At 70.0% G+C, this 54,252-nt stretch carries 60 protein-coding genes, 1 tRNA gene, 1 pseudogene and 1 riboswitch (2 of these 63 running past the window's edge); of the genes and pseudogenes, 20 read left to right on the forward strand and 42 right to left on the reverse strand.

Annotated features, from left to right (window positions below):
• From AB0J57_RS28125 to AB0J57_RS28165, 9 genes are all read right to left on the reverse strand, one after another.
• On the reverse strand, positions 1–495 hold the start of the coding sequence (locus AB0J57_RS28125) for a 2-aminoethylphosphonate ABC transporter substrate-binding protein (protein WP_366131130.1). The gene continues 567 nt to the left of window position 1, outside the view; only the first 495 of its 1,062 coding nucleotides appear in the window; it begins with the start codon at positions 493–495; its stop codon lies off the left edge, out of view.
• Between the two features lie 14 nt (positions 496–509).
• Positions 510–1,307 (reverse strand): ABC transporter permease subunit, encoded by a 798-nt coding sequence (locus AB0J57_RS28130; RefSeq protein ID WP_366131131.1) that lies wholly within the window; start codon positions 1,305–1,307, stop codon positions 510–512.
• The gene (locus AB0J57_RS28135; RefSeq protein WP_366131132.1) at positions 1,288–2,130 is read right to left on the reverse strand and encodes a 2-aminoethylphosphonate ABC transporter permease subunit; all 843 of its coding nucleotides are present in this window, start codon (positions 2,128–2,130) and stop codon (positions 1,288–1,290) included. Before AB0J57_RS28135 ends, AB0J57_RS28130 begins: the two co-directional genes overlap by 20 nt.
• Entirely contained in the window at positions 2,127–3,182 is a 1,056-nt protein-coding gene (locus AB0J57_RS28140) for an ABC transporter ATP-binding protein (protein ID WP_366131133.1), read from the reverse strand. Before AB0J57_RS28140 ends, AB0J57_RS28135 begins: the two co-directional genes overlap by 4 nt.
• Entirely contained in the window at positions 3,179–3,856 is a 678-nt protein-coding gene (locus tag AB0J57_RS28145) for a phosphonatase-like hydrolase (protein ID WP_366131134.1), read from the reverse strand. The genes AB0J57_RS28140 and AB0J57_RS28145 overlap by 4 nt, the downstream gene beginning before the upstream one ends.
• Before the next feature lie 2 nt (positions 3,857–3,858).
• Positions 3,859–4,971, reverse strand: a complete 1,113-nt coding sequence (locus tag AB0J57_RS28150; RefSeq protein WP_366131135.1) for a TIGR03364 family FAD-dependent oxidoreductase — start codon at positions 4,969–4,971, stop codon at positions 3,859–3,861.
• Positions 4,972–5,074: 103 nt separating this feature from the next.
• Positions 5,075–5,839, reverse strand: coding sequence for a GntR family transcriptional regulator (locus AB0J57_RS28155; RefSeq protein ID WP_366131278.1), 765 nt, complete (start codon positions 5,837–5,839; stop codon positions 5,075–5,077).
• Positions 5,840–5,885: 46 nt separating this feature from the next.
• Positions 5,886–6,632, reverse strand: a complete 747-nt coding sequence (locus tag AB0J57_RS28160; protein WP_366131136.1) for a hypothetical protein — start codon at positions 6,630–6,632, stop codon at positions 5,886–5,888.
• A 353-nt stretch (positions 6,633–6,985) separates the two neighbouring features.
• Complete coding sequence (locus tag AB0J57_RS28165) at positions 6,986–8,053, reverse strand: ROK family transcriptional regulator (protein WP_366131137.1); 1,068 nt, start codon at positions 8,051–8,053, stop codon at positions 6,986–6,988.
• A 56-nt stretch (positions 8,054–8,109) separates the two neighbouring features.
• Between AB0J57_RS28165 and AB0J57_RS28170 the strand changes: the two genes are divergently transcribed.
• Together AB0J57_RS28170 and AB0J57_RS28175 are read left to right on the forward strand one after the other, a co-directional pair.
• On the forward strand, positions 8,110–9,174 hold the full coding sequence (locus tag AB0J57_RS28170; RefSeq protein WP_366131138.1) for a Gfo/Idh/MocA family oxidoreductase: 1,065 nt from the start codon (positions 8,110–8,112) through the stop codon (positions 9,172–9,174).
• The gene (locus tag AB0J57_RS28175; RefSeq protein ID WP_366131139.1) at positions 9,171–9,635 is read left to right on the forward strand and encodes a heme-degrading domain-containing protein; all 465 of its coding nucleotides are present in this window, start codon (positions 9,171–9,173) and stop codon (positions 9,633–9,635) included. The genes AB0J57_RS28170 and AB0J57_RS28175 overlap by 4 nt, the downstream gene beginning before the upstream one ends.
• A 63-nt stretch (positions 9,636–9,698) precedes the next feature.
• On the opposite strand, the gene AB0J57_RS28180 is transcribed toward AB0J57_RS28175, so the two are convergent.
• The 4 genes from AB0J57_RS28180 to AB0J57_RS28195 form a co-directional block, all read right to left on the reverse strand.
• Entirely contained in the window at positions 9,699–10,556 is an 858-nt protein-coding gene (locus AB0J57_RS28180; RefSeq protein WP_366131140.1) for a fumarylacetoacetate hydrolase family protein, read from the reverse strand.
• 101 nt (positions 10,557–10,657) lie between these two features.
• Positions 10,658–11,347, reverse strand: coding sequence for a YidC/Oxa1 family membrane protein insertase (locus AB0J57_RS28185; RefSeq protein WP_366131141.1), 690 nt, complete (start codon positions 11,345–11,347; stop codon positions 10,658–10,660).
• Between the two features lie 87 nt (positions 11,348–11,434).
• Complete coding sequence (locus AB0J57_RS28190; protein WP_366131142.1) at positions 11,435–11,743, reverse strand: DUF6412 domain-containing protein; 309 nt, start codon at positions 11,741–11,743, stop codon at positions 11,435–11,437.
• Between the two features lie 24 nt (positions 11,744–11,767).
• Positions 11,768–12,514 (reverse strand): class E sortase, encoded by a 747-nt coding sequence (locus AB0J57_RS28195; protein WP_366131143.1) that lies wholly within the window; start codon positions 12,512–12,514, stop codon positions 11,768–11,770.
• A 65-nt stretch (positions 12,515–12,579) separates the two neighbouring features.
• Between AB0J57_RS28195 and AB0J57_RS28200 the strand changes: the two genes are divergently transcribed.
• The 5 genes and pseudogenes from AB0J57_RS28200 (at position 12,580) to AB0J57_RS28220 (ending at position 16,628) form a co-directional block, all read left to right on the forward strand.
• The gene (locus AB0J57_RS28200) at positions 12,580–13,593 is read left to right on the forward strand and encodes an SEC-C domain-containing protein (protein ID WP_366131144.1); all 1,014 of its coding nucleotides are present in this window, start codon (positions 12,580–12,582) and stop codon (positions 13,591–13,593) included.
• 132 nt (positions 13,594–13,725) lie between these two features.
• Positions 13,726–14,178: an excalibur calcium-binding domain-containing protein gene (locus tag AB0J57_RS28205; RefSeq protein ID WP_366131145.1), complete on the forward strand. Its 453-nt coding sequence runs from the start codon at positions 13,726–13,728 to the stop codon at positions 14,176–14,178.
• Positions 14,179–14,269: 91 nt separating this feature from the next.
• A pseudogene (locus AB0J57_RS28210) lies at positions 14,270–14,958 on the forward strand (hypothetical protein); the annotation flags it as partial.
• Between the two features lie 300 nt (positions 14,959–15,258).
• The gene (locus AB0J57_RS28215) at positions 15,259–16,053 is read left to right on the forward strand and encodes an NgoMIV family type II restriction endonuclease (protein WP_366131146.1); all 795 of its coding nucleotides are present in this window, start codon (positions 15,259–15,261) and stop codon (positions 16,051–16,053) included.
• Positions 16,054–16,178: 125 nt separating this feature from the next.
• Positions 16,179–16,628, forward strand: coding sequence for a very short patch repair endonuclease (locus tag AB0J57_RS28220; protein ID WP_366131279.1), 450 nt, complete (start codon positions 16,179–16,181; stop codon positions 16,626–16,628).
• On the opposite strand, the gene dcm (AB0J57_RS28225) is transcribed toward AB0J57_RS28220, so the two are convergent.
• On the reverse strand, positions 16,625–17,797 hold the full coding sequence (dcm, locus tag AB0J57_RS28225; RefSeq protein ID WP_366131147.1) for a DNA (cytosine-5-)-methyltransferase: 1,173 nt from the start codon (positions 17,795–17,797) through the stop codon (positions 16,625–16,627). The two genes, AB0J57_RS28220 and dcm (AB0J57_RS28225), sit on opposite strands and share 4 nt — an antisense overlap.
• Positions 17,798–17,925: 128 nt before the next feature.
• The gene (locus tag AB0J57_RS28230; RefSeq protein ID WP_366131148.1) at positions 17,926–18,579 is read right to left on the reverse strand and encodes an HNH endonuclease; all 654 of its coding nucleotides are present in this window, start codon (positions 18,577–18,579) and stop codon (positions 17,926–17,928) included.
• Positions 18,580–18,745: 166 nt separating this feature from the next.
• On the opposite strand from AB0J57_RS28230, the gene dcm (AB0J57_RS28235) reads away from it, so the two are divergent.
• On the forward strand, positions 18,746–19,813 hold the full coding sequence (dcm, locus tag AB0J57_RS28235; protein ID WP_366131149.1) for a DNA (cytosine-5-)-methyltransferase: 1,068 nt from the start codon (positions 18,746–18,748) through the stop codon (positions 19,811–19,813).
• Here the strand turns inward: dcm (AB0J57_RS28235) and AB0J57_RS28240 are convergent.
• Genes AB0J57_RS28240 through AB0J57_RS28250 form a run of 3 tightly spaced genes read right to left on the reverse strand, consistent with a single transcriptional unit; the run spans position 19,783 to position 23,718 of the window.
• On the reverse strand, positions 19,783–21,612 hold the full coding sequence (locus AB0J57_RS28240) for a DEAD/DEAH box helicase (protein ID WP_366131150.1): 1,830 nt from the start codon (positions 21,610–21,612) through the stop codon (positions 19,783–19,785). The genes dcm (AB0J57_RS28235) and AB0J57_RS28240 overlap by 31 nt on opposite strands.
• On the reverse strand, positions 21,609–23,036 hold the full coding sequence (locus AB0J57_RS28245; RefSeq protein ID WP_366131151.1) for a hypothetical protein: 1,428 nt from the start codon (positions 23,034–23,036) through the stop codon (positions 21,609–21,611). Before AB0J57_RS28245 ends, AB0J57_RS28240 begins: the two co-directional genes overlap by 4 nt.
• Before the next feature lie 31 nt (positions 23,037–23,067).
• On the reverse strand, positions 23,068–23,718 hold the full coding sequence (locus AB0J57_RS28250) for a hypothetical protein (RefSeq protein WP_366131152.1): 651 nt from the start codon (positions 23,716–23,718) through the stop codon (positions 23,068–23,070).
• Positions 23,719–23,957: 239 nt separating this feature from the next.
• On the opposite strand from AB0J57_RS28250, the gene AB0J57_RS28255 reads away from it, so the two are divergent.
• Entirely contained in the window at positions 23,958–24,734 is a 777-nt protein-coding gene (locus AB0J57_RS28255; protein ID WP_366131153.1) for a hypothetical protein, read from the forward strand.
• Between the two features lie 203 nt (positions 24,735–24,937).
• Here AB0J57_RS28255 and AB0J57_RS28260 read toward each other — a convergent pair whose 3' ends face one another.
• Genes AB0J57_RS28260 through AB0J57_RS28275 form a run of 4 tightly spaced genes read right to left on the reverse strand, consistent with a single transcriptional unit; the run spans position 24,938 to position 30,089 of the window.
• A complete protein-coding gene (locus AB0J57_RS28260; RefSeq protein WP_366131154.1) occupies positions 24,938–25,939 on the reverse strand; it encodes an aminoglycoside phosphotransferase family protein in 1,002 nt (333 codons plus the stop codon).
• Between the two features lie 2 nt (positions 25,940–25,941).
• On the reverse strand, positions 25,942–26,940 hold the full coding sequence (locus tag AB0J57_RS28265; RefSeq protein WP_366131155.1) for an aminoglycoside phosphotransferase family protein: 999 nt from the start codon (positions 26,938–26,940) through the stop codon (positions 25,942–25,944).
• Positions 26,937–29,435, reverse strand: coding sequence for a hypothetical protein (locus AB0J57_RS28270; protein WP_366131156.1), 2,499 nt, complete (start codon positions 29,433–29,435; stop codon positions 26,937–26,939). The genes AB0J57_RS28265 and AB0J57_RS28270 overlap by 4 nt, the downstream gene beginning before the upstream one ends.
• Before the next feature lie 51 nt (positions 29,436–29,486).
• Positions 29,487–30,089: a hypothetical protein gene (locus AB0J57_RS28275; RefSeq protein ID WP_366131157.1), complete on the reverse strand. Its 603-nt coding sequence runs from the start codon at positions 30,087–30,089 to the stop codon at positions 29,487–29,489.
• 189 nt (positions 30,090–30,278) lie between these two features.
• Here AB0J57_RS28275 and AB0J57_RS28280 point away from each other — a divergent pair, with 189 nt between their 5' ends.
• From AB0J57_RS28280 to AB0J57_RS28290, 3 genes are all read left to right on the forward strand, one after another.
• A complete protein-coding gene (locus AB0J57_RS28280; RefSeq protein WP_366131158.1) occupies positions 30,279–30,746 on the forward strand; it encodes a hypothetical protein in 468 nt (155 codons plus the stop codon).
• 13 nt (positions 30,747–30,759) lie between these two features.
• Positions 30,760–31,002 carry a hypothetical protein gene (locus tag AB0J57_RS28285; protein WP_366131159.1) on the forward strand — a complete coding sequence of 81 codons (243 nt, stop codon included), beginning with the start codon at positions 30,760–30,762 and terminating at the stop codon, positions 31,000–31,002.
• 65 nt (positions 31,003–31,067) lie between these two features.
• Complete coding sequence (locus tag AB0J57_RS28290) at positions 31,068–31,370, forward strand: hypothetical protein (protein WP_366131280.1); 303 nt, start codon at positions 31,068–31,070, stop codon at positions 31,368–31,370.
• Between the two features lie 125 nt (positions 31,371–31,495).
• On the opposite strand, the gene AB0J57_RS28295 is transcribed toward AB0J57_RS28290, so the two are convergent.
• The 5 genes from AB0J57_RS28295 to AB0J57_RS28315 all read right to left on the reverse strand — a co-directional run bounded on the left by AB0J57_RS28295 (position 31,496) and on the right by AB0J57_RS28315 (position 36,106).
• On the reverse strand, positions 31,496–32,785 hold the full coding sequence (locus AB0J57_RS28295; protein WP_366131160.1) for a DUF445 domain-containing protein: 1,290 nt from the start codon (positions 32,783–32,785) through the stop codon (positions 31,496–31,498).
• 100 nt (positions 32,786–32,885) lie between these two features.
• Complete coding sequence (locus AB0J57_RS28300) at positions 32,886–33,494, reverse strand: DUF1707 domain-containing protein (protein ID WP_366131161.1); 609 nt, start codon at positions 33,492–33,494, stop codon at positions 32,886–32,888.
• A 25-nt stretch (positions 33,495–33,519) separates the two neighbouring features.
• The gene (locus tag AB0J57_RS28305) at positions 33,520–34,491 is read right to left on the reverse strand and encodes an ATP-binding cassette domain-containing protein (protein WP_366131162.1); all 972 of its coding nucleotides are present in this window, start codon (positions 34,489–34,491) and stop codon (positions 33,520–33,522) included.
• A gap of 9 nt (positions 34,492–34,500) precedes the next feature.
• Positions 34,501–35,265, reverse strand: coding sequence for an ABC transporter permease (locus AB0J57_RS28310; RefSeq protein ID WP_366131281.1), 765 nt, complete (start codon positions 35,263–35,265; stop codon positions 34,501–34,503).
• A 40-nt stretch (positions 35,266–35,305) separates the two neighbouring features.
• Positions 35,306–36,106, reverse strand: coding sequence for an ABC-2 family transporter protein (locus AB0J57_RS28315; RefSeq protein ID WP_366131163.1), 801 nt, complete (start codon positions 36,104–36,106; stop codon positions 35,306–35,308).
• 170 nt (positions 36,107–36,276) lie between these two features.
• Between AB0J57_RS28315 and AB0J57_RS28320 the strand changes: the two genes are divergently transcribed.
• Complete coding sequence (locus tag AB0J57_RS28320; RefSeq protein ID WP_366131164.1) at positions 36,277–38,673, forward strand: transglycosylase domain-containing protein; 2,397 nt, start codon at positions 36,277–36,279, stop codon at positions 38,671–38,673.
• On the opposite strand, the gene AB0J57_RS28325 is transcribed toward AB0J57_RS28320, so the two are convergent.
• The 3 genes from AB0J57_RS28325 to AB0J57_RS28335 all read right to left on the reverse strand — a co-directional run bounded on the left by AB0J57_RS28325 (position 38,674) and on the right by AB0J57_RS28335 (position 39,867).
• Positions 38,674–38,994, reverse strand: a complete 321-nt coding sequence (locus AB0J57_RS28325) for a multidrug efflux SMR transporter (RefSeq protein WP_366131165.1) — start codon at positions 38,992–38,994, stop codon at positions 38,674–38,676. It abuts the gene before it with no gap.
• Between the two features lie 38 nt (positions 38,995–39,032).
• A riboswitch (guanidine-III (ykkC-III) riboswitch) is annotated at positions 39,033–39,107 on the reverse strand.
• Positions 39,108–39,152: 45 nt separating this feature from the next.
• Positions 39,153–39,491 (reverse strand): co-chaperone GroES, encoded by a 339-nt coding sequence (locus AB0J57_RS28330; RefSeq protein ID WP_073750705.1) that lies wholly within the window; start codon positions 39,489–39,491, stop codon positions 39,153–39,155.
• Between the two features lie 55 nt (positions 39,492–39,546).
• Positions 39,547–39,867, reverse strand: a complete 321-nt coding sequence (locus tag AB0J57_RS28335; protein WP_366131166.1) for a DUF3618 domain-containing protein — start codon at positions 39,865–39,867, stop codon at positions 39,547–39,549.
• A 140-nt stretch (positions 39,868–40,007) separates the two neighbouring features.
• Between AB0J57_RS28335 and bcp the strand changes: the two genes are divergently transcribed.
• The 3 genes from bcp (at position 40,008) to AB0J57_RS28350 (ending at position 42,221) form a co-directional block, all read left to right on the forward strand.
• Positions 40,008–40,475: a thioredoxin-dependent thiol peroxidase gene (gene bcp / locus AB0J57_RS28340; protein WP_366131167.1), complete on the forward strand. Its 468-nt coding sequence runs from the start codon at positions 40,008–40,010 to the stop codon at positions 40,473–40,475.
• A 130-nt stretch (positions 40,476–40,605) separates the two neighbouring features.
• On the forward strand, positions 40,606–42,087 hold the full coding sequence (gene proP / locus AB0J57_RS28345; protein WP_366131168.1) for a glycine betaine/L-proline transporter ProP: 1,482 nt from the start codon (positions 40,606–40,608) through the stop codon (positions 42,085–42,087).
• A 50-nt stretch (positions 42,088–42,137) separates the two neighbouring features.
• Positions 42,138–42,221 (forward strand) — tRNA-Leu (locus AB0J57_RS28350).
• A gap of 60 nt (positions 42,222–42,281) precedes the next feature.
• On the opposite strand, the gene rdgB is transcribed toward AB0J57_RS28350, so the two are convergent.
• The 4 genes from rdgB to AB0J57_RS28370 all read right to left on the reverse strand — a co-directional run bounded on the left by rdgB (position 42,282) and on the right by AB0J57_RS28370 (position 44,484).
• Entirely contained in the window at positions 42,282–42,884 is a 603-nt protein-coding gene (gene rdgB, locus AB0J57_RS28355; RefSeq protein ID WP_366131169.1) for an RdgB/HAM1 family non-canonical purine NTP pyrophosphatase, read from the reverse strand.
• A gap of 20 nt (positions 42,885–42,904) precedes the next feature.
• Complete coding sequence (locus tag AB0J57_RS28360; protein WP_366131170.1) at positions 42,905–43,288, reverse strand: hypothetical protein; 384 nt, start codon at positions 43,286–43,288, stop codon at positions 42,905–42,907.
• A gap of 154 nt (positions 43,289–43,442) precedes the next feature.
• A complete protein-coding gene (gene rph / locus AB0J57_RS28365) occupies positions 43,443–44,174 on the reverse strand; it encodes a ribonuclease PH (RefSeq protein WP_366131171.1) in 732 nt (243 codons plus the stop codon).
• A gap of 76 nt (positions 44,175–44,250) precedes the next feature.
• A complete protein-coding gene (locus AB0J57_RS28370; RefSeq protein ID WP_031076305.1) occupies positions 44,251–44,484 on the reverse strand; it encodes a glucose PTS transporter subunit EIIB in 234 nt (77 codons plus the stop codon).
• 167 nt (positions 44,485–44,651) lie between these two features.
• Here AB0J57_RS28370 and AB0J57_RS28375 point away from each other — a divergent pair, with 167 nt between their 5' ends.
• Positions 44,652–45,938 (forward strand): PTS transporter subunit EIIC, encoded by a 1,287-nt coding sequence (locus AB0J57_RS28375; protein ID WP_366131172.1) that lies wholly within the window; start codon positions 44,652–44,654, stop codon positions 45,936–45,938.
• A gap of 167 nt (positions 45,939–46,105) precedes the next feature.
• Positions 46,106–47,371, forward strand: a complete 1,266-nt coding sequence (locus tag AB0J57_RS28380) for a PTS transporter subunit EIIC (protein ID WP_366131173.1) — start codon at positions 46,106–46,108, stop codon at positions 47,369–47,371.
• Positions 47,372–47,415: 44 nt separating this feature from the next.
• On the opposite strand, the gene AB0J57_RS28385 is transcribed toward AB0J57_RS28380, so the two are convergent.
• Complete coding sequence (locus AB0J57_RS28385; protein WP_366131174.1) at positions 47,416–48,168, reverse strand: MBL fold metallo-hydrolase; 753 nt, start codon at positions 48,166–48,168, stop codon at positions 47,416–47,418.
• Positions 48,169–48,332: 164 nt separating this feature from the next.
• Here AB0J57_RS28385 and AB0J57_RS28390 point away from each other — a divergent pair, with 164 nt between their 5' ends.
• Positions 48,333–48,785, forward strand: coding sequence for a type II toxin-antitoxin system PemK/MazF family toxin (locus AB0J57_RS28390; RefSeq protein ID WP_366131175.1), 453 nt, complete (start codon positions 48,333–48,335; stop codon positions 48,783–48,785).
• A gap of 249 nt (positions 48,786–49,034) precedes the next feature.
• Here AB0J57_RS28390 and AB0J57_RS28395 read toward each other — a convergent pair whose 3' ends face one another.
• From AB0J57_RS28395 to clpS, 7 genes are all read right to left on the reverse strand, one after another.
• Positions 49,035–49,985: a cysteine synthase gene (locus AB0J57_RS28395; protein ID WP_366131176.1), complete on the reverse strand. Its 951-nt coding sequence runs from the start codon at positions 49,983–49,985 to the stop codon at positions 49,035–49,037.
• On the reverse strand, positions 49,985–50,263 hold the full coding sequence (locus AB0J57_RS28400; protein WP_366131177.1) for a MoaD/ThiS family protein: 279 nt from the start codon (positions 50,261–50,263) through the stop codon (positions 49,985–49,987). Before AB0J57_RS28400 ends, AB0J57_RS28395 begins: the two co-directional genes overlap by 1 nt.
• A 137-nt stretch (positions 50,264–50,400) precedes the next feature.
• Positions 50,401–50,517 (reverse strand): putative leader peptide, encoded by a 117-nt coding sequence (locus tag AB0J57_RS28405; RefSeq protein WP_023588470.1) that lies wholly within the window; start codon positions 50,515–50,517, stop codon positions 50,401–50,403.
• Positions 50,518–50,604: 87 nt separating this feature from the next.
• Positions 50,605–51,027 carry a M67 family metallopeptidase gene (locus tag AB0J57_RS28410; RefSeq protein ID WP_351808889.1) on the reverse strand — a complete coding sequence of 141 codons (423 nt, stop codon included), beginning with the start codon at positions 51,025–51,027 and terminating at the stop codon, positions 50,605–50,607.
• 83 nt (positions 51,028–51,110) lie between these two features.
• Positions 51,111–52,541, reverse strand: coding sequence for an amino acid permease (locus tag AB0J57_RS28415; RefSeq protein WP_366131178.1), 1,431 nt, complete (start codon positions 52,539–52,541; stop codon positions 51,111–51,113).
• Between the two features lie 341 nt (positions 52,542–52,882).
• A complete protein-coding gene (locus AB0J57_RS28420) occupies positions 52,883–53,458 on the reverse strand; it encodes a DUF2017 domain-containing protein (RefSeq protein ID WP_366131179.1) in 576 nt (191 codons plus the stop codon).
• Complete coding sequence (clpS, locus tag AB0J57_RS28425) at positions 53,458–53,763, reverse strand: ATP-dependent Clp protease adapter ClpS (RefSeq protein ID WP_366131180.1); 306 nt, start codon at positions 53,761–53,763, stop codon at positions 53,458–53,460. The genes AB0J57_RS28420 and clpS overlap by 1 nt, the downstream gene beginning before the upstream one ends.
• Before the next feature lie 103 nt (positions 53,764–53,866).
• On the opposite strand from clpS, the gene AB0J57_RS28430 reads away from it, so the two are divergent.
• Positions 53,867–54,252 carry the 5' end (the start) of a nicotinate phosphoribosyltransferase gene (locus tag AB0J57_RS28430; RefSeq protein ID WP_366131181.1) on the forward strand. The gene runs 943 nt beyond the window's last position, so the window shows 386 of its 1,329 coding nt (coding positions 1–386); it begins with the start codon at positions 53,867–53,869; its stop codon lies beyond the right edge, outside the window.

The following is a 54,252-nucleotide window of genomic DNA, read 5'->3' on the forward strand; positions in this document are numbered from 1 at the left end:
GTACTTCGGGTCGAGGAGCTCCTCCCAGGTGGTGGGGGCCTTGGGGAGCTCCTTCTTGTTGTGGATGAACCCGAAGTAGTTGTTGACGACGGACGTCCAGGTGCCGTCGGCCGCCTTGTCGGCGCCGTTCACCTGGTCGGAGCCCTTCGGCTGGTACGGCTGGAGGAGGCCCTTGGAGCCGGCCTGCTGGATGAAGGGCGGGAGGGTGACGATGACGTCGGCCTGGGTGTTGCGCTTCTCGCGGACGGCGCGCTGCACCATCTCGCCGGAGCCGCCCTCGACGTACTCGACCCTGATGCCGGTCTCCTTCTCGAAGTCTTTGAAGACCCGGTCGTACCAGCCGTCGCCCTTCTCGCCCTTGAGGCCGTCGGCGCTGTAGACGGTGACGACCTTCTCGTCGGAGGCGGCGGAGGACCCGCCGCACGCGGTGAGGCCGGCGGCGAGGAGCAGGCTGCCGGCGAGGGCGGCGAGCGGCCTGGAGGCATGGGTAAGCATGACGTCGTTCTCTCCTAGCGGTAGGCGGCTTTGGTGCGGATACGGGAGACGGCCAGCAGGACGAACAGGGTCGTCGCCATGAGGACGACGGCGATGGCCGAGCCGGTGAACAGGGAGCCCCGGTCCGTGGCGGTGAAGATCAGCACCGGGAGCGGCAGCCAGTCCGGCGGATAGAGCATCATCGTGGCGCTCAGCTCCCCCATGGACAGGGCGAAGCAGAGCCCGGCGGCCGCGTTCAGGGACGGCAGCAGGAGCGGGAGCTTCACGCGGAGGAGTACGCGGACGGGCCCGGCGCCGAGGCCGGCGGCGGCCTGCTCGTACATCGGGTCCAGGCGGTGGAGGGCCGCCGAGACGGACTGGTACGCGAAGGCCGTCACCAGGACGGTGTGGGCCAGGATCACGATCCAGCGGGTGCCGTTGAGGAGGAACGGCGGCTGGGAGAACGCCACGAGGACCGCGAGGCCGACGACGACGGACGGGACGGCGACGGGCAGCATGAACAGCGCGTCGAGGGTCCTCCGCCCGCGCTCCTTCAGGGACGCGGCGGCGAGGGCGGCCCACGTGCCGACGACGAGCGCGAGGAGGCTCGCCGTCACGGCGGTGATCAGGCTCGTGGTCAGCGCCCGGAGGGACTCGCCGCGCACGGCGGCGGCGTAGTGCTCGGCGGTCGGGCCGGAGGGCAGGGCGCCGGACCAGTTCGTCGAGAACGACGCGGCGAGGATGACGAGCAGGGGGACCGCGAAGAGCGGCAGGAACAGCACGGCGAAGAGGGCCCAGGCGGCCCACCTGCCCTTAGCGCTGTGCACCAGCACGGCGGCTCACCCCCCGGTACAGGGCGTACAGCCCCACGGAGATCGCGATGTTGACGACGGCGACGACGCACGCGGCCGGATAGTCGGATTCGAGGATCGCCTTGCCGTAGACGAGCATCGGCAGGGTCGTCACGCCCTTGGCGCCGGTGAACAGCACGATGCCGAACTCGTTGAGGCACATGACGAGGACGAGGCTCCCGCCCGCCGCGAGGGCGGGCAGCGCCTCGGGCAGGATCACCCGCCGGACGATCCGCCCGGGGCCGGCGCCCAGCGAGGACGCCACCTCCAACTGCGCGGTGTCGAGCTGCGAGAACGCGGCGAGCAGCGGGCGCATCACGAAGGGCGTGAAGTACGTGATCTCGGCCAGCAGCACGCCCCACGGCGTGGTCAGGAACCGGAACGGCCCCTCGGCGGCACCCGTGACGTCCGTCCACAGGCCGTTGGCCATGCCGACGGTGCCGTAGACGAAGAGGAGCGCGAGCGTGATGAGGAAGGAGGGGAAGGAGAGGAACACGTCGATGAACCGGGCCACCGCCTTCCCCCCGGGAAACGGCACGAACGCGATGACGAGGGCCAGCGCGAACCCGAGCACCAGGCACCCGACGGTCGCCCCGCCCGCCAGCCACACGGTCGTGACCAGCGCGTCCCGGAACGCCTCGGACGCGAAGACGTCCCCGTACGCCCCGGGGGCGAGGGATTCGCGCACGACCAGCCCGAGCGGGTAGAGGAACACGAGCCCGAGGACGGCGACCGGCGGGAGGGCCCAGACCCAGGGGGGTACGGCGCGACTCGCGGACGCGCCCGCGGACGCCGGCGCGCTCATCCCGCCACCCCCGCTCCCAGCAGGACCGCGTCGTCCGGGGCGAAGCGCAGTGTCACGTCGGCGCCCAGGCGTGGCGGGTCGCGCAGCTCGCGGAGGTCGGCCATCACCCGGTGGCCGTCGACCTCGACGTACAGCCGGTGCGTGGCGCCCCGCCACTGGACCTCGGCGAGCGTGCCGCGCAACGCGTTCGGGCCGTCGCCGAGCCCCATGAGGTGCGGGCGCACGCACAGGGTGGCGCCCGCGCCAGGGAGCGCGCCCTCCGGAACCGGCACCTTCAGCTCGCGGCCCGCGAAGGACACGGTGCCGTGACCGACGGTCACCGGCAGGAGGTTCGCGTTGCCGACGAACGACGCCGTGAACTCCGTACGCGGCCGCCGGTACAGCTCCTGCGGCGTGCCGCAGTCCCGCAGCCGTGCCCGGTCCATGACGGCGATCCGGTCGGCGAGCGTGAGGGCCTCGACCTGGTCGTGGGTGACGTACAGGATGGACACGTCGGGCAGTTCGCGGTGCAGCCGGGCCAGTTCGGCGAGCATCCCGGAGCGCAGTTGCGCGTCGAGCGCGGACAGCGGCTCGTCCAGCAGCAGGACGCCCGGCCGGATGGCGAGCGCCCGCGCGATGGCGACGCGCTGCTGCTGGCCGCCGGACAGCTCGCGCGGGTAGCGCCCGGCGTACGCGGCCATGCCGGTCAGCTCCAGCGCCTCGGCGACCCGGCCCTGGATCTCGCCCTTCGGCGTCTTCCGGGCGCGCAGCCCGAACGCCACGTTGTCCTCGACCCGCATGTGCGGGAACAGCGCGTAGCTCTGGACGACCATCCCGATGCCGCGCCGGTGCGGCGGCAGCGCGGTCACGTCACGGTCGCCGATGACCACCCGCCCCGACACCGGGCGTACGAACCCGGCGACGGCGCGCAGCGCGGTGGTCTTGCCGGAGCCGGACGGTCCGAGCAGCGCCATGACCTCGCCGGGCTCGACGGTCAAGTCGAGGGAGTCGAGGACGACGTTCTCGCCGTACGCGACGGAGACCTGCTCGAAGCGGATGCCGCTGCCGCTCACGACTCGACCCGTCGCAGCAGCGGCGGCAGTTCGGCGACCGAGCCGAGGACGTGCGTGGCGCCCGCGCCCCGGAGTGCCTCGGCGTCGTGCGCACCGGTCAGCACACCGGCGACGACCCGCGCCCCGGCGCGCACGCCGCTGAGCATGTCGTACGCGGTGTCGCCGGCGACCGCGACGCCCTGGACGCCGTCCGCCGCGCCGGTCCCGAGCAGGGCGGTGAGGACCATGTCCGGGTACGGGCGCCCGCGTCCGCCGGGCGTGTCGGCCGGGCACAGGGTCAGCCCGGCGAGGTCGCGCCAGCCGAGCGCGTCGAGGATGGCGTCCTGTGTGACGCGCGCGAACCCGGTGGTCAGGACCACGGTGCGGCCCTGGTCCCGCAGTTCGGAGACGGCGTCGGCGGCGCCGGGCACGGGGGCGATCCGCCCGTCGGCGACGAGCTTCCCGTACGCCTCCTCGAAAGCGGTGCTGGCCCGCTGGGCGCGGGTCTCGTCGCCGAAGAGGTGGCGGAAGACGGAGATCTTGGACTCGCCCATGGTGGCGCGGACGTGGCCGAGCATGTGCTCGTCCGGTTCGGTGCCCAGCGCGCGGGCGGCCGCGGCGAAGGCCTCCTCGACGAGGCCGCCGTCGGCGACGGTGGTACCGGCCATGTCGAGAACGACAAGCTTGATCGTCATGGTCACCATCCCAGTTCGTTCGCGGTCGTTTCGGCGATGGCGGGCGAGCAGGTCATGCCGCGCCCGCCGGGGCCGGTGACCAGCCAGACGCCGTCACGCACCTGCTGGCGGTGGACGACGCGGCCGGTGTCGGTGCACTGCGCGTACACCCCGGCCCAGCGGCGGCGGACGGGCGGCAGCGGGCGGCCGAGGAGGGACTCGACGACACGGGTGAGGTGCTCGTAGGGGTCTTCGAGGGTGTCGAAGGCGAAGGGGTGCTCGTACTCGTGGGTGTCGCCGATGGTCAGCCCGCCGTCGAGGCGCTGGACCATGAGCAGTTGCATCTTGTGCGCGGCGGCGACCGGCTCCTGGGCCTGCCGGGCCTCCAGGGCGGCGGATTCGTAGGCCGGGTAGTAGCGGAAGCTGTCGGCGTCGGCGACGGAGGTGGTCAGGGGCTCGTCGAGCGGATCGGTCTGCATCATCTGGAGGCGTACGCGGCGTACGGGGATGTCACCGGCGACCTCCCGGACGAGCCCGCCGAGCCAGGCGCCGGTGCACAGGACGACGGCGTCACCGGTGTGGACGTCGCCGTGGTCGTCGCGTACGGCGTTCTCGCCGATGACGTCGCGGACCTCGCGGCCGGGCAGGAAGGTGTACCGCCCGGAGGCGTTGAGGGCCTGCCTCAGGGCGAGTTGGGCCGTGCGGGGCTCGACGGCCGCGTCCCGTTCGCACCACAGGGCGGCGCGGAAGTCGCCGCGGAGGGCGGGGTTCATGGCGCGGGCGTCGTCGGCGGTGACCATCTTGAAGCCCCGGGCGGCGGCGTCGGGGCGGGCGACCGCGGCTTCGGCGACGGCCAGTTCCAGGTCGGTGCGGACGGGCGTGAGCGAGCCGATGGCCCGAAAGCCCAGCTCCGGGACACGGGCCCCGATGCCCTCCCACAACTCCCGGGCGCGCAGGGCCGTTTCCAGCTCCTCGCCACCCGCGCGGCCGCTCACCCAGATCTGGCCGAAGTTGCGCAGGGAGGCGCCGCGGGCCTCGCTCTCACGCTCGATCTGTACGACCTCGTGGCCGCGTTCCACTGCGTGCCAGGCGTGCATGGTGCCCACCACGCCGGCTCCTACGACGATGACTCTCACGCCGGAAACGGTCGTGGTGGTGGGTGGCGCGGGCGGGTCGGGTCGGCGACGGGAGGGTGAACGGCCCCTCAAGCTTGGCCTAGACCCGTTACCTTTCCGTGACTTACTCCTGGGCCCCGAGGTGCGTCGTGAAGCTGAACCGGTCGCCCCGGTAGAGGGTGCGCACCCGCTCCAGCGGGTGGCCCGCCGTGTCCCGCGAGCGGCGGTGGAGCAGCAGCATCGGCAGGGCGGGCGGGGTGCCGATGAGCAGCGCCTCGCGGGGGGTGGCCAGCACGGTCTCGATGCGTTCGTCGGCGTCACCGAACTCGATGCCGAGCCGCTCGCGGAGGTAGGCGTAGAAGGACGAGTCAGGGTTGAAGTCGGCGTCCAGGCGCGGTACGCGGGCCTCGGTGACGTACGTGCTCTCCAGGCCGACCCGCTCGTCGTCGGCGAGCAGCACGCGCTCCATGTGCCAGACCGGCTCACCGGGCTCGGTGCCCAGGTCGGCGGCGAGCGCGGCCGGGCAGGGGAAGCGGTCGAGGGTGACGAGGTTACGGCCGGGGCGGCGGCCCTGGCGGCGTACACCCTCGGTGTAGCTGGCCAGCGACAGCGGCTGCTCCAGTTTGGGCCCGGCGACGACCGTGCCGCGCCCCTGGCGGCGCAGCCGGCCTTCGAGCAGCAGCTCGCGCAGAGCCTGGCGCACGGTCTCGCGGGAGACCTCGTACCGTACGGCGAGGTCCCGCTCGGCGGGCAGGGCCTGGCCCTCCCCCAACTCCTCGATGAGCGCGGCGACATGGGCCTTGACCGCGTAGTACTTGGGGATGCGGCCGTGCTCCGGGATGCCGGAGCGGACGGGTGCGCCAGGTGCCTGGCCGTTCGGGTAGTCCACGTTGTCCACGGACGGGATGGTCGCAGACGTACGTGAACGGCCGGCGTCAGCTCCTACGGCCCCGGAGCCACCCGGCCAGGGAGAGCGTCCCGGCGCCGAGGAGGAAGGCGAGGACGGAGGCGCCGGCGACGATCAGGACGTTCCGGCCGGTCCTGGGCAGCTCCTCGGCGAACTCACTGGCGGGCTCCTCGTCGGCGAGGGTGAACCGGTAGTCGGCCGACTCGCCCACCCAGTCGCCGTCGCCGCCGCGCCGCTGGACGATCGCGGCGTTGGCGGTGACCGCGTCGGGCCGGGCGTCCGAGGTGAAGGCGAGCCGGACGGGCACGGTGACGGTCCGGCCGGGCGGGACGGTGAAGCCGCGGAAGCGGTCGGCACCGTCGTCCAGGACGCCGACGAGTTCGCTCTCGTCGGTCTCCTCGATGGTGACGGGGTACTGGCGGCGGCCGCCGTCCTCGTAGAACTCGAGCTGGATCTGGCCCGGCTTCAGCGTGCGGGCCCGGTCGGTGAAGACGATCACGGGGTGGATGTTGCCGCAGGGCTCGCTGGTGGTGTTGGTGAGCTGGACGGTCCAGGTGTGGAAGCCGCCGCCGGGGCGGTACGCGGGGGGTCCGCCGCTGATGCGGGTACGGATCGGGAAGTCGGCGGAGGAGGGGTTGCCGCAGGTGGGCTGCCGGTCGGGGGCGGCGGCTTCGAACGCCCCGGTGCCGGTGCCGTCGGCCGGTGCGGCCGCGGTGAGCCCGAGTACGGCGACGGCGACGGTGGCGCCGAGGGCGGTGACGTTGCGCAGTCGCATGGCGGACCTTTGGCGGCGGCGTGGACGGTCGTACGCCGAGAACGTCCCCCACGAGCCCGTCGACACACCGACGCGACGACGACATCCCGCCGTACGGCGGCGCGGATGCCCCCGAACGGCGCATCGGGCGCAGCCGCCCCGGGGCCTCCCCCACCCCCGTTGTGGGCAGCCGTCCTCCGCCACCCCCACCCCCCCCGTTGTGGGCAGCCGTCCTCCGCCACCCCCACCCCCCGTTGTGGGCAGTCGTTCCGCAGGGCGGAACGGGTGGGCACAACGGAGGAGCTGGGGCGGCGCCCAGCTCACGGTGCCCCACGGGGCGGCGCCCAGGTCCCGGTGCCCCACCGGGCGGCGCCCTACCGTCCGAACACCGGCGCCAGGATCAACTGCGCCGCGCCCTCCGCCACCGGATGGGCCGAGCCCTCCGCGAGGGCCACGGGCACCGCGGCGTCGCCCCCGCGCCGGGCGCGCTCCTCCAGGACGGCGCGCACGCCCCGCAGGAACGGCTCGGCCGCGCCGGTCACCACCCGGCCACCGAGCAGGACACGGTCGATGTCCAGCAGCTTGACCAGGTTCGCCGCCCCCGCACCCAGCACCCTGGCCGCCTCCGCGAGATCGCCCCGCGCGACGGCGGCCAGGCACAGCGCCTCCAGGCACCCGTACCCGCCGCACCCGCACACGGGGCCGTCCAACTGGATGGTCTGGTGCCCGAACTCCCCCGCCCCCGTCCGCGCGCCCCGGTACACCGCGCCGCCGAGGACGAGGCCCGCGCCCAGCCCCGTACCGAGGTGGAGGTACGCGAACGAGTCCCCGCCCACCCCGTTCAGCGCGAGGCTGAGCGCCGCCGTGTTCGTGTCCTTGTCGAGCACCACGGGCAGCCCGAGCCGCCGGGCGAGCTCGTCGCGCAGCGGGAAGCCGTCCCACTCGGGGAAGCCGGTCACCCGGTGCGGGACGCCCGCCGCGTGGTCGAGCGGCCCCGGCATGGCGACGCCGATGCCGAGGACGGTCCGGGTGGCGAGCGCGGCGACCTCCCCCGCCACCACGTCCATGACGACCTCGGCTCCCCACCCCAGGTCCAGCGGGACGACGCTCGCCGTGACGACGGCGCCCGACAGGTCGACGAGGACCGCGGTGAGCTCGTCGCGGTCGAGGTGCAGGCCCACCGCGTGGGCGGCGCGGGGCGCCAGGCGCAGGACGGTGCGCGGCTTGCCGCCCGTGGAGGCGCGCCGGCCCGCGTCGACGGCGAGCCCCTCGTCCCGCAGCCGACCGGTGATCTTGCTGACCGCCTGGGGGGTGAGCCCGGTCCGCTCGGCGAGTTCCAGCCGGCTGGCCCCGTCCTCGCCCGCCGTGCGCAGCAGGTTGAGCACCAGCGCGGCATTGTGGCTGCGGAGGGCCGGCAGGTTCACACCCGTATCGCTGTTCACCGTCCCATTGTCGCGTCCACTTGCACTTTGGCAACAGCGTTGCTTAAGTGGCGGGCATGACTCGACCGCTCCGCGTCGGACTCGTCGGCTACGGCCTGGCGGGGTCCGTCTTCCACGCCCCGCTGATCGCCGCCACCGAGGGGCTGGTCCTCGACACGGTCGTCACCGCCAATCCGGAGCGGCAGCAGCAGGCCCGCGGCGCGTTCGGCGACGTCCGCATCGCCGCGTCGGCGGACGAGCTGTGGGCGCGGGCCGGCGAGCTGGACCTGGTCGTGATCGCGTCCCCCAACAAGACGCACGTCCCGCTCGCGACCGCCGCCCTCAAGGCGGGTCTGCCGGTCGTGGTCGACAAGCCGGTCGCCGGCACGGCGGCGGAGGCGCGCGGGCTCGCCGCCCTCGCCGACGAGCGCGGCCTGCTCCTGTCCGTCTTCCAGAACCGCCGCTGGGACAACGACTTCCTGACCCTCCGCGCCCTCCTCGACCGGGGCGGGCTGGGCGACGTACAGCGCTTCGAGTCCCGCTTCGAGCGGTGGCGGCCGCAGCTCAAGGGCGGCTGGCGGGAGTCGGGGGCGCCGGAGGAGTTCGGCGGTCTGCTGTACGACCTGGGCAGCCATGTCGTCGACCAGGCGCTGGTGCTCTTCGGCCCCGTCGCGCGGGTGTACGCCGAGTCGGACGTACGCCGCCCGGGCGCCGAGGCGGACGACGACACGTTCATCGCGCTCACGCACACCAACGGTGTCCGTTCCCACCTGTACGTCAGCGCCACCACCGCCCAGTTGGGCCCGCGCTTCCGGGTGCTGGGCTCCCGGGCCGGGTACGTGAAGTACGGCCTGGACCCCCAGGAGGCGGCGCTGCGCGCGGGCGAGCGCCCGGGCGCGGGGTGGGGCGCCGAACCGGAGTCCATGTGGGGCGCCCTCGGCGCCGGCGAGTCCCCCCTCACCGGCGGCGGCACCCCGGTCGAGTCCCTCCCCGGCGACCACCCCGCCTACTACGCGGCCATCGCCGCCGCCCTGCGTGACGGCACGCCCCCGCCGGTCACCGCGCACGAGGCGGCGGCCGCGCTGGACGTCCTGGAGGCGGCGCGCCGGTCGGCCCGCGACGGTGTGACGGTGACGCTGTGACCGCTCCCACCCTCGCGGAGCTGGAGGAGCAGCAGGCCCGCCTCACCCTCCCCCGCTTCACGTACGACGACGCCTGGACGCTCGGCACGCTCCTGGTGGACCTGGCCCGCGAGCGCCGCGCCCCGGTCGCCATCGACATCCGGCGCGGCGGCCAGCAGCTCTTCCACGCCGCCCTGCCCGGCTCCAGCGCGGACAACGACGCCTGGATCGACCGCAAGCGCCGCGTCGTCGAGCGGTACGCCGAGAGCTCCCTCCTCGTCGGCGCCCGCTTCCGCGCCAAGGGCAAGTCCTTCGACACGGACTCCCGCCTGGACCCGGACCACTACGCGGCCCACGGCGGCTCGTTCCCCATCACGGTGACGGGCGCGGGCGTCATCGGCACGGTCACCGTGTCGGGCCTGCCCCAGGCCGAGGACCACGCGCTGGTGGTGGAGGCCCTGGAACGCCTCACCGGCGCGTAACAAAGACCGGCGGGCCACCCCCCTCCCCCGAGGGGTGGCCCGCCTTCCTTTTCCCGCCTGACGTCACGCGTCCTTGAGCTCCTGCCGCTGCCGCCCGAGGCCCTCGACCTCCAGCTCCACGACGTCCCCGGCCCGCAGGAACGGCTTCGGCTCCGGCTGGCCCATGGCCACGCCCGCCGGCGTACCGGTGTTGATGACGTCACCCGGGTACAGCGTCATGAACTGGCTGACGTACCGCACCACTTCCCCCACCGGGAAGATCTGGTCGGAGGTGGAGCCGTCCTGCTTCAGCTCGCCGTTCACCCAGAGCTTCAGCGACAGCGCCTGCGGGTCCGGCACCTCGTCGGCCGTCACGAGCCAGGGGCCGAGCGGGTTGAACGTCTCGCAGTTCTTGCCCTTGTCCCAGGTGCCGCCGCGCTCGATCTGGAACTCGCGCTCGGAGACGTCGTGGGCGACCGCGTACCCGGCGACATGCGTGAGGGCGGCCTCCGCGGAGTCCACATAGCGGGCCGTACGTCCGATGACTACCGCGAGCTCGACCTCCCAGTCGGTCTTGCGGCTGCCGCGCGGTACGAGCACGGTGTCGTCCGGGCCGACGACCGTGTCGGCCGCTTTGAGGAAGACGACCGGCTCGGCGGGGGTCGCCTGGCCCGTCTCGGCGGCGTGGTCGTGGTAGTTCAGCCCGATGCACACGACCTTGCCGACACGCGCCACCGGCGGCCCGATCCGCAGCCCGGCCGGGTCCAGTTCGGGCAGCACACCGGCGCCGGCGGCGGCGCGGACCCGGTCGAGGGCGGAGGCGTCGGAGAGCAGGTTCCCGTCGATGTCCGGGACGACCGCCGACAGGTCCCGCAGGACCCCGTCCTGGTCGAGCAGCGCGGGGCGCTCGGCGCCCGCCGTACCGACGCGCAGCAGCTTCATGGTCTTCTCCCTGTGGTCGAGGTATGCCCCGGCCGATGGAGTGCGGCCATCGGAGGATTGGTCGATCCTCCAAGACATCGGACCACCCCGCAAGACCCCGTTCACCCAGTGGACGTGCCCCGGTAGAGGTACGCCCGCTCGGCGGCGGTCCAGGCGGTGCTCGTGACGACGTAGAGCGCGGCGGCCAGGGGGACGACGGCGACGGTGACGAGGGTCGCGAAGGACAGCAGCGGCATCACCTTCGCCATGCCCCCGGGCATGACCCCGCCCATGTCTCCCATCTCCGCCATCTGCCCCTTGGTACGCCGGTACGTGTACGTGGCGACGGCGGCGACGATCACGAACAGCGCCAGGTACACCAGCCCGGCGGCGCCGAGGACGCCACCGTCCGCGAGGGCGTCCGCCCAGCGCCCGCCGAGGGGCGCGGCGAGCAGGGTGTGCCCGCTCAGGCTCCCGCCCGAGAAGAGGTGATACATCAGGAAGAACGCGGGCGCCTGCAACAGGCTCGGCAGGCACCCGGCCAGCGGCGACACCTTCTCCTTGGCGTGCAGCTCCAGCACGGCCCGCTGCAACCGCTCGGGGTCCTTCGCGTGCTTCTTGCGCAGCTCGGCGACTTGCGGCGCCAGCCGCGTACGCGCCTTCTGCCCGCGTGCGGCGGCCCGGGACAGCGGGTGCACGGCGAGCCGTACGAGCATGGTGAAGACGACGATGGCGGCGGCCGTGGCGGAGCCGTGGAACAGCGGCTGGAGCAGCGCGGCGAGCTGCTCGACAAGTGAGGCGGAAACGGACATGGAAAGGAGCCCTCCGAGGGGTCTCGTCGTACCGGAAAGTGACTCTCGGCATGACGAACCGCGGAGGCGGACCTGGAAGCGGAGCCCCTACGCGGCCGTCGGAAGGAGACGGCCGGGCGCTCGGGGCCGCCGGCGCCCGGAGGCGTCGGGATCGCACTGTGGCAGGAACGCGGTGCGCTGCTCACGGTCGCGGATGGCCGTACGCACCCGGGTCGGCGGTACGGCGGGCACGCAGCGCGCGGCGATGACGGCGCACGCGACGAGCTCGGAGCCGACGGCGGCGAGCGCCACGGCAGCGGAGAGGGCGCCGCCCTCGGCGTACAGGCCCTCGGAGAAGAGGAACAGCAGGAAGCCGACGAGGCCGCAGCGCGCCAGCGGCGCGACGAGACGACTCATGATCCCCCTCCCCCTCTCGTGCCTCTAACGTGGCCGCATCGAACGGAGTTCCCCCCACACGATGAGCCGGTACGCCGAACTGTACTCGGGCGTACACGTGGTGAGCGTCACGTAGTAGCCCGGCTCGCTGTACCCCTTCGGTACGGGGGCGATGGCGGCGGTGTCCCGGGGCGAGGTCCGCGCGAGCGTGCGGTCGACGACGTACGTGAACACCCCGTCCCGTGTCTCGACGATGATCTCGTCGCCCTTCCGGAGCCGGTTGATGTGGCGGAACGGCTCGCCGTGGGTGTTGCGGTGCCCGGCGAGGGCGAAGTTTCCCGCCTGCCCGGGCTGGGCGGTGCCGGGGTAGTGGCCGGCGTACCCCTTGTCGAGGAGCGGTTTGCCGACGCCCCGGCCGATGGGTACGGCGAGCCGGAGGGCGGGGATGCGGAGGATGGCGTACGCGGGAGGCTGCCGTACGGTCGGACGTGCCGCCCCACCGGAGGCCCGGCCCCCGCTCTCCCCTTCTTCCCCTCCCCCCACGACCGAGGGCGACGGGGCAGGAGGCCGGACGACCGCCCTCCCTCCCCACTCCCGCTCCAGGGCGTGGACCTGCCGCTGGGCACCGGCGCGGGCCTGCTGGTTGGTCCACCAGAACTGGTGGACGACGAGGAGCATCAGGACGACCCCGACCGTAACCAGGATCTCGGCCCCGACCCAAACCCCCCGGGCGAGCGTCCCGCGCCACCCGCCCTGCCGCTGCCGTACCACCACCGGTATCCGCTCGCGCACGCGGGCACCATAGGTGCTGCCCCGACAACCCACCAGACCCGCCGCACAGCAGTACGGTGTCCCCCATGCGCCCCGACACGCCTGCCGATCACATCACCGAAGCCGAGCGTCTGCTGCGCACCGCGGCGCAGTACCCCGAGGACCGCGAACCGCTGCTCCTCCAGGCGGCCGCCCACCTGGAGCTGGCCGGTGCCCGCGCTCGCGCGACGACGCTGTACGACGACCTCCTGGCCGCGACGCCGCCCCCGGAGAACCCGCACCTGATCAAGGCCCTGAAGGCGGCCAACCTCTGGGAGTACGGCCACGAGGCCGAGGCCCGCGCCATCATCGAGGGCATCCGCGCGACGACCCCCTCCGACCCGGCCGCCTGGGAGATCGTCGCGGAGACGCTGGAGGCCCACGACGAGCTGGAGTCCTCCGAAGCGGCCTTCACGGCCGCCGTGACGACCCTGGTCCCCTCCCCGGACGACGAGGTCCCGTACCCGACGCAGTCCCTCCTCATGGGCCGCCACCGCGTCCGCCGCCTCCTCGCCCTCCGGCACGACGACTGGGACGTCCTGGCGGACCGCCTCCACACCGGCGCGGTCCCGCTGGACGAGCTGCACGACCCCAAGCGACTCTGGTCCCTCGGCTCGTCCGACCCCGCCGAGCTCCAGGCGGAGATCACCCGCCTCCGCAGCGAGCTGGGCTCCTACCGCACGGCCCTGTCCCGCCCCTTCCCGGTGGCGGTCCTGCTCTGGCCGGCCGACGAGCTGACCGAGCTCCTCGCCGCCTACCCGGAGCTCGAATCCGAGTACCCGACCCACGCGGCCCACCTCACCGACATCGAGGCCTCCCTCCGCGAACTCTCCGCCGCGGGCACCCCCAACCTGGGCATCGTCCAGGGCACGGTCCCCTCCTACGAAGCCTTCGCCGCCTCCGAGTCCACCTCCCCCTCCAACGCGGCCCTCCTCCCCCAGTACGCCACCACCCTCGCCGCCCGCGGCCGCGCCACCCCCTGGCCCCCCGCCCGCACCGCCCCCTGCTGGTGCGGCTCGGGCACGAAGTACGGCGACTGCCACGGCACTGTCCGAATCTGACCGTTCAGGAATTGGACCGTTTCCCTCCTCTTCACCATTCGCATGCAGTACTTTCACAATTAACTACTGCCGTCGACTGGCCCCCTGTTCCCCCACGCAGTCCCAGTCCTGTGTGCGAGGGAGACGTGTGCCATGACCAACCCGTACCAGCACCCCCAGCAGCCCCCCACCGCCCGCCCCCTGTACCGCATGAAGCGCGTCTGGGCGGGCGGCCTGCTGCTCCTCCTGGTCGGCACCGGCTGCGGAGCCCTGGGCGCCCAGGACAACCCCAAGCCCGCCACCAAGGCCGCTCCTGCCGTCACCGTGACCACCACGGCCACCGCCACGATCACCGCCACCCCTACCGCCGCCCCCGCCCCAGCGGTCACCGTCACCGAAACGGTCACGGCTACGGCGACGGCGACGGTCACCCGCGAGGCCCCCGCCAACGCCGGTTCGGGCGACTCCGGTTCGGGCAGCGACGTCTACTACGCCAACTGCGCCGCCGCCCGCGCCGCCGGCGCCGCCCCCGTCCACCGCGGCGAACCTGGGTACGCCAGCCACCTCGACAGGGACAACGACGGCGTGGGCTGCGACAACGGCTGAACTGAGTCCACTAGTTCGTTTGGTGCCGTGCCTCCAGGAGGGCATGGCTGAATGTCCGTGCGGCAGCTCGGGTGCTTGCTACCGTCCACGCATGACACAGCCTGCATCCCGCACTGTTGATCTCCGCCGCGAACCGGTCGATGCAGTGCTGGACCGGGTGGAGCGGTCTCTCCAGGTACGTCTCGACCGTCAGACGGTAGTCCGCAAGCGTCGGTCGGCCGGGGCTCGGACAGACCGGGCAACGTGGGTGCGGATCGAGCGGCGAGGGCTCGTTCGGATCGGTGTGCAGGGAGGGGACGGAACCGCATCCACCGAGGTCCTGCACGGGATTCCCAAGCCCCGGTGGCACGTCGGCATTGCGTGGTGAGACAGCGACGACACGGTGATGTGGCGGGCGGACGAGACTGACCTTCTGCCTGCCGCTCACGTAGGGGCTGCTGTAGTGGACGTTGCGCCGGATCTGCCGGACACATGGTGGGCCGCGCTTAGTGGCTCGCTGAATGCCCTCGCCGGGCAGCATACGAATCGGATCGCCACACCTGACACCGAGACGATTACACAAGAACTTGTGACAGCGACCATCCAGCGTGTCTTCCCCGATGTCGATGCCACCGTGAGGATGTCGATGCCACCGTGAGCCAGTGGGTCCCCGCCCACGCGGACTTGAACTGGGCGAACGTGACTGCGCCGGAGTTCTGCATTTTCGATTGGGAAGACTGGGGCATGGCCCCCACGGGCCTGCATGCGGCGACCCTGTGGGGCGCTTCGCTCACCCTCCCGCCGACGTCGTCGCGTACGCCGAACGAAGTGGCGTCCCGGTACGGACCCTGTGGCCCGAAGGCGCCAGCCGGTCTTAGCCTTGGACCAGACGCCCCCCGGAGCGCAGCGGGATGTGTCCCAGCCGTTGTCACCTGTCGCGTCGGCGGCGGGCTGAATGCTCGGAAGCAGCTCGCCGACGCCCGCTCCGCTGGCCCATGCTAGGCCTGGCAGACGGCGTTGATCATGAGACAGCGGTCACGCCTTACGATCAGGCAGCGAAGGACTGCGATATCAAGCGATCACCACCGAAAGGCAGGCGACATGCCAGCACCGGAGTGGTTCCACGAGCTGCTCGCGTGGAAGGCCGCCTCTAACCAAATGGTGCAAGAGGTCTGCGGGGAGAGCTGGGCCCCGAACATCTCCGACATAGCCAACAAGACCAGCATGCGCATAGCAAAGTCCGTCCTTGATGAGCTGGGAATCACGCGGAAGGTCTCGGCAAATTCGGCCGACGCGAAGGAAGAAAGTCGGGGTGCAGCTCTCGAGAATGCAGTGACGGCTGAACTAATCTCCAAGCTTCCGCACTTGCGCCCTGAAATACCGTGGCTGGTTAAGCGCGGGGAAGATGTGCGCAGCTTCGAGCAGTACAAGCACCTGGCCGAACTACGTGAACTCCTCTCCGCAACTCCAAGCCTACGGGTTACGCTCGGGACGGATTACCAAATCGCCCCTGACGTCACAATTTCGCTCGACATACCGGGCAACCCGCTCCACGCCGTCGTTTCGTGCAAATGGACATTGCGTTCAGACCGTGCCCAGAATGTCCGGCACGAATTCAACCTGCTCGTCCGATCCCGCCGTGGCCGCGCACCTCACCTGGTGGCTGTGACGGCAGAGCCATTGCCCAGTCGGCTAGCGTCACTTACTCGCGGAACCGGCGAAATTGACACTGTCTACCACCTCGCCTTTGAGGAAACCCAGGCGGCGGTCCAGGCCCATGGGAGCGTCAGATACAGGAAGAACGAACCCTCTCAGTTGGAGTTCTGGCAGGAAATGACAGAGCAGAACCGGCTGAGGGATTACAACCAACTGACCACGGACCTCGTCAGGTACTGATACGCGGAGAACGCACCAGGCATGTAGATCAGCGCGAGACCCGGGTGGCCGTCGAGGACGATGAAGTGGTAGACACGCCGGGACACTGAAGCAGGCCCCGTTCGACAGCACCACTGAGGCGAATGATGTCAGAGGAGTGGCAGCCCCCTGCCGGGTCATGGGCGTCGTCGGCCGCACGACGCCGCAACATGCAGGCGATCCGCAGCAGAGACACGAAACCTGAGCAGCTCATCCGGCGGCTGGTGCATGCCCAGGGACTGCGGTACAGGGTCGCGGCCAAGCCCCTGCCGAACCTTCGCCGGACGGCTGACATGGTCTTCCGCCCGGCGAAGGTCGCTGTTTTCATCGATGGCTGCTACTGGCACGGGTGCCCTGAGCATTACGTCCCACCGAGAACGAACCCTGGCTACTGGTCAGACAAGGTGGCTCGCAACATGGCACGCGACCGCGACACCGACAAGCGCCTCCAGGAAGCGGGATGGCTTGTCCTGCGGTTCTGGGAACACACGCCGGCTGCCGAGTGCGTTAGCGAAATCACCCGCACAGTGAACGACCGGCGACGCGATGTGACTTAGAGCAGCGTGGGCAAGACATCCTGAGATGTCTCCCACGTCGTGCCATCGGGCTCAAGGTCGCCGATCGGCGGCTCGATCAAGTCGCCATCACGGTCAAGCGCCTGCTTAATGGCTCTGCCGACAGCTTCGGCGACAGGCGGCGGAAAGGCATTACCGACCTGCCGGTAACGAGCAGTCTTCCGCCCGGAGAACTTCCAGTTCTGACTGTCGGGGAACCCCTGGATAATGGCAGCCTGCTCTACGGTGAGCATGGGCCACTTTTTATCCAGTGGATTACCCAGGTCCCGGGCCAGGTCGGCTTCATGTTCGTCATTTGCAACGCCCATGCCATTCACACCAAGCGCCGCCCAGGCCTTCTTAGCCCGCGTGGGACCCAGATCTGCCCCGCCGTGCTTCTTCGAGCCCCCCACCAAAGTAGGAGCGACATCGCCATTCATGGCCTGGTCCCGCCAGAGGTCAAACCACTCGGCTCGCCCTGCCTCCACGAACCGGCGCTTCATCGTCTCTTCGAGGGCCTCGGCCACTGTACGTCGGCGACCATTGGGAGCAGGCCAGGTGAATCCGCGGTATTGGTCTTTCCTGATAGCAACCAGAATGGCGCGCGGCCGCAATTGAGGAACTCCGTAGTCTGCGGCCTCCAGGAGTCTCCACCCACAGACGACATAACCGGAATCCCGAAGCTCCTGCTTGATCTCTTCTCGGTATTCGAAGAACTTATCGCGAGGCTTAACCAATCCCGCTACATTCTCGATCATAACAGCGCGAGGCTGCAGTTCGTCAGCGAGCTTAAGCATCGTTGGGAACAGATCGCGTTCATCGTCGCGACCCAATTGCTTCCCTGCCACCGAGAACGGAGGGCATGGCACACCCCCCGCCAGGAGATCAAGATCATCATCCCCGATGGGGCGCTTCATCCGGGCATTAAATTTTGTAAGGTCCCGGGCAGGGTCGAAGTCTTTGACGTCCATATGGAGGACATCACACTCTTCTGCCGCGGTCTCCCCCCACCGCTTGTCCGTGAGGACATTTAGCTCCAGCGTCGCGGCCGCATGTGTGTCGATCTCAACAAGCGCGAGGTGGCGGAAACCGGCGTTGTGGAGACCGACGGCCTGCCCTCCCGCGCCTGCGCAGATCTCAATCGAGGTCAGCGGCCTACCGCTGGAACCCATGAGGACCCTCCTGGTGGTACGACTACGCATGGCGATGAATCAGTCACAGGCAACCGCGACTGACAGCAGATACGCCAGTGTCGCATCTGACCGCCGAGTAGACCTCCACACCCACCGCATCCCGTGAATCAGCTCCGCATGAGCGCTTCCAGGTCGCGCTCCAGCTCTTCACGGACGGTCGCAGGCATCTGCCGGTACATGCCCCACGCCTTCTCCGCGGCACTCAACGGCCGGCAGTCGGCCTTCATCCACGCCAGCAGCTCACGCTTGTTCTTGACTGGCAGCTCCTTCATTCGGTCCCAGACCTGTTCCTTGGTCATCTGCACGCCCGTGAGGTGCTTCACCGTCTCGTTGCAGCGGGCGCACTCGGTGATCAGGTCCTCAGCATTTGCTCCGCTGCCGGACTTGTGCGGATTCACATGGCCGAGGGTCAGCCGCCCCCGAGTGCCCGGCTCGTCCGCGTACTCCTCGCCCGCAGCGACTCCGCATCGCCGGCACATATGGCCATCCCGCTCATACACGTAGCGCCGGGTCTTGGCGCTGATCTGTCGCAGGCCGGCCGCCCTGTGCTCAGGGTCCCAGACCGGGAGTCCGATCTTGTCCAGGTAGAGCTGGTCGGGCAGGAGGCTGGGCTTGTCGCGGTACGTCAAGATCACCCAGCCTGCCGGACGCAGGTCACGCATGCGGCGGTCCACCTGTTCAGCGCCCTTGATCGCTTCACGGAGCCGGGCCTTGGAAAACGTTCCGCCCTGACCCACCTCATCGCGCAGCCACAAGGCCACGCGGATGCGAGTACCAAGCGACTCGTTCCTCCAGGTCATCCCAAGGTCGGACACACTTCCACCAATCGCTCGTCCATTCGATGACTAGCCTCTTCGAGCGAAGAGGCTAGCTTGCCGCCACTTGCCGCGGCAAGTGGCGGCAAGCTGCTGCGCAGTCATCCTGCTCATGGACGGAGCCTCTGGCGTGCCCATTCCTCATGACTCTCCCAATCCCGCCGCCCCTGCCTGCGTGGAGATTTGCGCGGGCGCCGGCGGCCAAGCTCTCGGCCTGGAGAGGGCTGGGTTCGCGCACACGTTGCTCGTCGAGCTGGACGCTGACGCCTGCCGTACTCTGCGCGCAAACCGGCCTGCTTGGAACGTCTTGCAGGCAGACATCCGTGGCATGGACCCCGACGCGCTCCTGACTGACAGGCTGGAGGCTCCTGACCTCCTGGCCGCAGGCGTGCCCTGTCCCCCGTTCTCGCTGGCGGGAAAGCAACTGGGCTGCAATGACGAGCGGGACCTTCTCCCCGCCGTACTTGCGCTGGCCGAGGCCATCAAGCCGCGGGCCGTACTCATCGAAAACGTGAAGGGCCTGCTACAGGAGAAGTTCCGGGAGTACCGGTCCGGCATCCTTCAGCAACTGCGTGAGTGCGGCTATGCCGCCGAGTGGCGCCTGTTGAATGCCTGCGACTTCGGCGTCGCCCAGCTTCGCCCCCGTGCCGTGCTCATCGCCCTGCCGCCGGACGCCTTCCGCTGCTTCAAGTGGCCCGAGCCCAGCACGCCTGCGGGCGCCGCTCCGCTTGTTGGTGATGTTCTCCACGCATCCATGGCATCTGGCGGCTGGGAACTCGCAGACTCGTGGGCCGTGCAGGCACAGCGGATCGCCCCCACACTGTGCGGCGGTTCCAGGAAGCACGGCGGACCCGACCTGGGGCCCTCCCGGGCAAGGCGTGTCTGGGCGGAGATGGGGGTGAACGGTGCCGGCGTCGCGGATGCCCCGCCTTCACCCGGGGATGGTCTGCCGGTCAAGCTCACCATTGCCCAAATGGCCCTGCTTCAGGGCTTCCCCCCGGACTGGGTCTTCGAGGGCCGGAAGACATCCGCCTACCGGCAGGTGGGCAACGCCTTCCCACCGCCTGTTGCCCAGGCCGTTGGCCAGAGCATCATGGAGGCGCTGGTACGGGCAGACGGTGTTCCCTCCGCCCGTACTCCAGAACACGCTCAACGCCGCGACGCAGGTGTCCCCATGTGACTTAGCAGCGCCTCCATGTCGCTTGGTGCGAGCCCAGCCGCTACCGAGGGCTCTTCCTCTAGGTCAGCGAGCTGCTGCACCGACGGATCGTCGAGGATCTTTCCCATAAACTCTAGCTTCTGGTCCAGCCGGATCTTCACCACCTCGTCAATGGTGTTCCGAGCGACGAGTACGGTGGCAGTGGTATCAGTATCCGGAGCCAGCCCCAGGCGGTGAATGCGATCCATGCTCTGAAGGAATCGCCCCGCCATAAAGTCACGATCCACGTAGACCGCGTCGTGGCACACCTGGTGGAGACTGATTCCCTCACCCAGCGTGGCGGGGTTGGAAATCAGCACCATGCAGTCGGGGTCCTCGCGGAAGCGGCGCAACTGCTCTTCCCTGTCAGGTGTTCCCCCGTACACAACCGCGGGACCAAACTTGCCGAGCAGCTTTTCCAGAGTGGTGAGGCTCCTCACGAACGTCGTCCAGACGAGCGTCTTGCGGCCCCGCTCCGCGTTTTCCGCAACGATCAGAGCTGCCTCCTTGTATTTCGGAGACATCTCATGGTCGGGCAGGTTCTGCATGAGTGTGTACAACGAGCCGCCTTGGGGGACCTCCAGCGGCGGCAACTGATAAGCCAGCGGGTCGTACCGGTGCGCTCCCTCAACCAGGAGTGCCGGACACACCGCAGCCATCAACAAGCGCAGAGCGGTCTTGCCAAGGGAGCTGAGGTCTTCCCGGGCCGTGCTACTGCCTTCACCACCTACCAATGAGGTGTAGATCTCCTCATGCAGGGGCGGCAGATCCACATAACGCATCTGAGTCGTCATCGGCGGCAGTCCCAGTTCTTGCTTGGTGGTCCGCGTGAACAACGGCCGCAGCACCGAGCTGGCGTAGGCGAGGTCGCCGCCAGCCACGGCCCTGGACACGGTCCGCTGACCGTGTCCAGGCCAGACAAAGCCGAGGAGGTTCTCCAGGTCTTTGGCTCCGTTCGGGGCAGGCGTCCCTGTGAGGATCAGGCGTCGCCTTGCGAGGGGCCCAAGCGCCATACACGCGGAGCCGTACGTCCCACGGGCACCGAGCTTCATACGGTGGGCCTCATCAAGAATGATCATCGACGGGCCGGCCTGGAGCCAGGACGACAGCATCGTGAGCGACCGGTCCAGCCGCTCGTAGTTGACGATCAGGATCTCTGCCCACTGGTCGTACGACCTGCCCAGAACGTCTGGGCGCAGGGGGTGCCTGAAGCACACAGCGCTCTCGTACTGCCACGACTCATACGCCGACTTGGGGCAGACAACGAGCAGCCGGCTGACTTCCCCCTTCACCTTCTGTGCGGCATACAGCGCCAGCCCCACTCGCGTCTTGCCCGCACCGGGGACGCTGAAGTTGGCTCCATGCCGAAGTGACATCAGCTTGGCAAGATCTCGCTTCTGGAAATCGCTGAGGTCACCCTTCCACTCATCCCCGAGCAAGAAGGGCACTTCGTCGGGAGAGACTTCTCCGTGGTGCTCCGCTGTGCTCAGTCGCTGCTCGACAACCTGGGCGTCCTGCGAGACACCGGTAACGAGCTCTTGCAGGGACGGGGACCACTCCACGCCTTGCGGGTGCGGCCAAGCCAGGAGAGCGCTCAGCCCGCCCAGCAAGTCATTCAGCTCGACAACCGCGGCAAGGGGGCCAAGCTGGCCGCCCGAACGGAATCGGGCGACCAACTGCACGAGGTCGTTGCTGTACCTCTCCGTTGTCCGGAGGACGACCTTCGTGCGCGTCTCGTCGAAGTCCAGGTGCAGAGAGGGCCCCTGGTCCGCCTCTGTCATCCGGCTGCCTCCAGGGCGACGGCCTCAAGAAGCCAGGCGACGCCATCGCCATGGTGCGCCGATCCACGGCCGGCCTGCTGAGCAAGCCTGCGGAGGCTCTCCCGGAGTTTCAGGACGGCTTCGTCAAAAGCCTCCTCGTCCAGGCTCCGCGACGCGCGGGCCTGCACAAGCTCGACGACACACTGGTCAATGTCGACACAGGCGTCAGCCAGCCGGGCAGGTGCCATCTGCTTGCGCTTCCTCAGACGGGCGTCACGGCCAGCAGCATCAATTGCCTTGTCGAACGCCTCCTTGACGCCATGGAAGACATTCTGAGCCTCGCGCTTGTCCTGCTCCGTAACCGCTGGGCCGTCGGCCACGGCCGTGGCTTTAGCCCGGAGCACGTGGTCGTTCAGTGCGCGCGCAGCGGATACAGACGCCGTGGCCCCTGGAATGGTCACCCCGACGAGCCCCGGCACAGCTACAGCCGCCGGCTCCACCGTCGGTGCGCTCAGGCCCTCGGGGAGACTCCTTGCCAGGTATTGGTCCTGGAAGCCTTCGTCTACGTGACGGACGTCGGTCTTCGAGAAGCCGAGAACGATCGCGGCCATGCGAAGCTCCTTCAGCACGTCCGCCCGGTCTGGCTCGGCAGCCGCGAGCTTCACGTATACCCGGTGCAGCTCCTTGAGCTTCTCCTGGTGGTCCTCGAAGTCCACCAGTCGCAGCTCGACACCACCGCCACTCTTGCTGCGGTCAATCTGATCGCGAATGGTGCTGAGAATCCAGCGCTCCTGGTGGTAGGTCGACTCCCGGATGCGGAAGTCCTTCGCAATGGCAGCAGGAGTCCGCCCGAGAGCCGCTTGCTCTTCCATGGCGAGCAGACGGTTGATGTACGAGTAGCCTCGGCGGTGATCGAGGCGAAGCTGAAGTGCTAGCTCAACTGCGTTGATGTCCGCCCATGTGAAGGACTCAGGCAGCACGCCGACACGCATCGTCTGCTGGCCCAGCTCGCGAAAAGCCGCCCGCCGCGTGTTCCCGTTCACCAGGATTCCCTGATGGGTGATCAGGCCAGGATCGTTCTGCCCGAACTGCTGCAAGCTGTCCTTGAGCTTGTCGAAAGCAGGATCGCGCCGGCTGGGGTTCGCTGGGTCACCCTGGAGCAGATACTGAAGGTACTCCTGGCTCTCGCTATCCCACGGATCCTTGCTGAGGATTCCGTCCTTCGCTGGGTTGAGGCTGCGCTGCGCTCTAATGCGATGAGTCCCCGGATTGTAGTAGAGAGAGTTGACTGGAAAGTCGATGACTTCGCAGTGGAGCGGCTGCCCATTCCAGTCAACGGTCACGGTCTCCCTGGTGCCGCCAGAGGACCTCACGTCATCCAGGCGCCGCTTCACCAGCTCGCTGAACTCGTCAGCGCGCGGCGGCGGCGGGAACTCCTGCATCATTGGTTTCTGCATCTCCTCAGCAGATATTGGGCTACTGGTTCTCGCCGTGGACGGTGTCCCGGATGGCGCTGCGGGCGTCCTCGGGCAGTGTGCGGTACATCCCCCACAGCCTTTCGAGCGGGCTCGGCTCCCGGCGATCAGCCTTCAGCCAGCCGGCGAACACCTCTCGCTCCAGATCCGAGAGCTTCTTGAGAGTGCCCATGAACCCGGCCAGGTCTACGGTGTGTCCCTTGCTGCCGTTACGGCACCTGCTGCACTCGGTGACAAGCTGGGCCTGCGTCGTGCCGTCCGGCATGAGGACCTTGCGGCGTGCCACTTCAAGCTGGGCGCCCTGGCCGCCGTCTGCGTATGACTCGCCAGCACCGATGCCACACGACCGGCAGAGAAACCCGTCGTCGAACATCACCTTGCTGCGCTGGGCATCGGTGAGGCTCGCCTTCTCCTTCGGAGCCTTCGACTGGCCCGGGATCCACACCGGAGCGCCGATCTTCACGAGCCGCTGCTCATCTGCGTTGAGCGTCGGATCGTGGCGGTTCGTGTCGATCTGCCAGCCGCGGTCACGCAGATCTCGTACGCGCCGGTCGATCTGTGCCACGTCGGGGAAGGCCGCACGCAGTTCCGCCTTTGTGAACTTTCCGCCTACGCCCACGTTGTCTCGCAGCCACAGTCCCGCCCGGACCATGCTCCCCGGCTCCCTTGCCACCGTGTGACCTCCACTCGCTGCATGCAATACACGCATGGACCGCTGTGCAGGGGAGCCTGCAAGGACACCCGCCGCACACACGCCCCGGAACCTCCGGGGGTGGTGATCCATTGAGCGCTGGTAAGACCGCTGGCGTCTACCGGAATCCGTTCTTGCGCGCCATGTAGTCAATACGCCGTGTAGCACAATGACTTGACGGCACATCGCGGGGAGCGGCTATGGCGGCAAGGCCCTTAGAAGGACGAATCAGCGCGGAACTTCCACCAGGGCGGCGTGACCTTGCCGTCGCGCTCTCGACGCTGTACCGGCATGTGTCTGCAGCCACGCTGGAGGAGGCTGCAGGTCTCCTCGCCAGCAAGGCCTGGCGGAAGCATCCAAGCGAGATCTCCCGGTACTGCAGAGGCAGACGAGTGCCGCCCTGGGGCTTCGTCGAGGCGCTTCACTCCCTGGCCGTCGAAAGGGCAGGGTGCGAGGCAGTCAGGTTCACCGTGGACCAACTGCGAAAGCTGCACCAGGCCGCAGAACCAAGAATGTGCAGTACATGCACGCCCATAAGGCGGGAACTCGAACGGCTCCGGCGCGAGAACAGCCGGCTCCTCGCCAGCGTGCCGACCCAGCCAGGCCGGGCGGCGAGCGGCGCCGGAACGGGCGCGCCTCTGTTGCCGGTCCCCCTCCCGGCAGGGCACCGGCAACAGAGTGCACGGGACGTAGCTGCGGCCCGGCAGCTTGCCGCCAAGGCTGTCGACCTCCACGGCAGCGGTCAGACCAGCCATGCGCTCTCGTGGCTCCAGGACGCCTCGTCGGCCTTAAGCACTCTGGAGAGCGCGGCTTCCATCGCACTTCTCCGCAAGGATCAGGAGCAACTCGCGGACGCGGCCATCAGCATTCACGGGCAGCGACGGAGTGAGGCAGAGATCATCCGCATAGCGCTTCAACTGCACGAATACGGCCTGCCGGATGACGCCGGCGCTCTGCTGCGGGCGGCAGCCGATTAGGCGCCGGTGAGGTCCTGCCCAGTGCGAGCCCCGTTGGCGATGCCGCTTTCTTCTCAGCCGCGGAGTGCATCTCTGTGCGCAGTCGAGGATGTCGTCCGGGTTGGCGACTTGCGCCGCCAGCAAGTGGAGCACGGACTCCAAACGGCACGGTGGGCCTGCCGTGGCCGTGTCAGGTCAGGCGTGGCGGGCATTCGTGGGCGGGCTCACCCCAGCCACCGCTCCACCGCCGCCTGAACGGCCTCCGGCGTCGGAACCGAGCGGGAATCGGCCGGCCAGTGGGGGTGGGCTGTCGCGAGCTTGGTGGCGAGTTCGTGGGCGAGGGCGAGGCGGGCGGGGGCGGAGGGTTCGGTGGCGATGCGGCGGCCCCAGCGGACCGTGTCGACGATGGCGGACTTCACCGCCTCGTAGGCGAGGTAGTAGTCGAGGGCCTCGGGCCAGTGCTCGCGGCATTCGGGCGGGGCGGCGCGGTGCCAGGCTTCCAGCACCGCGGCTCGGTCGGCGGCCGTGGGGGAGGTCTTGTGGAGGTGGTCCGCGAGGTCATAGACCGGGTCGCCCCACAGGGCCAGTTCCCAGTCGAGGAAGACGACGTGGTTCTGGTCGGTGAGGATCATGTTCTTGCGGTGGATGTCCGCGTGGAGCAGGCGGAAGGGGCGGGCGGTCAGGGTGGCCGCGCGGGTCTGGAGGAGGGCGCACGGGTCGTCGGGGACGCCGAGGGCGTCGTACAGGGCGCTGATGGAGGCGTCGCCCCGGTGCCGGATGGTGCGGACGAGGGCGAGGAGGCGGGCGGCGAAGGCGGGCGTGTCGCCGTCGCGGGGCCAGTCGGGGGGCACCGGCGGGAGGGCGTGGGGCGGGACGCGGAGCAGATCGGCGAAGAGCGTCCCGATGGCGTCCAGGACCGGCTCGGGGAGCGGCTTGCCGTCGGGGGAGAGATCGTCGACGCGGCGGCCCTCGACGAACTCGTGGATCTGGAAGTCGGGGTCGGCGCCCGCGTGCACCAGGCGCGGCGCCGACGGGACGAGCGGAGCGATGGCGGCGAGTACGTCGGCCTCCGGCCACAGGGTGAGGTCCATGGCCTCGGCCCCGCCCGAGCGCATCCGGACGACGACCGGGCCGCTGTCGCCCTCCACGCGGACGTTGCGGTTGTAGTGGCCCGACTGGGCGCCTTCCCGGGCGCGGGCCTCCTCGTAGAGGGCGACAGGGTCCACGGTTACCTCTCCAGCCAGGGGGCGAGGGCGGCGGCGACCCGCTGCGGGGTCATGTCGGGAGGCGAACCCCACACCCGGCGGGCGGCGTTCAGCTTCTTCGCCAGGCGGCCGATGAGGAAGTCCCGCTCGGGAGGGGCGGCGGGCCCGAGCTGTTTGGAGTAGCGGATCGTGTCGACGATCGCCGACTTGACGCGCTCGTGGGCCATGTACAGGTCGAGGTCCGTGTGGGGGCCGGCCGTGCACTGGGGCGGTAGCCGGTCGCGCCATTGGCGGAGGACCTCGGTCCGCTGCTCGTCCGGGTAGTCCATCTTGTGGAAGTGGATCGCGATCTCGTACATGGGGTCGCCCCACAGCGCCAGCTCCCAGTCCAGGAACCAGGTGGCCGCGTCGGAGACGATCATGTTCTTGCGGTGGAGGTCCGCGTGCAGCATCACGAACGGCCGGGAGGTGAGCCCGTCCCACAGGGCGTCGACCACCGCCAGCGGCTGGGCCGGGATGCCGAAGGCGGCGAAGACGTCCCCGTACTCGCCCAGGTGCGTGGTGTGGATGCGCCGGGTGAGGCCGGCCAGCAGTCGGCCGAAGCCGGCACTGTCACCCGATTCCGGCCAGTCGGGCGGACGGGCCGGGGTCTTCTCCGCCGGGATGCGGGCCAGTTGGTCCATCAGCGCCACGACGTCGGTCATGACGTGGGCGGGCACCGCGCTGCCCCGTGGACAGAAACTGTCCAGGACACGGCCCTCGATGAAGTGGTGCACCTGGAAGCGCGGGTCCTCCGACACATGGCGCAGCCCGGGCGCCTGGCCGACGTACGGGCCGATGCAGGCGAGTACGTCCTCCTCGCGCCAGATCCGTACGTCCATGACGTCCGCCGCCGCGAGCGGGATGCGCACGTTCACCTTCCCCTCCGGCGTACGCACCCCCACGTTGCGGTTGTAGTAGCCGGCGGCGGCATCCTCCGACGCCAGGGCCTGCTCGTACAGCGTCCGCCACGTCGACGTCACGAGGCCACCTCATCGAGCATCATCGACAGCACCTCGTCCGTCCGGCGGTTCAGGTCCTCCAGCGTGCCCAGCGGTCGCAGCAAGGGGCGGGCCCGGCCGGCGGCCGCCACGAGCTCCGGCGTGGCGAGGCCCGTCCGCTCGGCCGCGCTGTGGATCGCCAGGACCAGCGAAGGATAGACCTGGCACGCCTCGAACTCCCGCGCCGCGTGGTGCAGCAGCCGCTGTGTCGCCTGCCGCTCGCCCCGGCGCAGCAGCAGGAACGCCCGGAACATGTCCGCCCGCGCCCGGCCCGAGCGGTAACCGGCCTGGTCCAGTGCGGTGTTGGCGTTGCGGAAGGAGACCTCCGCCCGGTCCAACTGCCCCAGCCGGAGCTGCGCGATGGCCATCGCGGTGTACACCTTGCCGAGCTCGTGCTGGGCGCCCAGATCCCGCTGGACGTCGAGGGCCGCGCCCGCCTCCGCCACGGCCGCCCCGGGGTCGGTGAAGGCCAGCAGCTCGGCCCTGTTGGTCCGGATGTTGGCGAGGCCCACCACGGCACCCACCGCCTGGTACTCCTCCTCGGCCTCGGCCAGGAGATCGGCGGCCCTGGTGAAGTCCATCAGGAACCGGTGGCCCAGGTGCATCAGGCGTTTCAGGTCGCCCCGGGTGACCCGCTCGTGCGGCGCGCAGATGCCGTGGACCTCCTCCGCCAGCGCGAACGCGCCCGCGAAGTCGCCCTGCCACATGCGGATGTCCGCGACGCACAGCCCGGCCGAGGCGCGGGCTTCCCCGGCGTGCTCGGCCCACACCCGCTCGAAGATGCTCGCCGCGTGGCTGCTCTCCCCGGCGATCCGGCGCGCGTTCGCCCCGGCGAGGGCGAGCCGCGCCGACACCACCGAGCGCACGGGCATGTCGAGGGCGGGGGTCATCGCGATGACCGCGCTCGCGTCCCCGAGCTCCAGCCTGGACTCCGCGTCCAGGCAGTCGGCGGCGTCCCGGATGCCGGGCAGGGCGTACGGCGTTGCGGGCGGGGACGCCAGGAAGTCCCGGATGTCCTTGATCATCCCGTCCCGGGCCTGCCGGCCGCTCATCACGACGGCCCGGTCGGCGTGCTTCTGGATCTGCTCCGGCGAGATGTCCTCCGCGTGCAGGCCGTGGTACACGGCCTCCCGCAGCGGGGAGGACCGGGCAACCCCGGAGTCCCCCGAGCCCGTCTCCATCCGGTCCGCGAGCCCCTCCCAGTACTGCCGCACGACGGAGTGGACGTGGCGTTTGACGGAGGGCGACAGGTGGTGCTGGAGAGCGACGATCATGAGCTGGTGCAGCCGGTACCAGCCTTGCGGCAGCGGATACGCGAACGAGTACGCGGTGAGCGACTCCCAGGTCAGCAGGTTCGCCGGGAGGTCGAAGCTCCGGCCGATCGCACGGAACATCCCCAGGTCGAAGGTCCGGGCGACGCTCAGCAGCTCCAGGATCCGCACCTCGTCCGGCGCCACGTGCTGGAGGAACCGCTGGACGATCTCCTCGGCCGTCCCCGCGTCCGCCGCCGTCCTCGCCGGATTCTGGGCGTGCGTGTCCACGGCGAGGTGGAGGTAGAACGGCACACCCGCACTGGCCTCGGCGATCATCCGCTGCTTGGGGTTCTCGGTGATGCCCGCCTGGGCGAGGAGGTCGAGGCGGGCCGGCATCGGCAGCCCGTCGATCCGGGTCTTCCGGATCACCGTCTCCCACTCCTTGTCGTACGCCGCCCACGGCAGCGGCTCCCGGCTCGCCAGGACGGTCAGCCCGCCGTGGAGCTGGCCGAGCAGGTCCCGCAGCCACGCGTCGGACCCGTAGCTGCGGCCGCCCGGCAGCGGTGTGGGCACCATCGCCTCGTAGGCGTCGACGAACAGCACGTACGGCCGCTCCTCGGCCGACTGGCGCATCTCCTCGGCGAACAGGTACGACACCGCGTGCCCCAGCTCGGCGTTCGACAGGTTGTCGAGCTCCTGGAGCGTCGGGTCGGCCTCGATCCGCTGGCGCCGCTGGCGGTTGGCCATGGCGCGGCCCGTCAGGCGCACGAGCCCGGCGGCCGTCCCGAAGACGGGCAGGCCCATGGCGTCGTCGAGGATCTTCGACAGCACCTCGCTGTCCTCGGCGAAAGGCGTGTTCTTCCGGTCCATCTGGAGCTGGGGGTGCACGCGCTGCCACAGCACGGCGTACGCGATGTCGAAGCGGTCGAACTTCACGCCCTGCGCCCCGAACTCCATGCGCAGCACGGCCAGCGCGTCCTCCTGCTGCCGCAGCGTGGGCAGTTGCAGGTCCAGACGGGCCGTACGGCAGGTGTCGGGGGTGCGGTTGCGCAGCTCCTGTAGGAGACGTGACTTCCCGATCCCGCCGACGCCGACGACGTTCAGGATCCTCAGCCGGTCGGCGATGCCGTGCAGTTCCTCGTCGTACGTGGCGAGCAGTTCCTCACGGTTGAAGAACTGCCGTTGCAGCGCCGAAACTCGTCGATAACGCGGCCTGATCGGCATGGCGGTCGCTCCCCCTGATACCCCAACGCTACGAGGGTGAGGCTACGGGATTCAGTGCTCGGTCGCCCCCCGTAGTACCTCCATCACCCAAGGGTTGTGCGGGAGTTGTGCCGCGCGCGCCTCGGCCATGAGTTCGTCGCGGTGGCACAGGCCCCGCTCGGCGATCTCCGCGAGCAGCGTGGCGACGGCGTCCTCCGTCTCCAGGTACGGGATGGCGTCCATCACGGCGCGCGGCAGCGGTACGCAGGCCAGGCCGGCGACCGGTACGCGGCGTGCGGGGCGGATGGTGGGGCGAACGCGGACGTAGGCGTGGCCGCGCGGGGCGGCGCGGTGGGTGACGAGGACGTCGACCTTGGGGGCCGGCACGGATGTCACGCCGTAGAGGGTGAGGGCGGCCGGGCCGGTGAGGAGGGCGTCGGGGCCGGCGTACAGGAGGGCGCCGCGCAGGCGTTGTTGCGGGGTGGGTGCCGTGGTCTGGAGCACGATCACCCGTGGCAGCAGGCGGCGCCAGGGGCCCGGTGGTCGGCAGAGCCCGGCGATCGCGGAGGAGGCACAACCCAGGTCCATGAGCTGGTGGACGGTGGCGACCCCGTCCTGGGCGACGACGAGCGGGTCCGCGGCGAGGCGGTGGGGCGGCATGGGGGTGATCGGCATGCGCGGTTGGTGCCCTAGGGGCGCGTGCGCCTATCCGCTTGGCCTTGTGCCGTTACGTGATGGTGGCAGGAAGGCTCCTGCACCACCCTTGCCGGTTACTTCTCGTCATCGGACGGTCACCGTGCGATTGGGCGACCGGCATGCGGGGATCTTCGGCGCGTCGCCGAACACCGATGAACGGAGCCTTGGATGCGCCGAGTTGTGAAGTACGCCCAGGTCTTTTGCGCCGCGGCGGGTCTGGTCGCCACGGTCGCGGAACCGGCGGCGGCGAGTGCGGTGGGGTACGCGAAGGTGGTGGGGTTCTGCCATGACTTCCGGGGAGCGGAAGTCTGTGCGCCGGTGACCACTCTCGGACACTTCATCCAGGGGAAGGGAAAGAAGATCACCCGCCAGGAGGCATCCGTCCAGGACGTCGCGGGCGGTGACACCGCGGGTGGCAAGTGGTGCAACTGGCGGATCGACTGGCGTTACTCGGACAGCAACGGCCGCGTCTACAAGATCAGCAAGGGGCGCACCCACAACCGGTGCGACTGGCTCGGCTCCATCGGCCGTGTCGACAAGACCAAGCGCACGTTGAAGCATTACGGCAAGGCATGCGCGGACTTCCACGTCGGGGGCAAGAAGCGCGCCTCCCAGTGCCACTACATCACCAAGTGAGTGGAGAGGTCCCATGACTGAAGGGCCGATGAACTCGTCCCAGTCCCGCACCCTGCGCTGGATGCTCATCGTCTGCCTGAGCGGCGTCACCGCGGGGCTCGTCGTCCCGATCGGGCTAGGACTGCTCCTGCCCGACGACATGTACCGCACCCTTTCCGACCAGGTGCTGTTCTGGGCCGTGGCGGCCGTCGCCGTGGGGCTCTGCGTCCTGGTCGGCGTACGCACCCGCCGCAAAACCCCCCGCCCCCCGCGTTAGCCTCGAGCCAAGGCATGACCGAGCGTCGTACGGACGTACGGCCGGATGGAAGGCAGGGCGACGACATGGCGAGGGTTCCGGCAGCGGTGGTGGCGGCGGGTGGGCTCGTCGGGGGGTACGCCGTGGCTCGGTGGACGAAGAAGCGGCCGCTCGGTGGGGTGGCCCTGGCGGCGGCGGGGGCCGTGGCCGCGCGGGAGTGGCGGGAGCGCAGTGGGGGCAAGGCCGCCGCGGGGCTGACCGCGGCGTACGTGGCGGCGTTCGCCGGGTCGCACCCGCTGGCCAAGAAGGTCGGGGCGTGGCCGGCGGTGTTCTCGGTGGCCGGGGCGATGGCGGCCGCGTCGTGGGCGGTCAGCCGGAAGAGCGGTTGACCGGGGAGCGGTTGAACACCCGCTCGATGGCGTACGTATAAGACAGCACCTCCCCACAGTGGCTGGGCGGGTGACCGGTCGGGCAGGGGCCGGTCCCCCGCCCGGCGACGCCCGCCGACCACCGATCAGCCGGCCACCACGTGGGAGATCGTGTAGATCAGCAGGCCCGCCAGCGCGCCGACCACCGTGCCGTTGATGCGGATGAACTGGAGGTCGCGGCCGATGTGGGCCTCGATCTTCTTGGAGGTCTGCTCGGCGTCCCAGCTCGCGATCGTGTCGCTGATCAGCGAGGTGATCTCGGCGCGGTACGTCGTGACGACGTACACCGCCGCGTCCTCGACCCAGCCCTCGACCTTCGCCTGGAGGCGGCCGTCGGTGGCCAGCCGGGTGCCCAGCGAGATGAGGGAGGCGCGGGCGCGGAGGCGGAGCTCACTGCGTTCGTCCTCGGCCGCCGAGATGATCATGGCGCGTACGGAGGACCAGGCCGAGGCGATGATGTCCTGGACCTCGGGCCGGGCCACCAGGTCGGACTTGAGGCGCTCCACCCGGGCGCGGGTGTCGGTGTCGCCCTGGAGGTCGGCGGCGAAGTCCGTCAGGAACCGGTCGAGCGCGCCGCGCGCCGGGTGGGCGGGCATGTCGCGCATCTCCGTGACGAACCGCAGCAGCTCCTTGTAGACGCGCTCGCCGACCTTCCGGTCCACGAAGCGCGGCGTCCACCCGGGGGCGCCGCCCTGGACCGCGTCCATGATCGAGTCGGCGTGCAGGACGAGCCAGTCGTGGGCGCGGTTGCAGATCAGGTCGACCGCCCCGTGGTGGGCCCCGTCGGCGACGACCTTCTCCAGGGTCTTGCCGAGCCCGGGCGCGATCTCCGCGGCCTCGGCGCGCCGTGTGATGGCCTCGCCCACCACCGCCTGGACGTCGGCGTCCCGCAGCACGGTCAGGGCGCCGCGCAGCGCGGTCGACAGCTCGGCCGTCACCCGGTCGGCGTGCGCGGGTTCGGCGAGCCAGGCGCCGAGGCGGCCGCCGATGCCGAGGGCGTGGAGCCGGGCGCGTACGACGCCCTCGGAGAGGAAGTTCTCGCCGACGAAGGAGCCGAGGGAGGCGCCGAGCTGGTCCTTCTTGGTCGGGATGATCGCCGTGTGCGGAATGGGCAGCCCCATCGGGCGCCGGAACAGCGCCGTGACCGCGAACCAGTCCGCCAGCGCGCCCACCATGCCGGCCTCGGCGGCGGCGGCCACGTAGCCGGGCCAGCCGGTCACCCCGGAATTGCGGGCCCAGGTCGCCAGGACGTAGATCAGGGCGACCAGGAGCAGCAGGGCGGTCGCCGTGAGTTTCATCCGGCGTACGCCCCGGCGCTTCTCCTCGTCGGCGGCCGTGTACGAGAAGGCGACCAGCGGGGTCTTCGTATGGTTCATCCGACTCATCCGGCTCCACCCGTCCGCGCGCGTGCGTACCTATGTCCCTATCTCAGGTACTCCTGAGCCGCACGGCGAGTTCCCCCCGAACACGGAAAGGTCACTTCCGGAGCTGTTTGCGCGCCGCCTTCCGCTCCTTGCGCTTCACGTCCACCCCGCCCATCAGCGCGAAGCCGGTGATCCGCACGCGCGGCGAGCCGGGGGTGCCCTCGCCCGCGCCCCGGTCGTCGAAGCCGCCCATGAAGCCGAAGCCGGTGACCTCGACGTGCAGCTCGGGCGGGACGACGACCTGGATGCCGCCCATGACGGCGAAGCAGCGGATGACGATCTCCCGGTCCTCGAAGCTCGCCTCGCGCAGGTCGATGTCGCCGCCGCCCTGGAGTACGGCCGCCGTGAAGTTCCGGGCGACGGTCCACTTGCCGCGCCGGCCGAAGCCGCTCCAGAAGGCGAAGGCGCCCTTGGAGGTGGCGGGCTTCCCGATCCGGGCCGGCCAGGCCGGGTCGCCGGCCTCCACGGGGGCCGTGGTGGCCGGCAGGTCACGGACGAGCGGGACCAACTCGCCGTGCGTACGCGCCTTGTACGCCAGGTCGAGCCGCTCCTCGAACTCGGTCATGTCGAGGCGGCCCTCCGCGACCGCGTCCCGCAGCCGCTCCGCGATCCGCTCACGGTCGGCGTCCGAGGCCCGCATCTCGGGCAGTTCGCTCGTCATACGAACAGACTAATGCGGGGTGCCGTCAGAGGCCCGTTGATCGCTCCGCGTACATTTTCGCGATCACCGTCTCGATGTCCGGCTCCCGCACCGACAGGTCCACCAGCGGGTACTCCGCCGCGATCCGGGCCACCAGCGGCGCGGCCGACGTCGCCGCGGGGAACGCCAGCCACTGCCGCGGCCCGTCCACCTTCACCACCCGGGCGCCGTCCGCGGCGATCGGCGGCAGCTCCCGCTCCAGGTCCACCACCAGCGTCCGCTCGCTCTCGCCCACCTCGTGCAGGCCGCCCAGGGGCCCGTCGTACATCAGCTTCCCGTGGTCGATGACCATCACCCGCTTGCAGAGCTGCTCGATGTCGGTGAGGTCGTGCGTGGTGAGCAGCACCGTCGTGCCGCGCTCGGCGTTCAGGTCCCGGAGGAAGTCACGCACCTTCGCCTTGGAGATGACGTCCAGGCCGATCGTCGGCTCGTCCAGGTAGAGGACCTCCGGGTCGTGCAGCAGCGCCGCCGCGATGTCGCCGCGCATCCGCTGGCCCAGCGAGAGCTGACGGACCGGCACCTCCAGCAGTTCGGCGAGGTCGAGCAGTTCGACGCACCGGTCCAGGTTCTCCCGGAAGCGGGCGTCCGGGATGCGGTACATGCGGTGGACCAGGCGGTAGGAGTCGCGCAGCGGCAGGTCCCACCACAGCGTCGTACGCTGCCCGAACACCACCCCGATACGGCGCGCCAGCCGGGTCCGGTCCCGGCTGGGGTCGATGCCCGCGACGCGCAGCTTGCCGCCGCTGGGGGTGAGGATGCCGGTCAGCATCTTGATGGTGGTCGACTTGCCCGCGCCGTTGGGCCCGATGTAGCCGACCATCTCGCCGCGCGGCACCCGGAAGCTGATCCCGTCGACCGCCCTCACCTGGTGCTTCTCGCGCCGGAAACGGCCCGCTTTGCGGCGTACGTCGAAGACCTTCTCGACGCCGTCCAGTTCGATGAAGTCAGTCACGTCCATGAAAAGCGCTCAACTCCCCGTGCTCCGGTACGAACGAATCCCCACGCGCCACGCCAGCCCCGCCACCACCCAGAACACCGCCGCGACCAGCGGCGAGGCGAACGCCGTCCACCCCGGCAGCCCCGCCGGTGCCTCGCGCCCCAGGACGTACAGCGCCGGGACCCAGTTCACGAACGCGAGCGGCACCATGTACACCACCCCGCGCACCAGGTCCTGCGCGAAGATCACGGGCGGGTACTGGAGGAGGGTGTTACCGCCGTACGTGAACGCGTTCGCGACCTCCGAGCCGTCCTGTGCCCAGAACTGGAACGCCGCGCCCACCACCATCACCGCCGAGAAGATCAGCCACCCGCTGATCACCATCACGGGCACCAGCGCCACCTTCACCGGCGTCCACGCCACGTCCAGCAGGACCAGCGACCAGACCAGCACGAGCAGCCCCTGGATCACCCGCCCCACCCGCCGCAGCGCGAACCGGTCCGCCGCCACCTGCGCCAGCACCGGCACGGGCCGCACCAGCAGCGTGTCCAGCGTCCCGTCCCGCACCCGCCGCCCCAGCCGCTGGACCTGACCCAGCGCCAGGTCGGCCAGCCCGAAGGCGGTGCCGGTCGTCCCGTACAGGAAGGCCACCTCCGCGAAGGAGAAACCGCCCAGACCCCGCACCTGACTGAACATCAGCAGGATGACGACGAAGTCGAATCCGGTGGCCGTGAAGTTGGACAGCAGCGTCATCGCGAAGGAGAAGCGGTACGTCATGGTCGAGCGCACCCACATCGCGGCGATCAGCCCGTACGCCCGCAGCCCCGCGGTCACCTCAGCCACCCTGGACCACCACCCGCCGCGTCGCGGCCCCCTGGACCGCGCGCCCCGCCGTCAGCAGCACCAGCGCCCAGCCGGCCTGGAACGCGTACGCCTCCATCAGCTCCCACCCCGTCCGCTTCTCCAGGAACACGTCCGCCGGGACCTGGAGCAGTGACGCCCACGGCAGCGCCCGCGCCACCTCGCCCAGCGCGCCGGGGAACACGGTCAGCGGCAGCAGCATCCCGGAGAAGAACGTCCCCGACAGCCAGGCCACCTGCACCACCCCGGCCCCGTCCATCAGCCAGAACGCGCTCAGCGCGACCAGGAACCAGACCGCGAAGCTCACCACCACGCCCAGCGCCACCGATACCAGGAAGGCGAGCCAGGTCAGCGGGTGCTCGGGCAGGGCCAGGTCGAAGGCGAGCGCCCCGATCGCCATCGGCGCCACGCCCCGGCCGAGGAGCTGGAAGCCGGACCGGCCCAGGGCGACGGAGAGCCACCACATCTGGAGGTCGGCCGGGCGGTAGAGGTCGACGGCGATGTCGCCCGTCTTGATGCGCTCCATCAGCTCGTCCTCGAACCCGCCGCCCATCAGCCCGCAGGTCGCCAGCAGGGCCTGTCCGATCCACACGTAGGCGAGCGCCTCGGCCATGTCGTAGCCGCCGAGAGCGGGCCGCTCGCCCCAGAGGGCGATGTAGGTGTACGCCAGGATGAAGCCGAAGACGGTGTTGGTGAACACCCCGGCGGCGGTCGCCATCCGGTACGTCGCATAGCGCCGGAACCCACCCGCCGCCACGGCCGCGTACAGCCGCATGTACGCCCTCCCTCCAGGACCCGGAACACACCAAAGCCGAGGAGCCTAGCCCGCCCCGGTCCACGCCCGCGAGCGGTTTTCGGCTGCCGTTGCCGGGGTTGGGCGGGTGGGCCGTGCACTATGAGAGAGCTACGCAAGCCGGACATAAGTCACGAAACAGGCCGGAGACCATGAGCGACGAGCCATCGCAGCCAGGCTGGGAGCCCCGCGACCCGACCGTCGCCGGGCCACACCCCGGGAAAACCGACCGCCCCTCCAAAGGCAAGCCGAAGCGGAGGAAGCGCACTGGCTGGCGGCGGCTCGTCCCGACCTGGCGGATGGTCCTCGGCGCGTTCCTCTTCACCGCCCTGCTGCTGATCGGCGGCTTCTTCGCCGGCTACCACCTCGTCAACATCCCGCCCGCCAACGCCGCCGCCACGGCCCAGTCCAACGTGTACCTGTACCGCGACGGCACCCCGCTCGCCCAGAAGGGTGACGTCAACCGGGAGAACGTACGCCTCTCCCAGGTACCCCTCCCCGTCCAGCGCGCCGTACTCGCCGCCGAGGACCGCGACTTCTACTCCCAGCCGGGCGTCGACCCCGAGGCGATGGTCCGCGCCGCCTGGAACACGCTCACCGGCAAGGGCACCCAGGGCGGCTCCACCATCACCCAGCAGTACGTCAAGAACTACTACCTCGGCCAGGAGCGGACCCTGGTCCGCAAGGCGAAGGAGTTCTTCATCTCCATCAAACTCGACCGGGAGAAGACCAAGGACGACATCTTCGAGGGCTACCTCAACACCAGCTTCTACGGCCGCAACGCCTACGGAATCCAGGCCGCCGCCCGCGCCTACTACGGCAAGGACGCCCAGGACCTGACGACCGCTCAGGGTGCCTACCTGGCCGTGCTGCTCAACGCCCCCAGCGCGTACGACGTCGACGGCCGCCCCGAGAACCGCTCCAAGGCGATCGGGCGCTGGAAGTACGTGCTGGACGCCATGGTCACGGAGAAGTGGCTCACCCACGCCGCCCGGGCCGCCACCACCTTCCCCGAACCGGAGGACGCCACGGCCACGACGGGCCTGTCCGGCCAGCGCGGCTACATCGTCCAGGCCGTCGAGGACTACCTCACCGACCACAACGTCATCGACAAGAAGACCCTGGCCCAGGGCGGCTTCCGCATCACCACCACGCTGGAGCAGCACAAGCAGGAGTCCCTCGCCGAGGCCGTCGACGACCAGGTCATGTCGCAGCTCGACACCGCCAACCAGACGGACCGCTACGTACGCGTCGGCGGCGTGTCCATCGACCCTGCCACCAGCAAGGTGGTCGCCATGTACGGCGGTGTCGACTACACCCGGCAGTTCGTCAACAACGCGACCCGCCGCGACTACCAGGTCGGCTCCACCTTCAAGCCGTTCGTGTTCGCCGCCGCCATCGACAACTCCTCCGTCACCCAGGACGGTGAACGCATCCTCCCCAACACCCGGTACGACGGGACCAACAAGCGCCAGGTGCAGGGCTGGGGCGGCCACCCGTACTCCCCGGCCAACGAGGACGACGTGGACTACGGCCCCATCACCGTGCGTACCGCCACGGACAAGTCCGTCAACGCGGTGTACGCGCAGCTCGCCGTGGACGTCGGGCCGGCGAAGGTGGAGCAGACCGCCATCGACCTGGGCCTGCCCGCCGACACCCCCGACCTGAACCCGTCGCCCTCCATCGCGCTCGGCCCGGCCACCGCGAGCGTGCTGGACATGGCGCAGGCGTACGCGACCCTCGCCAACCACGGCAAGCACGGCACGTACGCGCTGGTGGAGAAGGTCGAGAAGGACGGCGCCGAGCTTCCGCTGCCCGCCATGGAGCGCAAGCAGGTGATCAGCCGGGAGGCCGCCGACACGACGACGGCCATGCTGCGCAGCGTCATCGAGGGCGGCACCGGCACCGCCGCACAGGCGGCCGGGCGCCCGGCCGCCGGCAAGACCGGCACGGCGGAGGACGACAAGGCGGCCTGGTTCGCCGGCTACACCCCGGACCTGGCGACCGTGATCACGGTGATGGGTCAGGACCCGGACACGGGGGCGCAGAAGCCGCTGTACGGGGCGCTGGGGCTGGAGCGGATGAACGGCGGCGGGGCGCCGGCGTCGATCTGGGGCCAGTACACCCGGGCGGCGCTGGAGGGCAGCCCGGTGCGGGACTTCGACCTGGTGCTGGCGGAGGGCGCGGACGCGGAACCGGAGGAGGAGCCCTGGCCCTTCGAGCCGGGCGACTCCGAGGGCCCGGACGGCCGGCACGAGGAGGGCGACCAGGAGGGCATGGAGGCGGGCCGGGGCCGGGAGGGGTACGACGGTGACGACGGGTACGACGGCTACCGGGGCCCCGGTACGCCGGGCGGCCCTGGCGGGGCACAGGGCACCGGCGGTACGCGGGGGACGCCCGCCCCGGGCCCGGACGGCGCCGCGACCACCGGGCCCGCCACCGGCACGCCCGCCGGCCCACCGGGCGGCCCGGCACCCGCCGTGCCCGGCGTACCACCGGTACCCGCCGTTCCGGCCGTACCCGCCGTTCCGCCCGTGCCCGGCCGGTAGTCAGTGGCCCGAGGTGGCCTTCAGGCCCACCACGGCGACCAGCAGCAGGCAGACGAAGAAGATCCGGGCGGCGGTCGCCGGTTCACCGAGCACCACCATGCCGACCACCGCCGCACCGGCCGCGCCGATGCCGACCCACACGCCGTACGCGGTCCCGATCGGCAGGGTCCTGGCGGCCTGGGACAGCAGCGCCATGCTGGCGACGATGCCGATGCCGGTGAGCAGGCTGGGCCAGAGCCGGGTGAAGCCGTCCGTGAACTTCATCCCGATCGACCAGCCCACCTCCAGCACACCGGCGACGATCAACAGGACCCAGGCCATGACGGCACCTCCGAGACGCGAGAAACGTACGAACAAGGGGTGCGTCGTCTTTGCGGAAACCCGGTACGGCGCGTCTCGTCGGGGTCCCTCCACGCTAGCAAACGCAGGCACGAAGGCCTGGTGACATCCGCCACCAGGCCCCTCGCTCACCTTGTTCGCTACAGATACAGACCGGTCGAGTCCTCCGAACCACCGAAACGGTCCGCCGCGACCGCGTGCAGGTCGCGTTCCCTCATCAGTACGTACGCCACGCCCCGCACCTCGACCTCGGCGCGGTCCTCGGGGTCGTACAGCACCCGGTCACCGGTCTCCACGGTCCGTACGTTCTGACCGACCGCGACCACCTCGGCCCAGGCGAGCCGGCGGCCGACAGCGGCGGTCGCCGGGATCAGGATGCCGCCGCCCGAACGCCTCTCGCCCTCGGGCGTGTCGGTGCGGACCAGCACCCGGTCGTGCAGCATCCGGATGGGCAGCTTGTCGTGGGTGTTCTCGCTCACGCCACGAACCTACCTGCCCCGCCGCGTCCCGCACGCCAGAGGGTCATGGCTCGTGTCAGCCCTTGCGCTTCCGGGCGGTCACGGCGAGCAGCCCGACCACGCCGACGGCGAGCAGCGCCACCGGCACGACCCGCTCCAGCCTGGGCGTGCCGTCCTCCGAGACGAACCGTCCCTTCACATCCGTCACGACGCGGTTCACGGTGACGAAGGCACGCCCCGCGGTCTGGTCGACCGTCGACGCCACCTTGGCCTTCGCGTCCCCGATGATCGTCTTCGGGTGCATGCGTACGCCGATCTCGTCGAGAGTGACGGCGAGCTGCTCGCGTCGGCGGACGATGTCCGCCTCGATCTGCGCAGGGGTCCTGGCATCCGACACCGCGCTGCCTCCGTAGGTCCGTCCAAATCCGTGGTGGACAGTCTGTCAGCTCGGGGGCCCGGTGACTGTCGCAGACCCCCATTAGGCTCTGAAGGCGTACGACCATCCCCCCTCCAGAGCCCCCGAGGAGCCAGGAAGCCATGAGCGAGCGACTCCAGCCCGGCGACACCGCCCCCGCCTTCACCCTGCCCGACGCGGACGGCAAGGACGTGTCGCTCGCGGACTACCGGGGCCGCAAGGTCATCGTCTACTTCTACCCGGCCGCCATGACGCCCGGCTGCACCAAGCAGGCGTGCGACTTCACCGACAACCTCGACGTGCTCGCGGCCGCGGGCTACGACGTGATCGGGGTCTCGCCCGACAAGCCGGAGAAGTTGGCGAAGTTCCGCGAGAAGGAGGACCTGAAGGTCACGCTGGTCGGCGACCCGTCCAAGGAGACGCTCGCCGCGTACGGCGCCTTCGGCGAGAAGAAGCTGTACGGCAAGACGGTGACGGGCGTGATCCGCTCGACCGTCGTCGTGGACGCTGAGGGCAAGGTCGAGCGGGCGCTGTACAACGTGAAGGCGACCGGCCACGTAGCCAAGATCATCAAGGACCTCGGTATCTGAACCGCCCGTCCGACCGGCCCGCCGCCATGTGACCGAAGTCCCAATCATCCGGGGCTTCGGTTTGCGAAAGCGAGGCCAGAGCAGGTGTTCCCCTTGGATTGATCCCGAAGTCCAGGAAAGGAACCTGCCCATGGCGGCCACGGCCGATCCAGCGGCGGTCAGGCGCCACCGCATCCTGTTCCGCACCATCCAGCAGCGGAAGAACCCCAAGCTCCGGCGGTCGGACATCACCGTCACCGACCAGGCGGCGGTCAAGCGGGCTGTGAAGGCGGCCTCGCTCGGCAACGCCATGGAGTGGTTCGACTTCGGCATCTACAGCTACCTGGCCGTCACCATCGGCCATGTCTTCTTCCCGTCCGGGAACGACACGGCGCAGCTCCTCTCCTCCTTCGCGACCTTCGCCGTCGCCTTCCTGATCCGGCCGCTGGGCGGCATGGTCTTCGGGCCGATGGGCGACCGGATCGGCCGCAAGAAGGTCCTCGCGCTGACGATGATCCTGATGGCGGTCGGCACGTTCGCGATCGGTCTGATCCCCGGTTACGCGTCGATCGGCTTCTGGGCCCCGGTGCTGCTGATCTTCTTCCGGCTGGTGCAGGGCTTCTCGACGGGCGGTGAGTACGGCGGCGCGTCCACCTTCATCGCCGAGTACGCCCCCGACAAGCGGCGCGGCTTCTTCGGCAGCTTCCTGGAGTTCGGCACGCTGGCCGGTTACGTCGGCGCGGCGGGCCTGGTCACGGTCCTCACGGCGGTCCTGGGCGACGCGTCCATGGAGGCCTGGGGCTGGCGCGTGCCGTTCCTGGTGGCGGGGCCGCTGGGGCTGGTGGGGCTCTACCTGCGGCTGAGGCTGGACGAGACCCCGGCGTTCCAGAAGCTGGAGTCGGAGAGCGCGGCCGCCTCGGAGGCCGCCGACACCGTGGAGACGTCCGCCAAGGGCGACCTCGCCACGATCTTCCGCCAGTACTGGCCGACGCTGATCCTGTGCGTCGCCCTCGTCGGGGCCTACAACGTCACCGACTACATGCTGTTGTCGTACATGCCGACGTACCTCTCCGACGAGCTCGGCTACAGCGCGACGCACGGGCTGCTGATCCTGCTGGCCGTCATGGCGTTCCTGATGCTGATCATCAACCAGGTGGGCCGCCTCAGCGACCGTTACGGCCGCAAGCCGCTGCTGATGGCGGGCATGCTGGGCTTCCTGGTCCTGTCGGCGCCGGCGTTCTGGCTGATCGGCCTCGGCGGCGTCCTCGCCATCACGGCGGGCATGCTGATGCTGGGCCTGTCGCTGGTGTGCCTGCTGGGCACCATGTCGGCGGCGCTCCCGGCGCTCTTCCCGACCCAGGTGCGCTACGGCTCGCTGTCGGTGGGCTACAACCTCTCGGCCTCCCTGTTCGGCGGCACCACCCCACTGGTCATCACCGCCCTCATCAGCCTCACCGGCAGCACCCTGATGCCTGCCTACTACGCGATGGCGGCCGCCCTGGTGGGTGTGGTCGCGGTGGCCTGCATGAAGGAAACGGCCCGTCAGCCCCTCGCCGGCTCACCGCCGTCGGTCTGCACGAAGGAGGAGGCCGCCGCACTCGTCCAGGCCCGGGCTCCCGAGCCCCGGTTCTGACGGGCGCCGCCCACCGGCCGCGGGCGGCGCACTACGATGGGGGCGCGCACGCGGCCGTGGTGGAATTGGCAGTCACGCTGGGTTTAGGTCCCAGTGGGGTAACACCCGTGAGGGTTCGAGTCCCTCCGGCCGCACGTACGGCGAAGGGCCGCCCCCGTTCCCCGGGGGCGGCCCTTCGGGCGTAACCGCCCGCGTCAGCCGACCAGTTCGCGGATCACCGGCACCAGCGCCCGGAACGCCTGCCCCCTGTGGCTGATCGCGTTCTTCTCCGCCGCCGTCAGCTCCGCGCACGTGCGGGTCTCGCCGTCCGGCTGGAGGATCGGGTCGTAGCCGAAGCCGCCGGTTCCGGCCGGGGCGTGGCGCAGGGTGCCGCGCAGGCGGCCTTCCACCACGCGCTCGGTGCCGTCGGGCAGGGCCAGGGCGGCCGCGCAGGCGAAGTGGGCGCCCCGGTGTTCGGGGGCGATGTCGGCGAGCTGCGCCAGCAGGAGCCGGAGGTTCGCCTGGTCGTCGCCGTGCCGGCCCGCCCAGCGCGCCGAGAAGATGCCGGGCGCGCCGCCGAGGACGTCGACGCACAGGCCGGAGTCGTCGGCGATGGCGGGCAGGCCGGTCGCCTGCGCGAGGGCGTGGGCCTTGAGGAGGGCGTTCTCGGCGAAGGTGACGCCGGTCTCCTTGACGTCGGGCACCTCGGGATAGGCGTCCGCGCCGACGAGTTCGTGGTCGAGCCCCGCGTCGGCGAGGATCGCGTGCAGTTCGGTGATCTTCCCGGCGTTGCGGGTGGCGAGGATCAGGCGGGTCATGGCCCCAGTATCTACGGGTCCTACGGTGTGCAGACCTTGCCGATCTCGGTGGCGGCGTCGGTGACGGGCTTGATGTCCGGTGTGGTGTCGCCGTTCTTGACGGCCGTGCGGACGCTGTCGACGCCCTTGCCGAGGTCGTCGACGGCCTTGGACAGATCGGCGTTGTCCGTCTTGTCCTTGAGGCTGTCGAGCTCCTTGTCGATCGCGTCGAGGGACTCGTTGAGCTGCGTGGGGTCGTTGCTGGCGGACGAGACCGCCTGGCTCAGTTGGTCGACGCTGGTGGCGATGGAGTCGGCGGCCTGGACGCAGTCCATGGCCTTGTCGAGCGCGCCGCAGCCGACCGCTCCGGTGAGGGCGAGCACTACGGTGGCGGCGGCGAGAGCGGCGGTACGACGACGGCGCATGGAACAGGTCCTCCCGAGAGCTGCGGACGGGCGTACGGTTCGGCCCGTACGCCCGCACTCATAGGGACGCCCACGAGGGCGCCCGCGGTTGCCAGGTCGTGTCCCCAAAGTCCCGTCTGCCGTCGGGCGGACGACGCTACTTTGCGGACACTCCCTAGAGCGTGATGTCGAGGGCGTCGCGCTGGAGCGCGGCGAGGTCGGCGCAGCCGCCGGTGGCGAGGTCGAGCAGCGCGTTGAGCTCCTTGCGGTCGAAGGGCTCGGCCTCGGCGGTGCCCTGGACCTCGACGAAGCGGCCGTCGCCGGTGCAGACGACGTTCATGTCGGTCTCGGCGCGCACGTCCTCCTCGTAGCACAGGTCCAGCAGCGGCGTGCCGTCCACGATGCCGACGGACACGGCGGACACGGTGCCGGTCAGCGGCTTGCGCCCGGCCTTGACGAGCTTGTTGCGCTGCGCCCAGGCGACGGCGTCGGCGAGGGCGACGTACGCGCCGGTGATGGCGGCGGTGCGGGTGCCGCCGTCGGCCTGGAGGACGTCGCAGTCCAGGACGATGGTGTTCTCGCCGAGGGCCTTGTAGTCGATGACGGCCCGCAGCGAGCGGCCGATCAGCCGGCTGATCTCGTGCGTACGGCCGCCGATCTTGCCGCGTACGGACTCGCGGTCGCCGCGCGTGTTGGTGGAGCGCGGCAGCATCGAGTACTCGGCGGTCACCCAGCCCTCCCCGCTGCCCTTGCGCCAGCGCGGGACGCCCTCGGTGACGGAGGCGGTGCAGAAGACCTTGGTGTCGCCGAAGGAGATGAGGACGGAGCCCTCGGCGTGCTTGCTCCATCCGCGTTCGATGGTGACCGGGCGGAGCTGTTCGGGGGTGCGGCCGTCGATTCGAGACATGCCTTGAGCCTAGTCGTACGAACGTGAGGGGCCCGTTCCGGTACCGGAACGGGCCCCTCACGGGTGAGCGGTCGGCTCACATCATGTCTTCGATCTCCGCGGCGATCGGGTCGGCGTCGGTGCCGATGACGACCTGGATCGCGCTGCCCATCTTGACGACGCCGTGCGCGCCGGCGGCCTTCAGCGCGGCCTCGTCGACCAGGGCGGGGTCGGCGACCTCGGTACGCAGGCGGGTGATGCAGCCCTCGACCTCTTCGATGTTGTCGATGCCGCCGAGCCCGGCGACGATCTTCTCAGCCTTGCTGGCCATGTCTCTCTCCCTGCGTTCGGCGCACCTAGGTCTTTCGTCACGGTAACGCACGGTTGGCCCATCTTCGCGGGCGCATTACCCGGTTGTACCGAAGGATGACGATCACCACCGCCCACGATATCGCAACTGGTCTACACCAGTCTCGCCAGGAGACCAGGAGGACGCCGATGAGCTCCGACAGCGCGGCCGCACCGAAGCAGAAGCGGTGGACCGGTGCCTTCCAGGGGCTGCAGAAGATGGGCCGCAGCCTCCAGCTCCCCATCGCGGTGCTGCCGGCGGCGGGCATCCTCAACCGGCTGGGCCAGCCGGACGTCTTCGGCACCGACGGGCTGGGCTGGGAGAACGTCGCCAAGGTGATCGCGGGCGCGGGCGGCGCCCTCCTCGACGCCGACCTGGGCCTCCCGCTCCTCTTCTGCGTGGGCGTCGCGATCGGCATGGCCAAGAAGGCGGACGGCTCCACCGCGCTCGCCGCCGTCGCCGGCTTCCTGGTCTACCGGGGCGTGCTGCGCGCCTTCCCCAAGGACTGCCCGCCGGGCACCACCGACGTCAACGGCGGCTGCCTGGGCGCGGACGACACCTTCGTGGCGTACACGTACCAGAACCCCGGCGTCTTCGGCGGCATCATCATGGGCCTGCTCACCGCCTTCTTCTGGCAGCGGTACCACCGCACCAAGCTGGTCGACTGGCTGGGCTTCTTCAACGGCCGCCGGCTCGTCCCGATCATCATGTCGTTCGTCGCCATCGCCTTCGCCGTGGTGTGCCTGTTCGTCTGGCCCCCGGTCGGCGACGCCCTGGAGGACTTCAGCGACTGGCTGGTGGGCCTCGGGGCATGGGGCTCGGGCCTCTTCGGCGTCGCCAACCGGGCGCTGCTGGTGATCGGCCTGCACCAGTTCCTGAACGTCCCCGTGTGGTTCCAGTTCGGCACGTTCACCAAGCCGGACGGCACGGTCGTGCACGGCGACATCAGCATGTTCCTGGCGGGCGACCCGGACGCGGGCCAGTTCACCACCGGCTTCTTCCCCATCATGATGTTCGCCCTCCCGGCCGCCGCGCTTGCCATCACGCACTGCGCCAAGCCGCACCGCCGCAAGGAGGTCGGCGGCCTGATGCTCTCGGTGGCGCTCACCTCGTTCGTCACCGGCATCACCGAGCCGATCGAGTACTCGTTCCTCTTCATCGCCCCGGCGCTGTACGTGATCCACGCCCTGCTGACCGGCGTCTCCATGGCCGTCACCTGGGCGTTCGGCGTGAAGGACGGCTTCAGCTTCTCGGCGGGCCTGATCGACTACGTCATCAACTGGGGCCTGGCCACCAAACCGTGGCTGATCATCCCGATCGGCCTGGTCTTCGCGGTCGTCTACTACGTGATCTTCCGGTTCGCGATCACCAAGTTCGACATCCCGACGCCGGGCCGCGAGCCCGAAGAGGCGGAGACGGACGTCACCAAGCCGTAGCGCCTGCGGCGTTACCGAATCGCAAGTTCCTTATACAACGCTCACCGTGCTACAACAGGTCTACACCACTACTGGTGTAGACCACGCGGCGCTGCCGCGCTTCCTTGAGACGCCGCCACCCCCATTTGATCATGCCAGGCGGCGCCTTGCCCACCTGGAGGAACTTGATGTCCACGGCCAGCGCCGCCCCCGCGGCGGAGAAGAAGAAGGGCGCGGGCGTGATGTCGGTCATGCAGCGCATCGGCCGCAGCCTCATGCTGCCGGTCGCCGTGCTGCCGGCCGCCGCGCTCCTGGTCCGGCTCGGCAACGACGACATGCTGGGCCGCGAGTCGTTCCCGGCGTTCATCACCAAGATCGCGGGCTTCATGGCCGCGGGCGGCAACGCCATCCTCGACAACATGGCGCTGCTGTTCGCCGTGGGCATCGCCATCGGCTTCGCCAAGAAGTCGGACGGCTCCACCGCGCTCGCCGCTGTCGCCGGTTACCTGGTCTTCAAGAACGTCCTGGGCACCTTCACCGACCCGAACCTGCCCAAGGTCGGCAAGGTCGTCGATGGCAAGGTCGTCATGATGGAGGCCCCGGTCGACGCCAAGGTGCTCGGCGGCGTCGTCATGGGCATCGTGGTCGCCCTCCTCTACCAGCGCTTCTACCGCACGAAGCTGCCCGACTGGGCGGGCTTCTTCGGCGGCCGCCGTCTCGTCCCGATCCTCTCCGCCTTCGCCGGCCTGATCATCGGCATCGTCTTCGGCTACATCTGGCCGGTCCTCGGCACGGGCCTGCACAACCTCGGTGAGTGGCTCGTCGGTTCCGGCGCCGTCGGCGCGGGCATCTTCGGTGTCGCCAACCGCGCGCTGATCCCGGTCGGCATGCACCACCTGCTGAACTCCTTCCCCTGGTTCCAGGCCGGTTCGTACGAGGGCAAGAGCGGCGACATCGGCCGCTTCCTCGCCGGTGACCCGACCGCCGGACAGTTCATGACCGGCTTCTTCCCGATCATGATGTTCGCCCTCCCGGCCGCCTGCCTCGCGATCGTCCACTGCGCCCGTCCCGAGCGCCGCAAGGTCGTCGGCGGCATGATGCTCTCCCTCGCGCTGACCTCCTTCGTCACCGGTGTCACCGAGCCGATCGAGTTCACGTTCATGTTCATCGCACCGGTGCTCTACGCGATCCACGCCGTGCTGACCGGTGTCTCCATGGCGCTGACCTGGGCGCTCGGCATGAAGGACGGCTTCGGCTTCTCCGCCGGAGCGGTGGACTTCGTCCTCAACCTGGGCATCGCGTCCAACCCGTGGGGCCTGGCCCTGGTCGGCCTCTGCTTCGCGGCGGTCTACTACGTGGTCTTCCGCTTCGCGATCACCAAGTTCAACCTCCCGACGCCGGGCCGCGAGTCCGACGAGGAGCTGGCCGAGCTCCAGAAGGCCGAAGCGAAGTAAGCGGCACCCCACGAAGAAGGCCCCCGGTCACCCGGGGGCCTTTCTCATACCTCGTACACCGCGCCCGCGTGCGCGAGCTCCGACGGCCCGTCGTACACCGCCCGCGCGTCCGCCAGATTCCGCTCGCCGTCCGTCCAGGGCGGGATGTGCGTGAGCACCAGCCGCCCCGCCCCCGCCCGCGCCGCGTGCGCGCCCGCCTCGCGGCCGTTCAGGTGCAGGCCGGGGATGTCCTCCTTGCCGTACGTGAAGGACGCCTCGCACAGGAAGAGGTCGGCCCCCGCCGCGAGCGTGTCCAGCTCGTCGCAGACACCCGTGTCACCCGAGTACACGAGGGACTTCCCCCCGTGCTCCACCCGGATCCCGTAGGCCTCGACCGGGTGGCAGACCTTCTCCGTACGCACCCGGAAGGGGCCGATGTCGAACGAGCCGGGCTTGAGCGTGTGGAAGTCGAACACCTCGCTCATCGACTTGTCGGACGGCGTGTCCGCGTACGCCGTCGTCAGGCGCTGCTCGGCGCCGTCGGGGGCGTACACCGGGATCGCCGGGCAGCGGCCGCCCTCGTGGCGGTAGTAGCGCGCGACGAAGTACCCGCACATGTCGATGCAGTGATCGGCGTGCAGGTGGCTGAGGAAGATCGCGTCCAGGTCGTACAGACCGATGTGGCGCTGCAACTCGCCCAGGGCGCCATTGCCCATGTCGAGGAGCAGCCGGAAGCCGTCGGCCTCTACGAGGTAGCTCGAACAGGCCGATTCCGCGGACGGGAACGACCCCGAGCAGCCGACGACGGTGAGCTTCATGGAGCGTGAACCTCCGAGGACGGGAGCCGGGCAGGCGCTGACAGGGGAGGTCGTGCGGTTTACCGAGCGTAAGGCGCGGCGGGCCGGGTCGCTCCTCCGCAGTGGCCCCTTGTGGTCGAACTCACCCGCGCTGTCACCGGTTCGGGCGGGTAGCGTCCGGAGGTATGGACACGTCCTGGTGGCTGGCGCTCGGCGCCGTCGTGGTGATCGCGCTGGTCGCGGCGGTCTCCGACGCGACGGGGCGCGGGCGCCGTCCGGGCGGCCGGACGCGCCCGCCGGCCCGCCCCGGCGAGCCGCCGCCCGGCCGGCGTCCCCGGCCGGGTGAGATCTGGTGGGCGGACGTCCCCTACGAGGACGGTCCCGGCTCCAAGGACCGCCCGTGCCTGGTCCTGGCGGTACGCGGGGACACGGCGCTCGTCGCCAAGATCACCAGCCGCTACCGGGACGAGCGGCCGGGCGTGATCGCCCTGCACCCCGACGCGGTGGGCGACGCGCGGGGCCGCCCGAGCTTCCTGGAGACGGACGAGCTCCGCGACGTCCCGCTCTGGCACTTCCGCCGCCGCGCGAGCCAGGTGGACCCCCTGGTCTGGGACCAGGTGCGCCACCTGTCGGCGTAGGTTCCGGGTGGAGCCCACCCGTGATCCGCACCCGGCCGACGGCCGGGGTGGGGCCGTGCAGGGTCGCCCCGCAGCGGTTGGCGGCGAGGGGTGGGCTCCCTGCTGGGCGAACCCAAGGCCGCCGGCCGCGAGGAGGTGAGCCCGGAGGGGCCCCGCCCCCACCCACCCGGGGTGACCGCACCCCCACGACCCGCACCCGGGGCACCGGGAACGGGCACCGCCCCGGTCCGTTGTGCCCAAACGCGGGGCCTACGCCCAGAGCTGGCCCTGGAGGGTTTCGATGGCTTCTTCTGTCGTCGCGGCGGTGTAGACGCCCGTCGACAGGTACTTCCACCCGCCGTCGGCCACGACGAAGACGATGTCCGCGCTCTCGCCCGCCTTGACCGCCTTCTTCCCGACGCCGATCGCCGCGTGCAGCGCCGCGCCCGTCGAGACGCCCGCGAAGATGCCCTCCTGCTGGAGGAGCTCCCGGGTGCGGGTCACCGCGTCCGCCGACCCCACGGAGAAGCGGGACGTGAGGACGGACGCGTCGTACAGCTCGGGGACGAAGCCCTCGTCGAGGTTCCGCAGGCCGTACACGAGGTCGTCGTACCGCGGCTCGGCGGCGACGATCTTCACGTCCGGCTTGTGCTCCCGCAGGAAGCGGCCGACGCCCATCAGGGTGCCCGTGGTCCCCAGCCCCGCCACGAAGTGGGTGACGGACGGCAGGTCGGCCAGGATCTCGGGCCCCGTCGTCGCGTAGTGCGCGCCCGCGTTGGCCGGGTTGCCGTACTGGTACAGCATCACCCAGTCGGGGTGCTCCGCGGCGAGCTCCTTCGCGACCCGTACCGCCGTGTTGGAGCCGCCCGCCGCCGGGGACGAGATGATCTCCGCGCCCCACATGGCGAGCAGTTCGCGCCGCTCCTGGGAGGTGTTCTCGGGCATCACGCACACGATGCGGTAGCCCTTGAGCTTGGCCGCCATCGCGAGCGAGATGCCCGTGTTGCCGCTGGTCGGCTCCAGGATGGTGCAGCCGGGCACGAGCCGGCCGTCCTTCTCGGCCTGCTCGATCATGTGCAGGGCCGGACGGTCCTTGATCGAGCCGGTGGGGTTGCGGTCCTCCAGCTTGGCCCAGATCCGCACGTCCTCCGAGGGGGACAGGCGCGGCAGCCGGACGAGCGGGGTGTTGCCGACCGCGGCGAGGGGCGAGTCGTAGCGCATCAGCGCATTCCGCCGGCCACGGCCGGGAGGATCGTCACGTTGTCGCCGTCCGACAGCTTGGTGTTGATGCCGTCCAGGAAGCGGACGTCCTCGTCGTTCAGGTAGACGTTCACGAAGCGGCGCAGCTCGCCGCCGTCGACGATCCGCTCCTGGATGCCCGTGTGCCGGGTCTCGAGGTCGGCGAAGAGGTCGGCGAGGGTTTCCCCGCTGCCCTCGACGGCCTTGGCGCCGTCGGTGTAGGTGCGGAGGATGGTCGGGATGCGGACCTCGATGGCCATGGCGTGGGCTCCTGTCGGAAGCGGAAGGTGAGTCACGAGAAGCGGGGCAGGCAGGGCGTGCTGCGTGCGCGCACGGACGGTTGCGCGCACAGGTGCGTGGGTGCAGGCGGAACGGAGTGGTGCGCGGGCCGGGCCGCTCAAGCGGCGGCGCCGCGCGGACACATCGCGCTGGCGAGGCGGCACAGGTCGACGTGCAGCCGCGCCACGAGCAGCACGGTGCCCGGCGTCTGTTCGCTCACGTCGATGGAAACCATGCGGTCATCGTATCGATTCCCGGTCCGGCATTCGGAGTGTGATCTCGCATGGTGGACGTTTTCCGCCCACGACACGAGACGGACCACTCAGTACGCCTCGACGACCTGGACCTCTTCCTCCGTGATCTCGCCCTCGACGATCCGGTAGGACCGGAACTGGAACGGCCCGGCGCCGTCCGTGTCCGCAGTCGAGACCAGTACGTAGTGCGCGCCGGGCTCGTTGGCGTACGACACGTCCGTGCGCGACGGGTACGCCTCGGTCGCGGTGTGCGAGTGGTAGATGACGACCGGCTCCTCGTCGCGGTCGTCCATCTCGCGGTAGAGCTTCAGCAGGTCGCCCGAGTCGAACTCGTAGAACGTGGGCGAGCGGGCGGCGTTGAGCATCGGGATGAAGCGCTCGGGGCGCCCGGAGCCGGCCGGGCCCGCGACCACGCCGCACGCCTCGTCCGGGTGGTCCTCGCGCGCGTGCGCGACGATCTGGTCGTACAGAGCCCGTGTGATGGTCAGCATGCGCATCAGGATAAGCAGACGGGCCCGCCCGTACCGAAGGTCGGTACGGGCGGGCCCACATCGTGGACAGGCCACGGGACGAGCTACCGCTTGAACGCCGCGTTCTCCGGGTTGCGGCTCTTGAGCACCAGGTAGGAGACGCCCAGCAGCAGGCCCCACAGCGGGGCGCAGTACAGGGAGACCCGCGCACCCTCGTCGATGCCCATCATCACGATCACGCCGAAGATGAACAGCAGCGCGAACCAGCTCGTGAACGGGGCGCCGGGGGCCTTGAACTCCGACTCCGGCGCCTCGCCCCGGGCGACGGCGCGCCGGTAGCGGATCTGGGAGATCAGGATCATGATCCACGCCCACATACCCGAGATGGTCGCGAAGGAGACGACGTACTCGAAGGCCTTGCCGGGGGCGACGTAGTTGATCCAGACGCCGACCAGCATCAGCGCCGCCGAGAAGGTGGTGCCGAGCAGCGGGGTGCCGGACTTCGTCAGCTTGGTGAAGACCTTCGGACCCTGGCCGTTGAGCGCGAGGTCGCGCAGCATGCGGCCGGTGGAGTACATGCCCGAGTTGCAGGAGGACAGGGCGGCCGTCAGCACCACGAAGTTGACGATGGCGGCACCGATGCCGAGGCCCATCTGCTCGAAGGCGGCGACGAACGGCGAGACGCCCGGCTTGAAGTGCGTCCACGGCACGACCGACAGGATCATGATGAGCGCGCCGACGTAGAAGACGGCGATCCGCCACGGCACGGTGTTGATGGCCTTCGGCAGGGTGACCTTGGGGTCCTTGGACTCGCCGGCGGTGACACCGACCAGCTCGACCGCGAGGAAGGCGAACATCACGATCTGGAGGGTCATCAGCGTGCCGCCGATGCCCTTGGGGAAGAAGCCGCCCTCGGACCAGAGCATGGTCATGGACGCGGTGTCGGCGGCGTCGGAGAAGCCGATGGTGAGGATGCCGGCGCAGATCAGGATCATGCCGATGATGGCGGTGACCTTGATCATCGAGAACCAGAACTCCAGCTCGCCGAAGAGCTTCACGGAGATGAGGTTCGCGCCGTACAGGATGATCGTGAAGACCAGGGCCGAGACCCACTGCGGGATGTCCCACCAGTACGTCATGTAGGTGGCGGCCGCGGTGACCTCGGTGATGCCGGTGACGACCCAGAAGAGCCAGTACGTCCAGCCGGTGACGAAGCCCGCGAAGGGGCCGATGAACTCACGGGCGTACTCGGAGAAGGAGCCCGAGACGGGGCGGTACATGAGCAGCTCGCCCAGCGCCCGCATGATGAAGAAGATGACGAGGCCGGCGATGGCGTACGCCAGGATGAGGCTCGGTCCGGCCTTGGAGATGGCCTTGCCCGCACCGAGGAAGAGCCCGGTGCCGATGGCTCCGCCGATCGCGATCATCTGGATCTGACGGGCCCCGAGGCCCCGCTGATAGCCCTCACCCTCGCCGGATGCGGCCCCCGCGGCCTCACTGCCGTCGTGCTGCTTGTCGACCTGCACTGAGGTCATGGTTGTGCGCCTTTCTCCACGCTGATCCGCGTCGTTCGCACTGGACTGCGCGTGACTGCGGATCAGGTCCTGATCCCCCCGGATATGGATGGAGTGCCACCGGCGGTCTGCCGGCCGTAGCGCACCCGGGCACAGGGGTGGCGTGCCCGGGCGATTCGAGAAGGTTTATCACGGTCGCAACAGTGATCGACTCACGCGGGAGTGACACACGCCACAGGGAAAAGCGGACAAACGACACCTACGGCCGCAATGAAGGGCGCGCAGGTAACCCGATCGTTATACGGATTTGAGCGTCCGCTGAGCGAACGAAGGTCACACGGGGGTCACATGAGGGCCCGGCCTCACATGAGGGTCTCGACCAGTGTCTCCTGGAGGGCGCCCAGCCACAGGTACGCCATGACCATCGGCTTGCGCGGGTCGGAGTCCGGCAGCCGGTACAGCGCCTCGTTCTCGTCGTCGTCCCGGACGTCGAGCCGGGTGCCGATGGTCAGCCGCAGGTCGTTGAGCGCGCCGAGCCAGTGGCGGGCCTCGTCGGCCGTCAGCTTCAGCACCGCCCCGCCCTCGCCTGCCACGCTCAGCGAGTCCAGGCTCCGTACGACGGTGAGGGCGTCCTCGCGCTTGCGGGCGCGCAGGTCGTTCTCGGTGTAGCGGCGGAACTCGGCGGACGCGGCACGCAGCTCCTCGTCGCCGTCCTCGTACGCGTTGGGGAAGAGGCGGGCCAGCGCCGGGTCGGCGGGCGGCTCGCTGGGACCCTCGCGGAACAGCTCGGCCAGCGGGTCCTCGCCCTTGGGCGGCACCTCGCCGGGGCCGATCAGCTCCAGGAGCTGGACGGCCAGGGAGCGGAGGATGGAGATCTCGACCTCGTCGAGCGGCACGGCCGCGCCGCCGCCGGGCAGCGCCTCGAAGTGCCCGCTCATCAGGTGCGGTCCTGGGAGAGGGTCGCCCACAGTCCGTAACCGTGCATGGCCTGCACGTCCCGTTCCATCTCCTCGCGGGTGCCGCTGGAGACGACGGCCCGGCCCTTGTGGTGCACGTCCAGCATCAGCTTGTGCGCCTTGTCCTTGGAGTAGCCGAAGTACGCCTGGAAGACGTAGGTGACGTAGCTCATGAGGTTGACCGGGTCGTTGTGGACGATCGTCACCCAGGGCACGTCGGGTTCCGTGACGGCGAATTCCTCTTCGGCCGCTTGGGTGCGTTCGATCTCTGCGGGAGCAACACTCACCTAGCCCATGCTGCCACTCAGGGTGGGGGGTCGCACAAACGGGGTTCGTACGATCCGGCCGGGAAATCGTCACTCTGACGAGTATTCGGGGTAGCATCGTCGTATGAATGCTGCGGATCTTGGGCTGCCGGTGGACGTGCCGTCTACCGCACTCTTCACCGACCAGTACGAGCTGACGATGCTCCAGGCGGCACTGCGGGGCGGCACGGCCGACCGGCGGTCGGTCTTCGAGGTGTTCACCCGGCGGCTGCCCGAGGGGCGGCGCTACGGCGTCGTGGCCGGCACCGGCCGCGTGCTGGACGCCGTGGAGAACTTCCGCTTCGACGCGGGCGTCCTCGGCTTCCTCCGTGAGCGCGGCATCGTCGACGAGCCGACGCTGGCCTGGCTCGCGGACTACCGCTTCGGCGGCGACATCTGGGGCTACCCCGAGGGCGAGGTGTACTTCCCCGGCTCGCCGATCCTGCGCGTCGAGGGCTCCTTCGCCGAGTG

It is taken from the genome of Streptomyces sp. NPDC049837 (assembly GCF_040674455.1).
Taxonomy (GTDB): domain Bacteria; phylum Actinomycetota; class Actinomycetes; order Streptomycetales; family Streptomycetaceae; genus Streptomyces.

Coding starts and splice junctions, on each gene's coding strand:
- AB0J57_RS28135 (WP_366131132.1), bottom strand. CDS start 2,130: ATGAGCGCGCCGGCGTCCGCGGGCGCGTCCGCGAGTCGCGCCGTACCC.
- AB0J57_RS28145 (WP_366131134.1), bottom strand. CDS start 3,856: ATGACGATCAAGCTTGTCGTTCTCGACATGGCCGGTACCACCGTCGCC.
- AB0J57_RS28160 (WP_366131136.1), bottom strand. CDS start 6,632: ATGCGACTGCGCAACGTCACCGCCCTCGGCGCCACCGTCGCCGTCGCC.
- AB0J57_RS28170 (WP_366131138.1), top strand. CDS start 8,110: ATGACTCGACCGCTCCGCGTCGGACTCGTCGGCTACGGCCTGGCGGGG.
- AB0J57_RS28180 (WP_366131140.1), bottom strand. CDS start 10,556: ATGAAGCTGCTGCGCGTCGGTACGGCGGGCGCCGAGCGCCCCGCGCTG.
- AB0J57_RS28185 (WP_366131141.1), bottom strand. CDS start 11,347: ATGTCCGTTTCCGCCTCACTTGTCGAGCAGCTCGCCGCGCTGCTCCAG.
- AB0J57_RS28190 (WP_366131142.1), bottom strand. CDS start 11,743: ATGAGTCGTCTCGTCGCGCCGCTGGCGCGCTGCGGCCTCGTCGGCTTC.
- AB0J57_RS28200 (WP_366131144.1), top strand. CDS start 12,580: ATGCGCCCCGACACGCCTGCCGATCACATCACCGAAGCCGAGCGTCTG.
- AB0J57_RS28205 (WP_366131145.1), top strand. CDS start 13,726: ATGACCAACCCGTACCAGCACCCCCAGCAGCCCCCCACCGCCCGCCCC.
- AB0J57_RS28215 (WP_366131146.1), top strand. CDS start 15,259: ATGCCAGCACCGGAGTGGTTCCACGAGCTGCTCGCGTGGAAGGCCGCC.
- AB0J57_RS28220 (WP_366131279.1), top strand. CDS start 16,179: ATGTCAGAGGAGTGGCAGCCCCCTGCCGGGTCATGGGCGTCGTCGGCC.
- dcm (WP_366131147.1), bottom strand. CDS start 17,797: ATGGGTTCCAGCGGTAGGCCGCTGACCTCGATTGAGATCTGCGCAGGC.
- dcm (WP_366131149.1), top strand. CDS start 18,746: ATGGACGGAGCCTCTGGCGTGCCCATTCCTCATGACTCTCCCAATCCC.
- AB0J57_RS28240 (WP_366131150.1), bottom strand. CDS start 21,612: ATGACAGAGGCGGACCAGGGGCCCTCTCTGCACCTGGACTTCGACGAG.
- AB0J57_RS28245 (WP_366131151.1), bottom strand. CDS start 23,036: ATGATGCAGGAGTTCCCGCCGCCGCCGCGCGCTGACGAGTTCAGCGAG.
- AB0J57_RS28250 (WP_366131152.1), bottom strand. CDS start 23,718: ATGGTCCGGGCGGGACTGTGGCTGCGAGACAACGTGGGCGTAGGCGGA.
- AB0J57_RS28255 (WP_366131153.1), top strand. CDS start 23,958: ATGGCGGCAAGGCCCTTAGAAGGACGAATCAGCGCGGAACTTCCACCA.
- AB0J57_RS28270 (WP_366131156.1), bottom strand. CDS start 29,435: ATGCCGATCAGGCCGCGTTATCGACGAGTTTCGGCGCTGCAACGGCAG.
- AB0J57_RS28275 (WP_366131157.1), bottom strand. CDS start 30,089: ATGCCGATCACCCCCATGCCGCCCCACCGCCTCGCCGCGGACCCGCTC.
- AB0J57_RS28280 (WP_366131158.1), top strand. CDS start 30,279: ATGCGCCGAGTTGTGAAGTACGCCCAGGTCTTTTGCGCCGCGGCGGGT.
- AB0J57_RS28285 (WP_366131159.1), top strand. CDS start 30,760: ATGACTGAAGGGCCGATGAACTCGTCCCAGTCCCGCACCCTGCGCTGG.
- AB0J57_RS28290 (WP_366131280.1), top strand. CDS start 31,068: ATGGCGAGGGTTCCGGCAGCGGTGGTGGCGGCGGGTGGGCTCGTCGGG.
- AB0J57_RS28295 (WP_366131160.1), bottom strand. CDS start 32,785: ATGAACCATACGAAGACCCCGCTGGTCGCCTTCTCGTACACGGCCGCC.
- AB0J57_RS28300 (WP_366131161.1), bottom strand. CDS start 33,494: ATGACGAGCGAACTGCCCGAGATGCGGGCCTCGGACGCCGACCGTGAG.
- AB0J57_RS28305 (WP_366131162.1), bottom strand. CDS start 34,491: ATGGACGTGACTGACTTCATCGAACTGGACGGCGTCGAGAAGGTCTTC.
- AB0J57_RS28310 (WP_366131281.1), bottom strand. CDS start 35,265: ATGTGGGTGCGCTCGACCATGACGTACCGCTTCTCCTTCGCGATGACG.
- AB0J57_RS28315 (WP_366131163.1), bottom strand. CDS start 36,106: ATGCGGCTGTACGCGGCCGTGGCGGCGGGTGGGTTCCGGCGCTATGCG.
- AB0J57_RS28320 (WP_366131164.1), top strand. CDS start 36,277: ATGAGCGACGAGCCATCGCAGCCAGGCTGGGAGCCCCGCGACCCGACC.
- AB0J57_RS28325 (WP_366131165.1), bottom strand. CDS start 38,994: ATGGCCTGGGTCCTGTTGATCGTCGCCGGTGTGCTGGAGGTGGGCTGG.
- bcp (WP_366131167.1), top strand. CDS start 40,008: ATGAGCGAGCGACTCCAGCCCGGCGACACCGCCCCCGCCTTCACCCTG.
- proP (WP_366131168.1), top strand. CDS start 40,606: ATGGCGGCCACGGCCGATCCAGCGGCGGTCAGGCGCCACCGCATCCTG.
- rdgB (WP_366131169.1), bottom strand. CDS start 42,884: ATGACCCGCCTGATCCTCGCCACCCGCAACGCCGGGAAGATCACCGAA.
- AB0J57_RS28360 (WP_366131170.1), bottom strand. CDS start 43,288: ATGCGCCGTCGTCGTACCGCCGCTCTCGCCGCCGCCACCGTAGTGCTC.
- rph (WP_366131171.1), bottom strand. CDS start 44,174: ATGTCTCGAATCGACGGCCGCACCCCCGAACAGCTCCGCCCGGTCACC.
- AB0J57_RS28370 (WP_031076305.1), bottom strand. CDS start 44,484: ATGGCCAGCAAGGCTGAGAAGATCGTCGCCGGGCTCGGCGGCATCGAC.
- AB0J57_RS28375 (WP_366131172.1), top strand. CDS start 44,652: ATGAGCTCCGACAGCGCGGCCGCACCGAAGCAGAAGCGGTGGACCGGT.
- AB0J57_RS28380 (WP_366131173.1), top strand. CDS start 46,106: ATGTCCACGGCCAGCGCCGCCCCCGCGGCGGAGAAGAAGAAGGGCGCG.
- AB0J57_RS28385 (WP_366131174.1), bottom strand. CDS start 48,168: ATGAAGCTCACCGTCGTCGGCTGCTCGGGGTCGTTCCCGTCCGCGGAA.
- AB0J57_RS28390 (WP_366131175.1), top strand. CDS start 48,333: ATGGACACGTCCTGGTGGCTGGCGCTCGGCGCCGTCGTGGTGATCGCG.
- AB0J57_RS28395 (WP_366131176.1), bottom strand. CDS start 49,985: ATGCGCTACGACTCGCCCCTCGCCGCGGTCGGCAACACCCCGCTCGTC.
- AB0J57_RS28400 (WP_366131177.1), bottom strand. CDS start 50,263: ATGGCCATCGAGGTCCGCATCCCGACCATCCTCCGCACCTACACCGAC.
- AB0J57_RS28405 (WP_023588470.1), bottom strand. CDS start 50,517: ATGGTTTCCATCGACGTGAGCGAACAGACGCCGGGCACCGTGCTGCTC.
- AB0J57_RS28410 (WP_351808889.1), bottom strand. CDS start 51,027: ATGCTGACCATCACACGGGCTCTGTACGACCAGATCGTCGCGCACGCG.
- AB0J57_RS28415 (WP_366131178.1), bottom strand. CDS start 52,541: ATGACCTCAGTGCAGGTCGACAAGCAGCACGACGGCAGTGAGGCCGCG.
- AB0J57_RS28420 (WP_366131179.1), bottom strand. CDS start 53,458: ATGAGCGGGCACTTCGAGGCGCTGCCCGGCGGCGGCGCGGCCGTGCCG.